This window comes from Spirosoma profusum (assembly GCF_014699005.1).
In the GTDB taxonomy this organism is placed as follows: Bacteria; Bacteroidota; Bacteroidia; order Cytophagales; family Spirosomataceae; genus Spirosoma; species Spirosoma profusum.
Map to the genome: position 1 here is coordinate 57,672 of NZ_JACWZY010000026.1, position 57,671 is coordinate 115,342.

Below are 57,671 nucleotides of genomic sequence, written 5' to 3' on the forward strand. Positions count from 1 at the left end.
CGGATTAAGGTTCTGCTGCTGGAGAACGTTCATCCAGTGGCCGTTCAACTGTTTGAACAGGAAGGCTTTAACGTAGAGATCCGGAAAGGCGCGCTCGATGAAGACGAACTCATCGAAGCCATCCGCGACGTATCGATTCTGGGTATTCGGTCGAAAACGAACGTAACGGCGCGGGTACTTGAACACGCCAACAAACTGATGACAGTGGGCGCGTTCTGCATCGGCACCAACCAGATTGATCTGGATGCTTGCACCCAGAAAGGTATTGCCGTTTTCAATGCGCCATATAGCAATACGCGCTCGGTGGTCGAGCTGGCCATCGGCGAAATTATCATGCTGATACGTGCCATTGTGCCAAAGAGCAATCTGATGCACAAGGGCGGCTGGGATAAGTCGGCCAAGAACAGCTTTGAGGTTCGTGGTAAAAAGCTGGGTCTGGTCGGTTATGGCAACATCGGAACGCAGTTATCGGTGGTGGCGGAAGCGCTGGGCATGGAAGTTTACTTCTACGATGTTGTCGACAAACTAGCGCTAGGTAACGCCCGCAAATGCAAATCGCTGGACGAACTGCTGGCCGTTGCCGACATCATCAGCCTGCACACCGACGGACGCAAGGAAAACAAAAACCTGATCAGCTACCGCGAATTCTCGCTGATGAAAAACGGGGTTATTTTCCTGAACCTGTCGCGGGGTCATATAGTCGATATTCCGGCGCTGGTCGACGCAATCGAACGGGGCAAAGTGTACGGCGCGGGTGTAGACGTATTCCCATACGAGCCCAAAACCAACAACGAGGAATTCATGAGCCAATTACGTACCCTGCCCAACGTAATACTGACACCGCACATCGGCGGCAGTACCGAAGAAGCACAGGAAAATATCGGAAATTTTGTACCGGGTAAACTACTCGAATACATCAACAACGGTAGTACGTATGGTAGCGTGAATTTCCCTGAACTTCAGTTACCCTTGCTGAAAGGTGCGCATCGGCTGCTGCACATTCACGACAACGTACCGGGTATTCTGGCCCAGATGAACAACATCTTCGCCAAATACCACATCAATATCCACGGCCAGTATCTGAAAACCAACGAGAAAATCGGTTACGTCATCACCGACGTAGCAAAAGAATATGCCGACGAGGTGGTTCAGGAACTCAAGGAAATCGACAATACCATTAAGTTTAGATTACTTTATTAAAGAGCGAAAGAATGAAAGAATGAAAGAGCGGTCCGTCGCTACGGCGAATACCATCGGGCAGGCTCTTTCGCTCTTTCACTCTTTCGCTCATTCACTCTTTGATTATGCAAAATACGTACTTCACGCCTGGTCCGGCTGAGCTTTATCCGACGTTTCAGCAGCATCTTCAAGTGGCGATGGATGAGCAGATTGGGTCGATTTCGCACCGGAGTCAGCGGTTTCGGGATATTTATAAATTCACGGACGAGCAGCTTCGAATCCTGTTGTCGATTCCAGCTACGCACGGAATTTTCTTTATGGGTTCGGCCTCCGAAGTCTGGGAACGAATGTTGCTGAACTGTGTGGAGCACGAAAGTTTTCATTTGGTCAATGGCTCATTTTCGCAGAAATTCTACGATTATGCTGTAGCTCTTCACAAACACACTCACGTATTGGAAAAACCGTTTGGTGAAGGTTTCGACGCTGCCGACATTCAGGTGCCTGAATATGCCGAAGTAGTTTGTCTGGCTCAAAATGAAACCTCGTCAGGCGTTCAGATGAAGACGTCGGAAATTCACAAACTCAAGCGCAAATACCCAAAAAAATTGTTTTGCGTCGACATGGTGTCATCGGCACCTTATCCTGACCTCGACTTTGGAATAATTGATTCGGCTTTTTTTTCGGTGCAGAAAGCCTTCGGTATGCCGGCCGGTTTGGGTGTCTGGATCGCAAGCGAAGCCTGTCTGGCCAAAGCCGAACAGTTACAAAAAAGCGATACGCTTACAATTGGCGCACATCACACGTTACCGACACTCTGGAAACAGTACAAAACCTTTGAAACACCGGCCACTCCCAACGCATTGTTTATTTATTTGCTGGGGAAAATTGCTGAAGATTTCAACCGGATTGGTATCGAGACGATTCGCAAACAGACCGAAGAAAAAGCACGTACCATTTATAAGTTTCTCGATAGCTCCGATACGTATCAGTCATTCGTGAAACAGGAGCGGCATCGTTCGCAAACTGTCGTAGTGGCAACCACACAAAAGCCGGCTGCCGAAGTTATCGCAGCTGCGAAGATGAAGCACATGATTGTGGGTAGTGGTTACGGTAAGTTTAAAGAATCGCAGATTCGGATCGCGAATTTCCCTGCTACGTCGGCCGAACAGATTTCGGCTCTGATCGAGCAATTGAAGCAGTAGGTTTTCACAACGTAACACCCTGATTTATAAAGCTGTAACATAGTATAAAACATAACCGCTACGTTACAGCTTTATCATTACCGGATGAATATGAAACTACTATGCCATCCACCATATCCTTTACTAGTTACCCCATTCCGCGCGCTGCCCGAATAGGCTGACAGGCCGGGACGTATCTCAATCGTTACGTTTCCACCGCCATACGTAATGACTCCGGCATGAACGGCGGCTGTACAAATCGAAGAATCATCCGTATAGGTATCCGTTCCCCACAGTTCGGTGGAGGGCTTTCCCGAACTTGGGCACGTAAAACTGACCTGTTGGTTATTCTTCCCTCGCCACCCGACCGCCGTTGTGTTCCAGTCAGCGGCTGTTGTCCCCGTAGGTCCTGGGGGATTTGCATTCGTACTGGGGTTGCCTATTCGCCCCTGTAATTTCACCCGCTCTCCACCGGGAATACCCGCATTGTTGGTTAGGCTGGCCACGACGATATTGATCCAGTACGTACCATTGGTGGCTTCATTAACCATAATCATCGCCGTGTTTTCGCCCTTATAACCGAGCGCCATATTAGCTTGTACACCAATATTGACATACCCTTCGGCACGTAAGGCGGCTTCTGCCCGCGCCATTCCCTCCTGAAATGAAATGGGTAAACGCTGTTCTCCACGCGACGTAGCAGGCTGCGCCTGAACTGAAAGGAACCAGCCCAATATGCAGAAAACTAAAACCAGTCGTTTTTTCATTTTTTTATTTCTATCGCCAATATACTGATAATCAGATATTTAATTACAACTACAGCAGCAGGAGGATAAGGATACACTCCACAATACCTGAATATGAATAGCGACAATTGACGAAAACGGTATATAGGCATTGGGCGAACCAACCGCAACCCCACTGGTTACCGACGGGCTAACCCCCGGAATACAGGCGCTGTAGCCAGATATTCCTCTGCTAACCATACTCAAATGGTTACGCAGATTTCCCTGCCAATCGGCTGGAATGGCCCGGCAGACAAACGTATTACAAATGGCCTGAGATGCGCCCAGATGGATACCGATACCGTATAAATCGGCCAGACTGGCTCCACTGTTACACGTAATGCGGGCGCGCTGAATGGACGCCAGTATTTCTTTGATGAGCTGATCGATTTCGTTGACGGCCTGTACTCTCGACATACCCGGCAACCGAGTAGAATAACTTCTGATTTTATTGACATCGAAATCCAGGCACGTAATGGTATTTATACCGGCGATGGCACTGCTCAGTGCCGCCTGAACATCGGTAATGGTACCGGGAGCAATGACATCTGAACCCAGTCGGCCCCACGCCAGTCCTAGCTGATTGACACCTGAATAAAAGACACTCAACTCTTTGTTACAGAATCGTCCCGGCCTTCCGGTTCGGCCCGTTGTTGGCGTAGTACCTGTTGCATTTTTACTGACCGTAAACGCATGACGTGACCGAATCACACCATCATTATTGAAATAGGATCTTATTTCGTAATTGCCTTCGGGTTGGCCAGCCAATTCCATCGTGCCGCTTTGTTTTCCATCGGCATATTTCCACACGATGTATTTGTCATCGGCACTACCGGGCTGAGCAATGCTGATCCAGTCGCGGGCGTTGCCGGGCAGTCCCGAAAAGTCAACCAGGATTTTCTCACCAGGCCTATAGGAAGGGCGCTGCGTTTTAACGGACAGGTTTTGATCAGCGTTACCGACCCTGAACGGCACTCGTACACGTACCGTTCCTTCGTTATTGTAGTAGCCACGAATTTCATAGTTGCCATAGGAAAGGCCATTGAAATTCATCGTTCCGCTTCTATTGCCATTCGTATAAGCCCACACGATGTATTTGTCATCAGCGCTGCCGGGTTGGGCAATACTGATCCAGTCCCGATTATTCCCCGGAAAGCCTGAATAGTTTACGAAAATTTGTTCGCCGGGAGGGTATATCGATTTGGAAAGACTAACCGATTGGGCATAGGTGAACGTAGCAAAAAGCTGTAGAATAGTTGCTGTTGATACGTAGAGAATTTGTTTCATAGCAGATAGATTACAAGCGGAGTCATCGCTTATTTACCTGAATCATTTACAACTAGGCAAATCACTAAACAGGAATTCAGGTACGGACATGCACGTCGTATATTCCATCGTAAGTTCCATATCTAGGGTCAGCGTGACAGAAGCCCGCGAGCCCGCCGGAAGATTAGTCCCCCGGAGTCGGAACTGGATGGCCCTGGGGGCGAGACTGGTTGGATTACGACCGACTAATTCCGTCCTGATCGTGTTATTAAGACCCTCCAGTCCTTCAGCAAATAAAAGAGCATTGATAATGCTGGAGCCAACGGAACTGAGGGGAAGTGCAGCAGGTATCTTAGACAGGTCAACCATTTCGTATTTGGTGCCTCCCTGTGTGCTGGCTTGAATAGACTGTATACGGAAGTTCTGGGCGGTGTTTCCGGCGTTGGGGACAAGTCCGACGCTCAGGCTGGTAAGTTCGAAGCTATCGATAACCGTATTGTAATCGACTTCATCCCCCAACGCATCCACCAGGGTAGAGGTATACAAAAATCCATCCTGGTCAGTAGCGCCAGTCGTGTTAATCTGGTAAACCAGGCTTTTTTTGCCCTTAACCGTTTTTTTTACTTTTCGACGGGATTGGCATCCAGTTGCCAAAATGACTAGTGCCAGCAATGAGAGCAGTACCCGTACACTTAACCGTAACTGGCCTCCTTTTAACATGTTATATTTCATGGGTTTACTGTGTTTGCTTGTGAACCGAACCGAAAGCCTATTGATGTATAACCGGTCAGTGGAACGGGTCCCCCAACGCCAGCACCCAGCGAGAAAAAACCCAACTGAGCATGTAGGCCGATGCCGCCTAGAAACGGCTGTTTTGTCTTCAGATTAGCTACAACCGACTGTGTTCTTGCATTCTCGACATAATCGTAATGCATATCGAAGGTACCCATCTGGTAACCTGCCCACAGAAAGGCCCCCAACTGTTTGCTGCTCACGCCCGCCTGAACGTATCCGAAATGGCTCTGAAGTGCTACGTATCGACCGATGTCTGATTTATTGTAAGCATACCCTACATTCAGCACCAGGGGCGAATTCGTAAGGAAGTACTGCCCGACATCATGCCGAACACCTACGTTGATAATCTGGAGTTTACCGAAATCTCCGCCGAAATCGTAGGGGACCAGACGTAACGACAGTTCGGTTCCTTTGATACCGCCAATGCTGAGTTGCGGAATTGCCCACAGCATTTGTTTCAGCCCGTAGCCGCCCGGAAAAACATACTTCAGTCCGTTGTCACCCCGTACCGAAACCGATTGATTAGCGCCCACAATGGTCGGCACCGTAGCCGTTTGCTGGGGCGTAAAGTTTCCATCAGAGGTGGCCGTAAAGGTTTTTTGCGAAGACATCGGCATTGCGCCAATCGCGGTCAGGTTGAACCGAACGTAGAACCGGTTGTCAATCCGAACGGATGGCTGCAAGCCGGTATTCATCCCTGAAATGACCAGATCGGCCAGGGGTTGCAGATACCCATTTTTGTTCTCGCCTAAATAAGCATTCAAATAGCTGCTCACCTTTTGGGCGCTGACTGGCCCAGTTGTAGCGATGAAGACAGCTACTATAATCGGTAGTTTTTTCATGGTCGGATTGGAAGGAAAGCTATTTCCTGATAGGCTATGCTTCCTGACCTGTGCAACATCAACTGACGTGCATATAGATTAAGCGGCATACCCTAACAAAGCTGAAAATTAGATAGTTAGCCAACCCGACATCAATACCCTCGTGAGGGTATTTTTTGTAACTTACCCTCGAACTTACCTCCTCTATGAAACCTCTCTATCGAAAATGGGCGCTCTGTATAACGCTCGCCCTCCTGCTCTCCTATGCACATGGGCAACTCACGGTGGAGGTAGGTGAGCATTTTCGTCAGGAATCGCTGGATCGTCAGGTTCAACTGCTCGAAGACGCCACAAAACGGTTAACGCTGTGGGACGTAGCGCATCGAACCTTCAGGCCGCAAAAAGACCCATCCATAAACGTAGGATTCTCGAATAGTTTTTACTGGGTTAAATTCAAACTCCATAACCCCGACGCTCAGGCAAAGGAGTTGCTGCTCGAAATCGAAAATCCGCACATCAATAAACTCCGGTTATTCACGCTCGCCGGGAATCGATGGCACGTCAGTATGCTCACCGGCGACCATTTTCCGTATTCCCAACGAATCATTGAACATCCTCACTTTTTGTTTCCGATTACGGTACGGGGGCACCAAAGCATTACGGGTTATCTATGGGTCGATAAACATGGCGAGCAGATACAGATTCCGCTACGTTTATGGGACAAAGCTTATTTCAACTCCCATTCCTACCAGCTATATCTGGTTGCGGGGTTCATGATTGGTATTGGCAGCCTCTACTGTGTAGCCTGTTTTCTCGCGCTTCTATTCTTCCGCCAACGGATTATCTTATATTATTTTTTCTATCTCAGTTCGATATGGCTATTTATGATAGCCCACACGGGCTTTGGTTTCGCTCTACTCTGGTCTGAAAGCACCTGGTGGACCAGTGTGGCCCGTCCGGCTACTGCATTACTGATTTATTTGTCCTCTTATTTATTCATTCAGGATTTCTTTAACCTGCGCCAGACGCGTCCTTATTTATACTGGTATACAAACGTATTGCTCGCTCTCCTGACCATTGCTCTCGTTACGTTTGGGTTGGAGAGTCCTGCGCTCGGCCTGTTTGAAAACTACTGGTATAATCCACACTATTACAGTGGCGAATCGCTCCTTCAGTTTATGATACTCATTCATATTCTGTACGCGATATGCATTACGTCGGTACCCTTTATCTGCCTTTATATCTTCGTTAAAACGAGGGAGCCAGAAGGTCTTTGGGCCGCTTTTGGGTTTATGATGATTCTGTTCTCGGCCACTAACATTACCTTCGTACATGCCGGTTATCTTCCCGACAATTACATCACTCAGAACATTCCGCTGGCTTCTACGATCATCGATGCGATTATTTTATCAGTACTGATCGCCAACCGGTTTAAAAATATCTTTCTGCAAAATGCCCAGATTTCAGCCGAACTGGCTGAGCAGCGACAACGTAACGCCATCCGCCTGCTCGAAGGGCAAGTCATCGAACGAAGCAGACTCTCGCAGGAGCTCCACGACGGTATTAGTCTGACCTTGGCCAACATTCGGCTACGTCTTTCGCTATTGTCCGAAAAACTGAATGGTCACCAACCCGAAGCCGAGCAACTGGTCGAAGCACTGGGCGATGTTGGACAGGATGTCCGGCAATTTTCGCACGCTTTATCGCCCGTTTTGCTGGAACGATACGGACTCGTTGGCGCGCTGGAGGAATTGATCGAAGATGTACGTAGCAGTCACCCAGAGCTAACATTATCACTACAGGCAGAGTCGATACGTAGCGAAGAAATTCCGCCCTTAGTGAATCAGACGATTTATCAGGTTGCTCTTGAACTGCTGAACAATGCTACAAAACACGCGCACGCCAGCCAGATAACCGTGGCGTTGAAACAGACCGACAACAAACTCATGCTTATTGTTTCTGACGATGGCTTGGGGTACGACGTAGCAGAAAAGAGCGCAGGAATTGGCTTACAGAACGTAACAGCGCGGATTCAGTTGCTGAATGGACAACTTACCGTACACCGGCTGCCAAAGGGTATGGAACACGTAGTAGACATACCCGTTCAAATCAAATTGTTCTCGTAAGCAAACTTTACGAGGTCGGCATTGGTATGCAGATGGAGTTTTTTGAAGATGTTTTTCTTATGGGTATGCACCGTATGCTTGCTAATGAACAGGCTTTCAGCCAGTTCCTGTTCGGTCATTCCCTGCGCCGTTAGCCGTATAATCTTCTTTTCCTGCTCCGAGAGATCGGCTATCTCCGAAAAACCTGCTACGTTCATGAGTTTATCGAATGTCGATGTTCCCCCTGTTTTAATATAGCGGCTCAGATACGTTTTTCCCTGTTGAACACTGGCCAGTGCTTCGGCCCACTCGGCTTTGAGGGCATCCTTCAGCAAATAACCCCGAACGCCCATTTCCAACGCTTTTTTGATCAAACCACTGGATTGATACGCCGAAAAAACAATGATTTTCAGGTTGGGATGGCGTTGATGAAGCTCGGGTACTATATCCAGACTATTTTTTCCTTCAATATTCAGATCGAGAATCAGTACGTCGGGTTGCGCATCCGCACATACCGACACAAGTTCTCTCAAGGACGTAGCAATACCGGTCAGGTCATAACCGCCAATGCTATCGAGCATCAGGCGAACTCCATCGAGCACAACCGGATGATCATCGGCTACCACAATTCGAACAGGCATAATGTGCTACGTAGTAAAGGTTTTATTACTGATCAATCGGTAGGATATATAACATCCTACCGATTGATTATCAGAAATATAGATCAACATACATCCTACATCATACATGTATGGTCAGAAGCCGAAGGTGATGTTGCGTATGGATACAAGTAAAGAGCAGCATATCACGTACCGTCAGTTTCCCCAGAGCCGGATGCGGTATGCAGAACGTATCGAGTTCTTCTTCCGACCACGTATCAGTCGCTTCCGAAAGTGCCTGATAAATACCAGTGAATCGTTTCACAAGTTCGCGTTTTTCGACCTCCGTATCTTCGGGGCGGGGCGACATCGTGGGTGGCGCTTTCACCCCTGAGGCCAGTACGTTCTCATAGTTCGTCCGTAATTCCTGATACGTATGCGACGCTACGTCCGGGCTATCCCACTGCCGAAGCACCTCACGCGGGCCGGTCATCAGCCGAACTATCGGACGCGCCGACAGGTACAGATGCTGCGTTACGTCGGCTATCGACCATTTATCAGCAGGTCGTAGATAAAAATCGTGTTCGGGCACAGAGTTGATAACATCTATAAATTGTTGACATTCATCGGCTAGCCGATGTTGTAGTTCGGTGGCAGTAGGTGTCATATTTTCGGGATAAATCCTTACTTTTGGGTAAAGATAGTATACCGGCCTACAATAGATGCATCGGTTGGTACGTAACAAAACAAACGGACTAAACACGAAAGAAACGAATGAAAAAGTTCTTGTTCTTCAGCTTGTTCATTGCCATTTCCTGGAGCGCTTCGGCACAGAAGGAAGTGAGCTATCACGGCAAAAAAATTACCGAAGCCGGTGCCATCCCTGCTACCCAGTTAGCCAGCCAGATGGGCGATAAAGAGAAAATAAACACCAAGGTAGAAGGCACCGTTGAGTCGGTCTGTAAGGTGAAAGGCTGCTGGATGAAAGTTAAAACCGCTGAAGGTCAAACCATGCGGGTTATGTTTAAGGACTATGCATTTTTTGTTCCGAAAGATATTGAAGGGAAAACCGTTGTTGTAGAAGGTCTGGCCGAAACAACGACTACGCCCGTTGCCAAACTCCGTCATTACGCCGAAGATGCCGGGAAATCGAAGGAAGAAATTGAGAAAATCACCGAGCCTGAAAAAGCCATTACGTTCATGGCCGACGGTGTTATCGTGAAAAAATAAAGTACGATTTCCAACGGTTGTTACGGGATCAGAGTCTTACCTAAAAAGTAAATGACAATGATAATGTTCACAACACGAATAATTGGATTTCTGGCTGCCGGATTGATAACTATTGCTTCCTGTAAATCAGGCGATTCTTTATCAAACGATCAGGTACCTCCAGCCGACAAAGTATCACTTGGTTTAGATCAGTCAGCCCGAATCGGCTCACAAATAGTAGTCCGTGTCGAATCGATCCAGGATAGCCGCTGCCCCGCCAATGTCACTTGCGTTTGGGCAGGACAAGCAAAAGTACAGGTGAACCTGTCGAAAGACACCGACTCGAAAACCGTACAGCTGATTCTGGGACAGGATCTTCAGAATAAAGAAAACAAACGTCCTGATTCAACGGGTGTTACGTTGGCAAACGAGGTTTATAAGGTAGTGCTACGTGAGGTGAGTCCTTACCCGGAAACTACCCAAACGACCGAACCGAAAAAAGCAGTCGTACAGGTGACAAAACTTTAAAAACAGTTTCAAAAACCCCTAAATCCCCTGAAGGAGACTTTGCCCGAGAATGAGCAAAGTCTCCTTCAGGGGATTTAGGGGTTTAAAGAGATTTCTAAAAAGTTTTTCTGTATTTTCAGGCCGTAACTTGATACGTTACGGCCTTTTTTTGCGCCGTCTTCATCTGCTATGATTAAAAAAATCTACCTACTAGCTGGTTTATCGTTACTGGCCTCCCCCCTCTTTGCACAACGCACTCTAATTCACTGCGGCAATCTTTTCGATGGTGTGAGTAATACGTTGCAACCCCAGATGACCATTGTTGTAGAGGGCAATAAAATTACAGCCTTACAAAAAGGGTACACAGCTGCCTCTGGTCAGGATCGGGCAATTGACCTTAAAAACAAAACCGTTCTACCCGGCCTGATCGATATGCATGTCCATCTGGAGAGCCAGACCCGACGCGGAGGAGCTATTGATGGATTTACCAGCAATCCGGCCGACGTTGCATATCGGGCAGCCCGCTACGCGAAAACAACCTTGCTCGCAGGTTTTACTACCGTGCGGGATCTGGGCGGTTCGGGCGTAAACGTATCACTGCGAAATGCTATCAATGCTGGGCTGGTTGAAGGTCCTCGTGTACTGACCGTTGGGAAATCCATTGCGACAACGGGCGGCCACGCTGACCCAACGAATGGCTACCGAAAAGACCTCATGGGCGATCCCGGCCCTGAAGATGGCGTCATCAATAGCCCCGAAGATGCTCGAAAAGCTGTTCGCCAACGTTACAAGGATGGCTCGGACCTGATCAAAATTACAGCGACGGGTGGTGTTTTGAGCAATGCCAAAGATGGTTCAGGACCGCAGTTTACGGAAGAAGAAGTAAAGGCAGTTGTTGATGCAGCCAAGGATTACGGCTTTGCTGTAGCAGCTCACGCACACGGAACAGAGGGTATGAAACGGGCAATTCGGGCGGGCGTACAGACCATCGAACACGGTACATATATGGACGATGAAGCCATCGAGCTATTCAAAAAACACGGTACGTACTACGTCCCGACGATCATTGCCGGAAAAACCGTAGCCGACTCGGCCAAACATTTTGGTTATTACACAGCTTTGGTAACACCTAAAGCGTTGGCGATTGGTCCGAAAATTCAGGCAACTTTCGGCAAGGCGTACAAGGCGGGTGTGAAGATTGCGTTCGGCACCGATGCAGGTGTGTTTATTCACGGATACAACGCCAAGGAGTTTGAATACATGGTTGAAGCCGGGATGCCAGCAATCGAAGCGATTAAATCCGCTCTGCTCACAAATGCAAAATTATTGGGTATGGAAACCCAAATCGGCTCGCTTGAAACCGGAAAGATGGCCGACATTATTGCCGTCGATGAAAACCCGATTCAGAATATCAAAACGTTGCAAACGGTTCGCTTCGTGATGAAAGATGGGAAGGTGTATAAACAGTAAGTCGATAGTCAGGGGCCGCCAACGCCAGCTACTGGAGACGGCTAACTATTGACTGACGACTTATTTCTTTTTCTTGACTAATTCTTCTGGTACAAACTGGCAGCCGGGTAACACATCGACCACCTGGCTCCAGTCGCGGATAATCCAGTCTTTATTGGGTTCGGCAATCCAGACTTTGCGGGATTTTGTGAATAGCCAGATTACCTTTTCTGTACCAAACTGAAGCAATTTTGTTGTTTTTCGTTCGTAGTATTCGAAGTCGGAATCAAACTGGCTCATGTCTGCTTTCGTATCTACTTCGATAGCAATCTTGGGAGGTACCCAGGCGTATTTTGTTTCGTCTTGCCCTTCTAATGTAGTTAGCTCAAAAATTGCTACGTCGCATGCACGCCAGTCCCCCTTATCGAACTGAATGCCTAACTCGTTCCCCAATACGTCGTACACGTCCAAATTCAACACGGATAGCAAATATGCAGAAATTCGGACGACTAAGCGACTCTGTAAAATACTCGAACTCATAACCTGCTCTACTGTTTTTATCCCGTTCAGGACATCTTCGTAGCCAGCATAATAGACCGGCTTGCCGTCCCACATTTCGTAGACGAGCGATTTCAGCAATCGGGCACGCTCGGCCCGACGCTGTTTTTGTTCAGCAGTAAGAGGAAGTCGTTTGGAATTATTGGTAGCTTCCATCATCGAATGATTTTGCTCCGACAAGGTACGAAAAAAAGTTGATAGCCATCAGCCGTAAGTGACTAATAACTACCAACTGTCGACTAAATACTATCAACTACTAACTCGATAACCCCAACATCAAACCCCGTAATTCAGCCAGCCCACGCAACCTGCCAATGGCCGTGTAGCCTGGATTGGTACGTTTACCTGACGTCAAATCATCGAGCATGCGGTGGCCGTGGTCGGGGCGGAAGGGCATCCGGTGATCGCTACGTCCTTCGGTCTGGCGTCGTTTCTGTTCATTCAGGAGGGCGCGCATTACGCCGACCATCGGTACGTCGCCTTCAAGGTGATTAGCTTCCTGAAAACTACCGTCAGCGTTACGTTCGGTGCTACGTAGATGAATGAAGTGAATGCTTGGCCCCAGCCGTTCGACCATACCCGGCAAATCATTATCGGCCCTAACGCCGTACGAACCCGTACAAAAACAAATACCGTTAGATGGCGACGTAGCAGCAGCCAGCAACGCCCGTGCATCCGCTTCTGTACTGACCACACGTGGCAACCCCAAAATCGGATATGGGGGATCGTCGGGGTGGATGGACAGCCGAACGCCAACCGACTCAGCAACCGGAACGATTTCGCGCAGAAACAAATACAGATTCTGACGTAGCTCATGATCGCCGGTATCTTTATACGTAGCAAGCGCATCGCGGAACTGCTCCACCGTGTAACTTTCCTCTGAACCGGGCAATCCGGCAATGATGGTACGTGTCAGCCGCTTCACCTGCGCGTCGGACATCGAATCGAGTTTGATACGTGCCTGTTTTTTCTGGTCGTCGCTGTATAAGTATTCGGCACCGGGCCGCTGGAGGATATACAACTCAAAAGCGGCAAACTCTGTAGCATCGAAACGTAATCCGGTCGACCCGTCGGGCATGGGGAAATCGAGGTCGGTACGTGTCCAGTCGAGGACGGGCATGAAATTGTAACAGACCGTATCGATGCCCACTTCCGCCAGATTGACGATGGACTCCTTATAGCTTTCAATGTATTGGCGATAATCGCCCGTTCGTGTTTTGATGGCTTCGTGAACAGGGATACTCTCGACCACCGACCAGGTCAACTGGTTATTCTCGATTTCAGTCTTTCGCTTCTTAATTTCCTCAACAGACCATACCTGCCCGTTGGGAATATGATGCAAAGCCGTGACAATACCGGTGGCACCTGCCTGCCGGACATCATTGAGCGATACGGGGTCATTCGGACCGAACCACCGCCAGGTTTGTTCAAGCATAAGTATTTAGTGATGAGTGATAAGTGATGAACGATGAGTGATAAGTGTATTTGGCGTCAGCTTACTCATCGCTCATCACTACTTTTCCGGGTAAATAAGCAGTTAATTCTTCTTTTCTCCCCAACTTATCAGGTATTGTTTTGCTTACGCCAACTACTTCGGGGCGCTTTCGTTGGCGCATTGTCGCTTTGTTGTTTCTCGCAACAACCATTAATTACATAGATCGGCAGGTGCTATCGTTCACGATGACCGATGAGTTGTTTCGGAAAGAAATGCTCGACATGGCCCCCAACGCGGTTCTCACCAAAGAAGCCACCGACCGATTTAAAGTACTTTATGGCGACGTAGATGCCGCTTTCAAATTCGCCTATGCGATTGGATTACTGATCGCAGGCTGGCTTATCGACCGAATCGGTACCCGGCGAGGGTTTGCACTAGGTATTCTGATCTGGAGCATTGCTGGCGTACTATCAGCTTTTATAAAAAATATAACGGGCCTGCGTTGGGCGCGGGCCGTGCTGGGATTGGGGGAGTCGGCTAATTTTCCATCGTCGATTAAAACCGTGGCCGAGTGGTTTCCCCGAAATGAGCGGTCATTTGCCAACGGTCTGTTCAATGCCGGTACCAACGTAGGTATTATTCTGACCGCTCTGTTTGCGCCGTATCTGATTCTGCAATTTGGGTGGCGTAGTTCATTTCTGGTGACGGGTTTACTCAGTTTCGGACTGCTGATTTTGTGGTGGCTGACGTACAGCAAACCCGAGCGCCACCCTAATCTCAGCAGCGACGAACGTGCTTACATACGTAGTGGTCAGGAAAAAATACCTCCTGTTAACGTATCGTGGGCGCAATTGCTGGGTTATAAACAAACCTGGGCTTTTGCAGTAGGAAAATTCCTGGCTGATCCGATCTGGTGGTTTTATATGTCGTGGCTCCCCGATTTCTTTAACTCAAACGACGCTTTCGACCAAACGCTCGATCTGAAAACATTTGGCGTGCCTTTCCTGATTATTTACATTGTTTCGGATGCCGGGAGTATTTTCTTCGGCTGGCTCAGTACGCAGTTTATGAACTGGGGCTGGTCGGCCAATAGAGCCCGAAAAACAACCATGCTGATTTGTGCGCTGTGCGTGGTCCCGATTTTGTTTGCGGCCCAAACCAGCAGTTTAACCGTAGCTATTGCCCTGTTATCGCTGGCAACGGCTGCCCATCAGGGCTGGTCGGCCAACATGTACACGTTTGCTTCGGACTTATTTCCCAGGAACGTAGTAGCTTCGGTGACGGGCATCGGTGGGATGTTTGGAGCCGTTGGTGGCATTCTATTAGCCTTGTTGTCAGGACGTATCATTACGTCATTTGGCTATCTGCATATGTTTGCCATTGCCAGTTGTTCGTATCTGGTGGCCCTGATTATCATTCACTTAATATTGCCAAAACTGGAACCCGTTAAAGCCGAAGAATTAGAGCAAAGCAGTCATTGGTCGGTAATTGGCCGTTCGTAGATTATCTTTAATACGGCAACTATGCATAGATGCAGGAAGAAAAAGCTAAGAAATTAGAATAATTTATTGTTATTCAGGTCGTTAATTTCGGAACTTTTCCGGGCTTACAATCTGGTATCGTATCGACCTTCTATTAACCTAAACAAATGAAGATTATTACGTTTGGTGAAGTGATGCTTCGGTTAAGTCCACCCGGTGTCGAACGGTTCACCCAGGCTGATTCATTGACCATGCATTTTGGAGGAACCGAAGCTAATGTATGTGTATCGCTGGCTCAGTTTGGTTTCCAGGCCGCTCACGTAACGCGGTTTCCAGACCATGCGCTGGGAAAGGCAGCAGCAGGTTACCTTCGCAAATACGGCGTCGATACGCAATACGTTCGATACGGTGATGGGCGATTGGGGCTTTATTTCCTGGAAACCGGCGCCGGTAGCCGGGCCAGTCAGATTATTTACGATCGGGTCGATTCGGCGTTTGCACGTATCATTCCCAGCGACATCGATTGGGAGTCGATTTTAAGAGGAGCCGACTGGTTTCACTGGACGGGTATTACGCCAGCGCTGTCGCAGGGAGCCGCTGATTGTCTGCTGGCGGGAATTCAAACCGCGAATCGGCTGGGGGTTCCGGTATCGGCGGATATTGTTTATCGGAGCAACCTTTGGCAATACGGTCGTCGTCCGCAGGACATTATGCCCGCTCTTACGGAAGGTTGTACACTCGTGCTGGGTAGCAAAGGGCTTTTTTCGGATCTCTACAACGTAGTGGGTAGTACGTTTCAGGAAGCGGGTCGGGCCATGATGAAGCGTTTCCCGAACATCCGCTACGTTACCGATACCAAGCGAGTTTCGGTAACGGCGTCGCACAATCAGTTGTCAGCCAAGCTGTTCGACGGACATAGTGTGTATAAATCGCGGTTACATGACATTCGCCCCATTACCGACCGTATCGGCACGGGCGATGCCTACGTAGCGGGATTGATTTACGGTCTGTTGACGTTTAACGACCTGCAACGGGCCGTTGAGTTTGGTGCAGCGGCATCGGCCCTGAAACATACAATTCCCGGCGATGTGAATCTGGCCACAATAGCCGAAGTAGAAACGCTGGCGAGTGGCGATACGTCGGGGAAATTGAAACGATAGATTTTGTTATGATTTGCTTTACTACGTACTGACTTTCGGCTAATGGCAACGTATCAACTCAAATTAGTGCCTAATTTGGACATTCAATAAGTTAGGTACGTCTGGGTAAGTCGGTTAGCCAAGTAGTTCGTAATATTGCTGAATTATGAAAAAATAGGGTTCAACTTTATTTATAGTTAATAATTATTATGCTTGCTGAGCAAAAAGTCTCCCAGTCGACCATGTCAAAACTAACCCGTTCGATACATCCAGCACCTGTCTTTCCCGAGAAAATTCTCCAGTTTGGCACCGGCGTATTGCTACGTGGTTTGCCCGATTATCTGGTCCAGAAAGCCAACGCAGCCGGACGGTTTGGTGGCTCCATCGTCATTGTAAAGTCGACGGATGGCCAGACCGACGAATTTTCCGATCAGGATAACTTGTATACGGTCGCCGTTCGGGGTGTTCAGCAAGGGCAGGATGTTGCCGAAACAACGATTGTTTCGGCCGTCAGCCGGGTTTTGGCGGCCCAAAGCCAGTGGAAGGAAATATTGATGCTGGCCCGGAATCCTAAACTTCAAATCGTTATCTCAAACACGACTGAAGTAGGTTTAAATTACGTAGAGGAAAGTATTTTTCAGCAGCCTCCTCAGTCGTTTCCGGCTAAACTGACGGCTTTTCTATACGAGCGCTTCCGGAGCGTGGGCGGCTCTCGCGCCAAAGGTCTGGTGGTAATTCCGACCGAACTCGTTACCGACAACGGCCTTAAGCTGCGGGAAGCCGTTGAAAAACTTTCGGAATACAACGAGTTGGGGAAACTGTTTACGAAGTGGCTCAAATTTCATGTCCGGTTCTGCAACTCGCTTGTCGACCGCATTGTGACGCGCCCCACGGAGGAAGCCAAACAGGCTCTGCAACAGGAAGCTGGTTACGAAGACGAGTTGCTAACCTTCACTGAGCCTTACCACTTGTGGGCTATCGAGGGCGACGACCGGGTTCGGCAAATGCTCACGTTCGCCGATGCGTCGACCCCCCAGATTATCATTGACGAAGACATCAATTTTTACCGGGAGCGTAAACTTCGCGTATTGAACGGTTCGCATACCCTGACGATGCCGCTAGGTTATCTGCTGGGTCTGGAAACGGTAGCCGACGAAATGCGCCACCCTTTCATGAGTCGGTTTATCGAGTCGCTGATGCTCAACGAAATTGTGCCTACCGTACCGGATTATGGCATTCCGGGCATGGATAAAGCCGCCGTAGCACAGTTCGCCCGCGACGTACTGGACCGGTTCCGTAACCCGCATCTCGACCACCTGCTGTTGAATATCTCGCTTCAGGAAACGGCCAAAATGCAGGCCCGTAACGTAGCGACCATTCAGCGATATTTTGAGACATTCAACGCCGTTCCCAAACTTACGGCACTGGGTTTTGCGGCTTATCTGCTGTTTATGAAAGCGGTACGTGAGGAAAAAGGGCAATTCTTCGGCGAAATCAACGTAGCGGGTGGCGGTGTACTCACCTACCCCATCCGCGACGACAAAGCCGGCTATTTCTACGGCGACTGGAAGACGGTTAAAAAGGGGACTCCTGCCACGGTAGACGCCTTTGTGAAAAGCGTTCTGTCCGACAAAACGCTCTGGCAAGTCGACCTCACTACGTTGCCTGGCTTTACCGATGCCGTAGCCGAAAACCTGAACGCCATGCTGTCTTCGGGTGTTGAAAAAACGCTGGAAAACGCACTTTCCTGAACATAGTCATTGAGTAACAAAAATCCCGGCAGTGATACGTATCGTTCAGACCTGAATGATACGTATCACTGCCGGGATTTTTGCGTAAAGACTGGTAGATATATCTGGAGTAACCGTACTCCACGATCTGCCTCTTTACCAACAAGTTCGTGCAAAGATCGCAATAGTAAGTCACACAATTATCCATTTTTATCCATCTAGTTTATTATTACTATTATTTGCATACATTTATCTCCTGATTGACTTCATACCTAAACAACTTCCCTTTATGTTCACTATCTCTTACTACCCACTGGCGGTAGTGGTCAGCTTTTTGACCATGCTGTGCTGGGGCTCGTGGGGCAACATGCAAAAAATAACGGCCGCGAAGGTACCAACCACTATTTTTTACCGCGACTACACGTACGGTATCCTTTTGCTGAGCATACTCCTGGCTTTCACGTTAGGCAGCTTTGGTACTCACGGGCGCGCTTTCCTGCCCGATTTTCGTCAGGCTACAACTACAAGTCTGATCTACGCACTAATTGGTGGTATCATTTTTAATATTGCCAACATCCTGATTGTGGTGGGAATAGAGCTGGCCGGATTGTCGGTGGCGATGCCCGTTGGTATTGGTCTGGCCCTGATTTTAGGGGTCGTTGTAAATTATATATTTGCCCCAAACGGTAGTATTCCTCTATTGTCGACGGGTGTTTTTGCCATTTTTCTGGCGGTCGTTTTTAGTGCTTTGGCCTATCGTTCCAAGGCAGATTCTAATCAGTCAGTCAGTATGAATGGCCTGATTATCTCACTGACTGGGGGCTTTCTGATGAGTTTCTTCTTTTATTTTGTGGTGAAAGCCATGTCTATCGACTACACAAATCCAACGGCGGGCTTTCTGACTCCTTATACGGCTTTGGTGATCTTTGCTATAGGGGTCGTGGCCAGTACTCCTCTGTTTCTTCCGTTGCTACGTCGATTTGCCAGCAAGCCTGCCGATAGCGAGATTTATTACTCTGACGTAAAACGTCGTTGCCACCAGCTTGGTATGCTGGGTGGTATGATCTGGTGCCTGGGTTTGGCGTCGAGTCTGCTGGCTTCGGGAGCGGCTGGCTACGCAATTAGTTACGGATTGGGACAGGGCGCGACGATTATCGCCGTGTTGTGGGGTGTATTTCTATGGCGTGAATTTCGGGGGGCCCCCACTACGGCCAGTCGATATTTGGTAATGATGGGCTTTTGTTACGTTCTTGGATTAGTCCTAATTATCTCTGCGAAGTAGTAGACCGGACCATCAGCTTTGTCTAATTTATATAATGTAAATAACCGACCGATAGTCCATTTAACTAGCTTGCTTACAGCGCATTGCTGACGCTCGGGGCTTCGACAGGCTCAGCCTGACAAACCAGCTTGAGTCAAGGAATTTGAGTAGACTGTCAGGCTGAGCCTGTCGAAGCCCCGAGCGTCAGCAATGCGTTTACTTATCCGTTATTTATGTTAGCTCAGCCGTAGAAACATCTGCTACGTATACTGCAAGGCACTTTTCGAACGTAGTGCGCTGATACGTGGTCGAGTGCTACGTTCCGCTAACTCCCAGAGCTGTATGAAATCCTTACTATTTGGTTTGTTTTGCCTAACAATAGTCGGGGTTTTTTCCTGTACAAAACCGTCCGCATCGCGCCCGAATATCCTGTTCATACTGGCTGACGACTGGAGTTACCCCTATGCGAGTGTATATGGCGACACTACGTTAAAAACGCCAAACCTCGACCGACTGGCGCAGCACGGCACTGTTTTCACGAACGCCTTTTGCGCGTCGCCATCCTGCACTCCCTCACGAGCGGGCATCCTGACCGGGCGCTATCCGCACAATCTGGGTGAAGGTATCAATCTGGTCGGACGGCTCGATTATCGTATTCCGACGTATGTACAGTTGTTGAGCAAAGCGGGTTATTCGGTGGGTTTCGACCGAAAAGGGTGGGCACCGGGTGATTTCAAAAAAATGGGCTATTCGGAAAATCCGGCTGGAAAAACAATGAATTTCGATACGTTGCTGGCACAAGTATCCGACGATCAGCCCTTCTTTTTCTGGTTCGGCACGAACGATCCACACCGTCCGTTCAATCTGGGCGACGGCAAAAAAACAGGCATTGATCCAACAAAAATTCACTTACCGGCTTTTCTTCCCGACGTACCGGACATCAGAAACGACGTAGCAGATTACCTATCAGAAGTGGAGCGGCTGGACCGTGAAATCGGTGAACTTCTTGATAAACTCGACAAAGCGGGTCGATTGGAAAATACCATCATTGTGGTGGCTTCGGATAATGGGATGCCTTTTCCGCACGCCAAAGCTAACCTGTATGACTACGGCACTCACGTACCACTGCTCATCAGCCGGTTTTCAGATAATGTAAAACAGCCCGAACGTAACGATTCCTTCGTAAACCTGATCGATCTGATGCCTACCTTTTTAGATTGGGCGGGTATTCAGGAGCGCCCCGAACTGGATGGCATCAGCCTGGTATCTGTACTGGCGGGCGAAAAAACCGTTCATCGGCCGGAGGTGTTTCTGGAGCGTGAGCGTCACTGCCTTTGCCGGCCGCAGTTTAATTACGGAGCCGGTTATCCGATGCGCGCCATCCGAACGAAAGATTACTTATACATCAGAAATTTTCGCCCCGATCGAATGCCCGCTGGCGACGAATCGATGCCCAATACACCTTCGATTTTTGGCGATGTGGATGGTGGGCCCACTAAAGTGTATATGATGGACCATCGGAACGAACCGGTGGTAAAACCACTGTTTACGGCAGGTTTCGCCCGTCGTCCGGACGAAGAATTGTATATCCTGAAAGATGATCCTTTTAATCTGCAGAATCAGGCTAATAATGCTACGTATGCAACTATAAAAAAGGACTTACAGCAACGGCTCGCCAATTGGATGAAACAGGAAAATGACCCCCGTCAGAACGGTGGTGGCGATCAGATCGATCGTTACGAGGCCACCACTCATGCCTGGATAACCCGAACTGGAATGATTCTACTGGATGAGAAATGAACGTATGTTTTTTGTCATCCTGACGCAGGAAGGATCTTAAAGTATCCAAGCACTCTAATGAGGATGCCTTAAGATCTTTCCTGCGTCAGGATGACAAAAAGACCGTCACTTCACTAATTTAATATAATTATCAACCAGCGTTTCCAGCACCGGCATCGTTACCGTTCCCTGGCCTAAAATTAAGTCGTGGAAACTCCGGACATCGAATTTCTCACCGAGTTCACGTTGGGCTTTCTGGCGTAACTCCTTAATTTTCAATTCACCAATTTTATAAGCTAATGCCTGTCCGGGCCAGGATATGTACCGATCTGTTTCGGTCGTGCAGTCATGTACCGATAAAGCGGTATGCGAAGTCAGGTAATCGATAACCTGCTGACGTGTCCAGCCTTTGGTATGAAGACCCGTATCAACTACCAGCCGACACGCCCGCCACATTTCAAACGTCAAACGGCCAAAGTCACTGTAAGGGTCCTGGTAAAAGCCCATTTCCTTACCGAGCCACTCACAATACAACCCCCACCCTTCACCAAACGAATCAACGTAAAGGTCACGACGGAACTCGGGCAGCCCAGTCAATTCTTTCGATAAGGCCGACTGCAAATGATGACCCGGAACGGCTTCGTGCAGCGTAAGCGATTCGAGTGTGTAGAGCGGTCGACTGTTCAGATTATACGTATTGACCCAATAATAACCAGGCGTTTTACTGCCCAGGGGCGCCCCAATGTAGCGTCCGCTGGTGTATTTGGGAGCCAGCGCATCGGGTACGGGCGCTACGCCATATTGTTGCCTCGGAAGTTTACCGAAATACGCAGGCAGTTTATCGTCGGCATGCTTGGCAATAAAACTGGCTTCTTTGAGTAACTGAATGGGCGTTTTGGCGTAGAACTGCGGATCTGTTCGCAGGAATTTCAGAAAATTCTGAAAAGAACCTTTAAAGCCTGTTTTGGTAATGATCGCCTGCATTTCTTTCTCGATACGTTCCACCTCGCGTAGCCCCATTTGGTGGACAGCTTCCGGCGTTACGTCGAGCGTTGTGTAATACCGAACACGCTGTTGGTAATACGTCTTTCCGTTCGGTAAATCCTGCGCAGCAATCGTCTGACGAGCACCAGGAATGTACTCCTTATCCATGAAATCGCCAAACCGTTTGAACGCCTGAATGGCTCCTTCCATCACTGCCTTTTTGCCGGCCTGCTGCAACTGATTCCGCTCAGACTCAGACAGTGACGTTGGTAATTTCAGGAAAGGCGCATAAAAAACGCTACGTGTCGGATCAGTGACAATGTGATTCTGATACGTTATTTCGTAGCCTTTCAGGATAATTTTCGGTGCTGTAATGCCGGTTTTGAGGCCCTGACGCATCACCGTCACTACGTTCCCTAGATACGTCGGTAGTGAGTTGAGCAGCTTTATATACGTATCATAATCAGCCGCCGTCCGGAACGTCAGGTAATTTGGTACGAACGACAGACCAATGTGCGGCCCGTAATCCGATGTGAGCGGATTTAGATACGATTTCAGTTCGTATCCATCGATGTCTTCCTGCAAGGTATACCGTAGCAATTCTTTGTTCACCTGATCGACCTGCGAAAGCGATTCAGTCGGGATGGCTTTGAGTCGGGTCAATTGCTGTCGATAAAAAGCGACCTGCCGACCAAATGCGATTTCTGTGTAATCTTCCATCGACTCAATCTGGGTTTTGAGTCCCGCAAACACAGCCTTCATGGGAAATTCTCTTAACTGGAAAGCCCAGGTGCTGTCGATAATCTGATGCAGTTGCTGAGTTGGCGACTGGGCGCTGGCGTATACGTAGCTATATAGAGAAAAAACGCTCAGAATGAGCCAAGTGCGGAATTGGAATAGCATGGAAGTATACGAGATGGTTGCTCTAAAATAGCAGAAAACCAGCAATAAAGCGGTCAGAAAATAGTGTGATGTTGCAACGTAACCGTAAATTTGACCGTATAAATCATTGTACATTCTCGTACGCTTGCCATCAAACATTTCTTTTCATGCAAAAACTGTTTATTGCGTTATTTCTTTTAGTTGCTCCCCTCGTTAAAGCCCAGAAGTTTACTGCCCTCAAACTGAATGCGGTCGTTGGTTATGCAACTCCCCTCGATATGTCGGCGGGCAAGGGTGGATTTGTTTATAGCGTAGAACCCCGTTATCACCTGACGCATCAACTGGCTGTCTGCCTCCGTTTCGAACAGGCGTACATTCAACGTAGTGAAATTCTGAACAGCAATTTAGAGTATCCCAGCCAGGCGAAATTGAACACATCGGGCGCCATAATCGCGAACTATGCTATTGGCACAAAAACAGTACAGCCTTTTATCGGCATCGGTGCGGGCCTGTTTCATGTTGACCCCAGCACGCAATTGCTCAATGGCCCTAGCAGTAGTATCTATCGGTTCACGTTACCCGCTGCAAACCTGATTGGCGGTATCGTTCGGATTGGCGTAAACTATTCTGCGCTCACAGCCGAAATCGCGGGAAATATAATGAGTGATACGTCCATCAACTACGTGGGTATGAACAGCGAACTTATTGGAAAGAACACGTATCTCACGGCTAAAGTGGGGTATACATTCGGCGGCAGACAACGCTGATACGTTGAATCTCTTTAACGTAACGGTGTGATCTGTTTATAGACGTAGCATTCGAACGTAACGCCGGAACGTTACGTTCGAATGTGTTCAGGTCGCGGGCCAATGCCAACCAGATAAGCCGGTATCCGTCGCAGAAATGGTACGTGTCGCAGCAACCAGAAAAAGGCCGATGGAATGATGGTTGCGCGGGCGGTCGATGCATTGATGAGTCGGCGATGGACGGCAATCTGTCCCGACTGAATCACCCGAACCGGCCACATCCGACGTCGCTGAATCTGAGCCAGTTCGTCGATACGTACCGGGCCTTTCTGAAGCGATTTGGTTAATTGGTTGACGGTTGCGACAGCGTCCTGTATCGCCAGATTTACCCCAACGCCCCCCGCTGGCGACATCGCATGAGCAGCATCCCCGATGCACAATAAACCAGGTTTATACCACTGCCGCAACCGGTCAATTTTAACCGTCAGCAAACTGATTTTATCCCAGGAATCGAGTTCTGCAACGTAATCGCCAACGAAAGGAGCCAACTCGCGAATATCGGCCTGTAGAGCCGTAAGGCCGCGATTTTTTACCGCGTCAAATTGTCCTTTAGGAATCAGAAAGCCACACTGGAAATAGTCATGTCGGTCGATAAGCACCATGAACTTATCACTTTTAACGTACCCAAGCGATTGCTCGCCGATAGCCGGATTTTTTGGAATACGCATCCAGAGAACATCAATCGGTACGCCAAAATCCTGCACCGACAAGCCCGCTTTCTCCCGAATAACCGAATGGCGACCATCTGTCCCGACTACTAAATCGGCTTTGATAGCCAATTCACCGGTGGACGTAGTGGCTTTGACACCAACTACATTTCCATTCTCTTCCAGTAAATCAGTCGCTTCCGTTTGCATGAATAGGTTGAAAGTTGGGAATTCTTTCGCTTTGCTGGACAGAAAATTCAGGAAATCCCACTGCGGCATAAAGGCGATAAACTTGCACTGAGTTGGCAAATGAGCAAAATCGGCGATGGGAATGGTCTTGCCTTCAAAGGTTACCTGGACACCCCGAAGCTCCTGATGGGGTACTGTTAGAAATTCATCCAGCAAACCCAATTCGGCCAGCAACTCCAGCGTGGATGGGTGAATGGTATCACCCCGAAAATCGCGTAGGAAATCGGTGTGTTTTTCCAGCACAATCACCTCCACACCCGCACGAGACAGCAAAAAACCCAGCATTATCCCGGCTGGCCCTCCCCCAACGATGCAACAGCGCGTTGTCACTACGTTCTGTTCGTTACGATTCTCGGACATAGATTCGGCAGGTTTTTAGAACAAACAATCCATAATTGATTGTTACGCTAATCTACAACTAACACAAAAAGATTACGTATGTCTTTTCAGTCAGATCGCTCTGAAGATTTATTGTTTGATGCTGCCCGCAAGGGCGACGTTCGTTACCTGAATCAACTCATTGACAACGGTGCAGAGGTGAATATCCAGAATGACAAAGGATTTACGCCCCTGACGCTGGCGGCATACAGTGGTCAACTGGAAGCTGTTCGCGTTTTGCTGGATGCGAACGCCGATGTAAATACGCAGGACATAAGTGGGAGCACGGCGTTGATGGGCGTTTCGTTTAAAGGTTATGTGGATATCGCCCGTCAGTTAATCGAGCGTGGCGCTAATCTGAATTTGCAAAATCGAACGGGCGGTACGGCGCTGATGTATGCGGTTATGTTTGGACACAATCAACTCGTTAAGCTCCTGCTCGACCACGGCGCTGATACGTCCATTCGGGATAATCAGGGGCAAATCGCACGTGATCTGGCGATTCAGAAAGAAAATCAGGAAGCGTTGTCGTGGCTTGCTACGTAATACCTGTTTTTATGGGCTCATAGCTGGAACGCCTTTCATTTTTTCTCAAGCAGTAAAAACATTTCAGCGGACTGCCAGGCGTGCGGAAAAGCTATCTTTTTCTTTACTAACGTTTGCTCAAGAACGGTCAGGCCGGGGTAATGGGCGTCACTGGCCTGATGTTCCCAGGTAAGCGGATAATCGAGATTGCCAATCATGCCACGCTTCTGACCGAAGAAATGGTCTTCGGCCCAGACCAGATACGGAGAATTGATGCCCGACGATTCCTCGGTTTGCTTTCCCGGTACGTGTTCATCTTTGAAATCCAACCAGAACAGCGACGAGTAGCTATCGTATTGCTTTGGAATAACATAAGGGTCGTCAAGGCCCAGTTGTTTCAGCCCGTATTTTAACCATTTCGTCTGAAAAACAGGATGTTCAGCAAAATCTATCTTCCCATGAATGTAGTTTTCTTTCCGAAACTGACGTACCGAATCCAGTACCATTTGTACAGCCGGATGGGTTTTATCGGCCACTAACGATACCAGAAACAACACCTCGCCCAGATTGTCGGCTTCGGCCATTCGGCGGTTGTTCCGGTCGAAGGGGTTACGGATGGCCATAATCCAGTCCCGAATCAGCGAAAGGTTATTGGTTTGACGTAGCACCATCGCCATCATAGCCGCATCGCGATACCGGGGCTTGAAATACACCAGGAAATTAGGTACGGGTCGTCCGTTTGTTACGTTGATAAGGATTTCCTGATGCAACACACGTAGCACGGGCCCATAGGTTTTATCTTCGAAACGAGGCAATTCGACCCGGCTACGGGTACCTGGGATTAACTTCGGGCGTTTAGCGGGCTGGAGCAGCCACACACCGGTTTCATCTTCGCGAATTTGAATAATCTGTCCGTCAGCCAGCGTCAGGTGCACTACGTATTCCGACGGAACAATGATTTCGTGTTTCACTGACCACTGTTCCTCAATATTTCCAGTGAGCGCGTTGAGTAATCGCCCTTTTCGGTAAATGAGTTTCAGGCGACTCCCCATCCCGAACGTAAAGAATTTCAGGTCGGGCAACTCGCGCTGATTCGGGTGTTCCTGCCGAAGCAGAGACAGGTTACTCCGATACGTTTGCAGAGCCTCCGCCGGATCGGGAAGCATGGCTGGTGGAATAGGTCTCTGCGCTGATGCCGAAAGCGTTATCAAAAACACAAGCAGAAACCTTAGAATTTTCATACAGGAGGAGTGAGCGTTCGAATTGACTAGGTAGATCGTTACGTGACTTGGGCACTATAGAAGGCCCCGACAGCCAGAGACTGTCGGGGCCTTCCGCAATTTAATGAGCTAGTCGTTACGTATCAAATCACTTCATCACGCGTCGGCATGGATGCCTGAGCGCCCATACGCGTCACCGAAAGCGAAGCGGCTTTGCAGGCGAACGTAACGGCTTCGGTCCACGATTGACCCTCGGCCAGCGATACGGCCAGCGCACCATTAAAACAATCACCCGCAGCCGTTGAATCGACGGCGGTAACACGAGGCCCTGTAACCAGTTGTTTCACGTCATCGGTACTTATATAGGCTCCTTTGGCTCCCAACGTAATCACTACGTTCGAAATACCCAGTTCACGCAATTTTTGTGCGGCCTGTTCGGCAGTTGCTACGTCGTTTACGTGAATACCCGTCAGGAGTTCGGCTTCGGTTTCGTTGGGCGTAATTAAAAACAGATGGGCCAGTAAATCGGGTGGCAGTGTTTGAGCGGGAGCCGGATTCAGGATGACCCGCAATCCTCGTTCAGTAGCTTTCCGCACTACGTATCCGACGGTCGGCAGGGGCGTTTCCAATTGGATTAATACAATGGCATTCGACTCAGTTTGCTCCAGGGCGGCATCGGTTTCGGCAGGTTGCAGATTGGCGTTGGAACCGGGCGCAACGGTAATGCTGTTTTCACCCGCGGCATCCACGTTAATCAACGCCACTCCCGATGGATTTTCCGTATCAGTCAGTACGTAATCGATACGAATTCCTTCCTGTCGGAAACCGTTAACAGCCTGTTGACCAAACATATCGTTACCAACTTTCGCCACGAACGTTACGTCTCCCCCCAGTCGGGCAGCGGCCACCGCCTGATTGGCTCCTTTCCCTCCCGGATTCATCAGGAACGTACCACCCAGAACGGTTTCGCCGGGCGCGGGCAGCTTATCGGCCTTCACGACCATGTCGGTATTCGAACTCCCAATTACCAGAATCTGGTTTGCCATACACTGACTAATTTTACGCCTGAATACAAATTTATCCAGCCCTCCGTATAAGACAAGCCGGGTGCCCTGTCTACCTTTACGACCATGAATTACCTTTATATAGTCCTTGCTTTTCTGGTTGGTTTGGCCATTACGGTTCAGGCCGGCGTAAACGCCAATTTACGTCAGGCTATGGGTAATCCGATTCTCGCAGCGGCCATTTCGTTTGGGTCAGGCTTTGTTGTGCTCGTGCTGCTGTTTCTGGCGACGGGCGGGACAAATCCTCCGGTCGATGCCGTCCGACAGGTAAGCTGGTGGAAGTGGATGGGCGGACTTATGGGCGCCATTTACATGATCACGGTTATCGTGAGTGTCCCTAAAATAGGCACCGCTAATCTGGTGAGTCTGAGCGTAGCGGGCCAATTAATGGCCGCGCTAGTGCTGGACCATTATGGCTTTATGGGGTTCACAATTCACCCGGCAAACGGCTGGCGACTGCTCGGAATCGCGCTCATTATTGGTGGTGTTCTGCTGGTGGTGCGGAACTGAGTTTTTTATGGGTTGATTAGAATAAGCAGCGAAACGACAACGATGAAAGCCAGCCAGCTCAGCCAGAAGACGCGAAGGTCACGTTTTCGTTCTTCCTGGGTCATATCCTGGCGTCGTTTCAGGTTTTTCTGAAACGCTCTCTTCAGAAAATACACCGAACCAGCCAGCCCTCCCAAACCCAGGTATAGTACCAACGCGGCCACAAATCCATAGCCAGCACAGAGGATATTACAGGCTATCGCAGCCATTCCATACGCGACAATTACTCCCAGTAATGCCAGCAGTACGTATCCAACACGCCTACCGCCCGTGCTTTTGGGATCATCTGAGGTAACACCTTTGCGATCAACCTGATTTTCAGAACGTACTGTCGAACGTATCGAATTGCCATTTTCCAACGTATCACGCACTACTTCAATACGTCGGCCACCGAACACCTGTTGGGTCGAATGAGCGGGGATGCTTTGCTGGCTCCAGATACCACCCAACAAACCAAAAAGCAGAAAATTCGCGGAGAAAGCCAGCGTCAGAACGTTTCGACTGCGCTGGTAATTGATTGTAATAGCCTGATAGGAAAAGTTATACGTAGCAATCACCCCGGCAAGAAGCAGCCACATACACCATTGCAGCCAACGTAGCGGTACATTCTCCAGTAAGGTTGCGCCCAGCGATATACCGTTGAAAGCATTACAAATTTGACCCAGAATAAGCAACGTAATAGCGAGAGCTTTGTGTCGGCTCGCCCAATAAGAGATAGATTTCATAACATCAGTAAGCATTATTTAAAATACTCAGTATTCACCATTGTGATACCTCCCTAATTATTTTCAATTAAAGCAGCATCGACAACGTATCACTTACCGGTCTCGCTACGTCAATTGCTAATTCTATACCCTTAAAAATTTATTGATTCAACCAGGTTTTTGCTGTGGGCGAACGTCTATACGCTTATTTCTATATAAGTCAATTACAAAAACATTGTTTTATAGATTACACAATTCACAAATAAACGCTATACAGATTCTCTACCTTCAGTCTACTATTTCACCGATTTTCCTAAAGATATACTACAGGAAAAAATTGCGCTATGCTTACATAGAATATTGACAATCAACGTCATAAAGGATTATTACTAACTTATATTTATGAGTTGTTCTATATAGCAAACTTAAGACCCTATTTAAGATACCGATTTCCATATATAAGTAACTCTATACACACTGGCACAGATTTTGTGCTTCGTGCTAACGCCTTATAGCCCAATTAGGCTTTAACCGTTAAATAGATAACTATATGCCTACCTGTATTGCCACCTCCTCAATCAACGAGAAGCCGATACGGTCCTTCTTTTCAGGCAAACTACCCAGAACCATCTCAATAGGTATTCTCTGGATTTTTGGTATGCTGTGCCCTTTTCTTGTCGAAGCACAGTGTACGCTAACCCCTACTGCTACAGTAAAGATTACCGAAAGCAACAACGATGCTACACAGGTAATAGGCGGACCGGTTAATACGTCATCGACAGGATTACGGTTAGGCGGCCAGTACATTGGGTTGCGGTTTGCGTCGGTTGCTATTCCTAAATCAGCGACAATTATCGACGCCCGCGTTCAGTTTACGAGCGCTGGCACTTATAACGATAATCTGGCAAATATTGAAATCAAAGGGCATAACGTAGGCAATTCCGGTTCGTTTTCGTCTGGATCATCTACCGAAATTTCAGACCGCTTTTCGTCGGCAGCTACCAACCACACTGAATACTGGGGTAATGGTGACGGCTGGACTGATGGTCAGGCCGGCGCCAGCCAGCGCACAACTAACCTGGCCACCATTGTTCAGGAAATCATTGATCGCCCTGACTGGAATCCCTCGAACCCGATTACACTGCTTTTCAATGCTACCGGATCAGGCGCTAATACTATGGCTAAATCAGCAGATGCCTTTGGTAACGCTGGCCCTCAACTGGTTATTTCGTATCGGGTAACGACAACCATTGGTGTTACGGCCACTGTATCGGGCTGTTTCAATAACACACGGGCAATGGTGAGTGCCGAAGTAAACTGGGCCAATGCACCAGCGGGCGATAGCATCATTGTCGAATTAGGCGGCCAGCGCCGGGCTGTGTTCCCAGGCTTTAACGTCGTTACTTTTTTCGATCCGCCAGATAGAAACGGCGTAAATTATCCAACGAACGTTGACCTTGAATTTGCGTCTCCACAGATCGTTACGTTTGAGGTTCCTGCCAACGGCGCTGGTGGCACAATCAATACGTATTTTAAGAACAATCCCGGCTGTTCGGCTTCGACCACTTTCACGGCTCCTACTGAATGCCCATCCCTAACCTGTACATCCGGTGTTGACCTCAGCGGTACGGCTTATAACGATTTTAACGCGGATGGAATCAAAAATGCGGGTGAAACGGCGGGGGTACCGGGCGTTACAGTTACGGCTGTCGACTGCGCCGGTACGTCGTTTACGACGGTCACCAATGCGTATGGCCAATATAAATTAAACATTCTAGCAGCGAATTACCCGGTGCGGGTCGAGTTTGGTAATCTTCCTGCCGGTTATACGGCGCAGGGAACGCCAAATGGAGTAGATGGACGTACTACGGTACAGTTTGTTCCGGCACCCGACTGTACCGTCGATCTGGGCATGTTGAATCCTGTTGATTACTGCCAGTCGAATCCTAAACTGTTTGCCCCCCGCTACGTGAATGGCAATCCATTGGGTGGCGGTACAGCTGGCTCATCGATGTCTTTTCTGGCTATCAACGATACCGATAGCTCGTATTATGTTTTCAATTCGGGGAACCATGCCAGTACGGCAAACCCGACTCAGCTAGCTACAGCGGCTCAGGTAGGTGCGCTCTGGGGCGTAGCCTATAACCGGCAGACCAAAACGATTTTCACCTCGGCTGTGCTACGTCGGCACGCTGGTTTAGGTCCGCAGGGTCTGGGTGGTATTTATGCTATTAACACCGTCACCAATGCCGTTACAAACTTCCTGAACGTAACGACGAGTCCCCTTAACATTGGTTTAGGAGCTATAGGCACTAACGATATGCGGGGACTTCCGAATAACACCACCGACCCCAGCCGCGATGCCGGTATTTTTCCGCAGGTTGGTAAAATCGGTATGGGCGGGTTGACCATTTCTGATGATGGTAATCAGCTTTATTTTGTCAATCTGGACGACAAAAAGGTTTACGGGTTGGACATCACGGCTTATAACGCTGGCGGTGCAGCACCTGCTACGTATACGTCGTTTACGATTCCTAATGGTTGTACGACCGGCAGCGGCAATTCTCGTCCCTGGGCGATCAAATACCGTCGCGGAAAGGTATACGTCGGCGTAGTCTGTGATGGTTCTGTTACCAACAATCGGTCGGATTTGCGCGCTTTTGTGTATGCCCTCGACCCATTGGCTAATTCCTGGACCCCTACGTTCAATTTCCCACTCACGTATCCAAAAGGTCCCGGTGAACTTTTCGACGATCAAACCAAAGGAAAGAATTCAGTCAACTGGCGTACCTGGACGGATTCGTTTGAAGCCATTACGCCTGATGGCAAAAACCTGACACGCAGCCAGCCAATACTGACCGGAATTGAATTTGATATCGACAATTCGATGATACTGGCTTTTGCCGATCGCACTGGCTTACAGGGTGGCAGCAGAAACTATGGCTCGATTCCGGGCGATACAGCAAAATACAACACCATCAGTGGTGGCGAACTACTTCGGGTTGCCAACCGCAACGGTATCTACACGCTGGAAAACAATGGCAGTGTGTTAGGCCAAAAAGGTGCTTTCCCGAATAACAATCAGGGACCAGGTTTAGGTGAATTTTATAACGACAACGCCAATTTTGAATCGCCTTACCTGGGTTATGGCGAAAATGCGCTGGGTGGTCTGGCACTACGTCCTGGTTCGGGGAACGTCGTTGCAACAACCATGAGTCCGCTGAATATGGCCGCCTATACATTCAAATCGGTCGAAGTGAATTCAGCAAATGGCTTCCGACGGCTTTCCAATAAAAACGGCACAATACAATCGGCCTATGTTATTTACCGGAATCCGAGTCCCGACTATTCGCAGAACACGGCCGGTCTGGGCGATGTAGAAATAGGCTGCGCGACGGCCAGCTTCATCGAAATCGGAAACCGTGTCTGGACCGACACCGACAGAGACGGAATTCAGGACCCTTGCGAATCGGCACTGGCGGGCGTTAACGTAACGATTTACAAAGCCGGTACGTTGATCGCTTCGACCACGACTAATGCCAATGGTGAATATTACTTCTCATCGAAAAGCAAACTCCTGATCGGAAGCTGGAACGGTACGGGCGCCGATACTACGTTGCTACCCGCTACGGCTTATCAGGTTGTATTCGGGTCAGGTGGCCAGTTTACGGGTGGCGCACTGCACATCAGCGGAAAACATTACGAACTGACGGCAGCCGGCAGCACAGCGCCAACGGCCAGCACATTGAACGATTCAAATGCGCAACTGGCAACGGTAGCCGGCATCAATGCACCAACCGCTAACGTAACAACGGGCGCTCCTGGCTCTGTTAACCATACGCTCGACGCCGGATTTATCTGCACAATCACTAGCGTAGCCAGTGTATCCGTAACGCCCGCCAGTTGCACCGGCACAGGAGCCAATGTGAATGGAAGCATTGTGCTCACAGGCGTACAAAACGGTGAGAAAGCCTTTATTTACACCAGCTCACCCGCGCCTTCGTACACGGCAACCGGTGGCCAGCCGGTATCGGCTTCGGCGGTTTCGTTTACGGGTTTGGCTAATCCGTCAAATTCAGTTGGTCAGAGTTATTCGATCATTATCTACAACGGTCCCGGCTGCTTCACCGTGGTTACCGCTACGTTGCCGCAAAACAACTGTGCTGGTTGCACGGTCAGTCTGACGGCAACGGCAGGTCAGTGTTCGCCCGCTACAAACACCTTCACTACGTCGGTGGTTGTCCGCGTAGCCAGCACAGTGACCGGTATCTTGACCGTTGCCGATGGACCAGTTAGCCAGACGTTTGCCACCACGGCGGGTACTACTACGTCGTACACGGCTATTTTTAACGGTCTTCCGGCCAACTCAACGGGTCGTATCGCAACGGCAACGGTGCCCGGTTGTGCCAGCGCTTCCACTACGTATTCTTCACCAGCTTCCTGCTCGGCGCCCGTCTGTTCGCTCACGGCCACAGCGAATCCTGGTCAGTGTACGCTGCCTGCCAATACGTTCTCAAACACGGTATTGATTCGCGTTGCCAACTCCGTTGCTGGTACGTTAACTGTAACCGATGGCGGTCAGACGCGAACATTTACGACATCAACCAGTCCTGCTACGTATACGGCTACATTTACCGGATTTCCGTCAAACGGAAGCCTGCATAACGTAGTGGCCACGCTGCCCGGTTGTGCGACCACGACTACTACGTATACGGCGCCCGGTTCCTGTACGCAACCAAGCGGAGCACAGGTTGTTATAGATAAAGTCGTCGATAAATCACGAGTTGAGATTGGTGGCACAATCACTTACACAATGTCTGTATCAAACACAGGTACGGCTACTGCTTCGACGATTGTGGTACGTGACTCTTTGTCAACGGGTTTAGTCTATCTCGGAACCACCAGCCTACCAGCTAACACCACGTTCACACCGGGTTCGCCCATCAGTAACTGGACCATCCCCAGCCTCTCGGCCGGGCAGAGTTTATCAATGACGTATCAGGTACGTGCCGACAGTTCAGGCGTTATGTACAATGTGGCTACTATACCGGGCGATACCGCTGTGGTCTGTTCGTCAGTACCTTATGTGGTCTGCACGGGCGATGAATACATATTTGAGATAGTCGCTGCGCCGGGTCGTTCCAGTTACCACTGGTATAAGGATGGTGTAGAGATTCAGAATAATGGCTCTAACGTCTTATACATAACAGCCCCCGGCGCCTATAGTCTGGCCGTCGATATTGAATCAGGAAAGTGCCCTGATTATAGCTGCTGCCCCTTTATTGTCGAAGAAGAAGCGTTGCCGTCGTTCCAGGCCGCTACCGTAGCGGCCACCTGTTCGGGGGGCGCTTCGCAGAACAATGGTCGAATTGTACTCAGTAATTTTCAGTCGACCAATACGTATCAATATTCATTAGGTCCCGACTTCAATCCGGCGGCTTCTTTATCAGGACCAGCTCAGCTGATTCCGGCCGGCGGCATAATTGTCAGCAATCTGGCGAATCCGGCTACGGCTCAGACGTACACGATTCGCGTTTACAACCGGGGTACCTGCTACACCGACGTAACGGTTACCCTAAACCCAACCGCCTGCTGCAACATAAGCGCAGTAGCCAGCGCCGGACAATGTTCGCCAGCGACCAATACGTATACGGCTACGGCGGTTGTTACGCTAACCAACTCGACAACCGGCACATTGACCGTTACGACCGGCGCACGCAGTGCTACGTTTGCCGTAACAACTGCTGGTACGAACTCGTATACAGCTACGTTTGCCAATATGACTGCCGATGGCGTTAGTCATCCGGTTGTGGCTACGTTACCAGGCTGTTCGTCAGCCACTACGGCCTATACAGCACCCCTTTCCTGTTCGGCAGCTCCTGTGTGCTCGTTAACCACTACGATCACATCCTCCACCTGCTCACCAGCTACAAACACCTATCAGACTACGGTAAGTGTAAGGATACTTAACTCAAACGGTGGTGTGCTGACCATTACCAACGGCGCACAAAGCCAGGCCATTGCTACCACTACCAGCAGCGATGCTACGTACCCGGTTGTGTTCAGCAATCTGGTTTCCGATGGAGCCAGCCATATTGTGGTAACCTCACTACCCGGTTGCTCAACGGCGACTACTACGTATACCGCTCCGGCTTCCTGCTCGGTAGCTCCCGTCTGCTCACTAACGGCCACTACGTTGACCGGTGCCTGCGTGGCAGCTACCAATACGTTCTCCAATACAGTTGTGGTGAACCTGACCAATCTAACGGCTGGTGTGCTGACCATTGTGGATGGTCCCAATAGCGCTACGTTCGCTACGGCGACCGCCAGCGCAGGTTCTTATACGGCAGTTTTTGCGGGTCTGGTTTCCAATGGCAGCAGCCACACGGTGGTAGCCAGCCTGCCCGGTTGTTCGGCTACTTCAGTTATGTATACGGCCCCGGTTTCTTGCTCAGTAGCGCCCGCCTGCTCTTTGACTGCTAACGTAACCGCCGGAGCCTGTGCCACCGCGACCAATACGTATTCGGCTACGGCAGTCGTGCAGGTAGCGAACGTAACAGCCGGTGTGCTGACCATTACCAACGGCTCACAAAGTGTAACCGTTGCGACGACTAGCGGCAATGCTACGTATAATGCGATCTTCAATGATTTGATTTCGGATGGAGCCAGTCATCCCGTCGTGGTTAGCCTGCCCGGTTGCTCAACGGCGACTACTACGTATACCGCTCCGGCTTCCTGCTCCATCACCCCGATTTGCTCGGTGACAGCTTCGGCCATCGCAGGGCAGTGCGATCCGGCGACCAGTACGTTCTCCAATACCATCGTGGTCACGCTGAATAATCCGACGGCGGGGATACTCACCGTTACGGACGGGCCAAATAGTGGTACGATTGCCACCACGGCTACTACAACAGCATCCTATACGCTTATCTTCAACGGTTTGACGGCGGATGCATCCAGTCATACAGTGGTTGCTACGTTGCCTGGTTGCTCGACGATAACTACTACGTATACGGCTCCGGCTTCGTGTTCGGTAGCGCCGGTTTGTTCGATGACAACTACAGCCATAGCAGGTAGTTGTTCGCCAGCCACGAATACGTATTCGGCTACGGCTGTGGTCGCGCTGACCAATCCGACAGCCGGTGTGCTGACCGTTACGCACGGACCTTTGAGTCTGACGTTCGCCACGACGAATGTGAGCAGTGCTACGTTTACAGCCGTCTTCACAAACCTGATTTCGGATGGTGCCAGCCATACAGTGGTGGCCAGCCTGCCCGGTTGTGGCGGAACCACAACGACGTACACGGCTCCGGTTTCCTGCTCGGTTGCACCCGTTTGCTCGCTGACAGCCGCTACGTTTACCGGCGCCTGTGAGGTAGCTACCAATACGTTCTCCAATACAGTCGTAGTGAACCTGACCAATCCAACGGCGGGTGTGCTGACCATTGTGGACGGGCCTTACAGTGCTACGGTCGCTACCGTCGCAACGGGTTCGGCTTCGTATACGGCCGTATTCCCAGGATTGATCTCCAACGGCAGCAGCCACACGGTGATCGCCAGTCTGCCCGGTTGTTCGGCCATTACCACTACGTATACAGCGCCGGTTTCCTGCTCGGTAGCACCCGTTTGCTCACTGACAGCTAACGTAACAGCGGGGATCTGTGCTACGGCGACGAATACCTATTCAGCTACGGCGCTGGTCAGTTTGACTAATTCAACGACTGGCGTACTGACCGTCACGAACGGAACACAAAGCCTGACATTTGCCACCACAGCCGCCAGCAGTGCTACGTTCGCAGCCGTATTTAACGATCTGGTTTCGGATGCAGCCAGCCACACGGTGATTGCCAGTCTGCCCGGCTGCTCGACGATAACTACTACGTATACGGCTCCGGCTTCGTGTTCGGTAGCGCCGATCTGCTCGCTGACGGCTTCGGCTATCGCGGGACAGTGCGACCCGGCTACCAGTACGTTTTCCAGCACGGTAGTCGTTAATCTGGCCAATGTTCCAGCCGGAGTACTGACCGTTACCGATGGCGCCCAGAGCTTAACTTTTGCTACGTCTGCTGCCAGCACGGCTTCGTATACGGCTACATTCAACGGTCTGACTGCCGATGCAGCCAGCCATACGGTGGTGGCATCACTCCCCGGCTGCTCGACGGTAACCACTACGTATACGGCCCCAGCTTCGTGCTCAGTAGCGCCGGTTTGTTCACTGACGACTCTGGTTACGGTAGGCAACTGTACGACGGCGACCAATACGTATTCGGCTACGGCTCTGGTACAGTTGGTCAATCCGACTGCCGGTGTGCTGACCGTTACCAACGGAGTGCAAAGTCAGACATTCGTGACGACCGCCACCAGCAGTGCTACGTTTGCAGCCGTGTTCACCGGTTTGGTGTCCGATGGAGCCAGTCACACGGTGGTGGCTACGTTGCCCAACTGTTCGACGGTTCTTTCGACCTATTCGGCTCCCAATGCCTGCACCCTGGCTCCGGCCTGCTCGTTAACCACAACGACGCTTGCCAGTCAGTGTGATCCAGTCACCAATACGTTCTCCAACACGGTGGTTATCGATCTGGCGAACGTAGCAGCGGGTGTACTGACTGTTACGGACGGTGTGGAGAGCCTGACCTTTGCGACTAATGCCGCCAGCGTAGCATCGTACACGGCTACGTTTAATGGCCTACCATCTGATGGAACCATCCGTACCGTTGTCACGACCGTACCGGGCTGTTCCACAGCGACCACTACGTATACGGCCCCGGCTTCGTGCTCAGTAGCGCCGGTTTGTTCGCTGACGACTCTGGTTACGGTAGGCAACTGTACGACGGCGACCAATACGTATTCGGCTACGGCTCTGGTACAGTTGGTCAATCCGACTGCCGGTGTGCTGACCGTTACCAACGGAGTGCAAAGTCAGACATTCGTGACGACCGCCACCAGCAGTGCTACGTTTGCAGCCGTGTTCACCGGTTTGGTGTCCGATGGAGCCAGTCACACGGTGGTGGCTACGTTGCCCAACTGTTCGACGGTTCTTTCGACCTATTTAGCTCCGCAGGCTTGTAATGTAACATCGGCCTGTTCATTAACGGTTACACCACTCGCCGGTCAGTGCGATCCAGTGACCAACACGTTCTCCAGTTCAGTTATCGTAAATCTGACCAACGTACCAACTGGCGTACTGACTGTTACGGACGGAATTGAAAGCCTGACGTTTGCCACAACAGCCGCCGGTACGGCTTCGTATACGGCTACGTTCAATGGACTGCCATCGGATGGAACGATCCGCACCGTTGTCACGACCATGCCCGGTTGCTCAACGGCGACTACTACGTATACGGCTCCGGTTTCCTGCTCGGTGTCAGCGATTTGCAGCATAACTGCGAGCGTCGTTCCAGGTCCCTGCGTAGGCGAGGTTTACTCTTCAACCGTGGTTGTCCAGATGACGAATCCGCCAGCTGGTATTCTGCGCGTAACTGATGGGCAGTTCCACTCCTCTGAATTTCCATTGACCGAGACGACCGGTACGACCAGTATAACCACCGTCTTCTCCAGCTTAACCGCTAATGGGTCTACCCATTTTGTGGGCGTTACCATTGCCGGGGCCACACGGATTTGTTCTGTACAGAGTGTTTCATACGTAGCACCTTCGTCCTGCCGACCGGCCATCGCCGTCATTGCGACACCAGGTGCGTGTGATACGCCGACCAACAGTTATAGCATTACAGGCACCGTCTCGTTGACCAATGCGTCGGCGGGTACGATTAACCTGTACATCGATAATGTACTATCCGCAACGCTTGCCGTTAGTACGGGCGCAACGTCTGTGCCTTACTCGATCACGGGCCTGGCCTCTGGAACGGGTGGTCATACGATAGCTGCGGAGTTAGGGTCGGTTAGTTCCAGCACAACCTTCAATGCACCAGCTGCCTGTTCGCTGAATCCGGTTTGTAGCCTAACTGTGACTGCTACACCAGGTATCTGCATAAATGAGGTATATTCATCCACTGTGGTTGTTCAGATGACAAACCCACCAGCTGGTATTCTGAAGATTAACGAAGGTGTGCTCAGTTTCACAACAACGGTGAGCGAGGCAACTGGCACGGTTAGTTACTCCACGGTCTTCAGCAATATACCGGCAAATGGCGTAGTTCACGCCGTGAATGCCATTATTGAAGGAAACATACGGACTTGTTCAACGCAAGGTATGTCGTACACGGCACCTTCGACCTGCTTACAGCGCATCGCCATCACTGCGACACCGAGTGCCTGTGATACACCGACCAACAGTTATAGCATTACGGGCACAGTCTCGCTGACTAATGCGTCGGCGGGTACGATCAACCTGTATATTGACACTGTAAAATCCGCTACAATCGCTGTTGGCGCGGGTATTACGTCAGTGCCCTACTCGATCACAGGCTTAGCTTCGGGAACAGGTAGTCATACGATTGCTGCGGAACTAGGAGCTATAACATCCAGCACGATTATCAGTGCGCCACAGGCTTGTTCGGGATCGGGTTCAGGTTCGGTTACCGTTGGCCTGAGTCTCAGTGATCCACCAGAGTGTGTGCCGGGTACCAATACGTATAACACGACTGGTGTTGTGAGCTTCACGAATGCGACAAATGGTCTGCTAACCATCACGGATGGCACCAGTACGACGACGGTTAATGTTACGACCGGAACAACCTCGGTTGCGTATTCCTTCTCGGGATTGACAACCGGAACCGGTACGCACACGGTAGTTGTAACGTATCAGGGACAGAGCATTAGCGTGACTTATGAAGCGCCAGCCGCCTGCCCTGCCGATCCTGTCTGCTCACTCACGGCAACGGCTACTGTCGGCGCTTGTGCTACAGCCACCAATACGCACTCGGTGACGGCTCTCATTACGTTAACCAATTCAACTACTGGTGTGTTGACCGTGATAAACGGGACTACGAGCCTGACCTTTGCGACAACGACAGCCAGCAGTGCTACGTTTGCGGCTGTCTTCAATAACCTGCCTTCGGACGGGCTTACGCACACGATAGTTGCTACGTTGCCGGGCTGTTCCAGCACCACCGTGGGTTATAATGCGCCGGTATCCTGCTCGGCGGTTTGTAGTCTGTCGGCAACGGCTGCTGCCGTACCGGTTACGTGCGCTGGCAGCACTCCTCAGTTGAACGGTAAAATCATCATCAGTGATTTCTCGGCCGGTGATACGTATCAGTACGCGCTGGGAGGCACATTTGGTTCGGGCGTTCTGTTGTCAGGTCCGGCACAGCCAATACCTGCTGGTGGAGTCATTGTCAGCAACCTGCCCAATCCGGCCGCATCGCAGGCTTATACAGTACGTATCTACAAAGCTGGAATGCCAGGTTGTTTCAAGGACGTACGGGTATTACTGCTGACTACCATCTGCGGTTGCCCAGCTGACGCCTGTGTACCGTTCGTCATTCAGCAAACCAAACGCGCAAGACGTATCGGCGATCCGCGATAAGTATAAACCAATTTTGAGATTTCTAAACAACGTAAAGCCAACCGTGAATTCATGGTTGGCTTTACGTTGTTTATGTCATTTAAGAAAAGTAACTTCATCAATTGGCATCAATATTGCCCTATTTCCTTTTCACTCAATTCGGAAAATCCAGGAAAAAGCCCCCTACCACAAAATAAATTTTGGCGAAAGTTGACAGAAAGTAGCCTGGACGGCCATGTCCGGGAGTTATCAACTAATAGATTAGTAGGAGGCTCAGGTATTTATTACGGCAGAACAGCGCTGGGGTCAACTTTTAAACGCCCGTTTTTGTTACCTCTTCTGAACAGATACTGTTTGATCTGTTATCTTTGCGGCTTCATCAGGCTGTCTCGCTCTGTTTTTATTATGTTATCCATCAGTAATTTACAAGCCAAAATTGGCAATAAGCAAATATTAAAAGGCCTTGATCTGGAAGTCAATGCCGGTGAGGTTCATGCCATTATGGGTCCAAATGGAGCTGGCAAAAGCACACTGGCATCCGTACTGGCAGGTCGTGAAGACTATGAAGTAATTGGCGGCAGTGTTAAGTTCGACGGTAGAGATTTGCTGGAGATGGCCCCTGAAGAACGGGCCGCCGAAGGTATTTTCCTCGCTTTTCAGTATCCGGTTGAAATACCGGGCGTTAGCACCACCAACTTTCTGAAGACAGCCATCAACGAGATCCGTAAGTATCGCGGACAGGATTCGCTCGATGCCGTGCAGTTTCTGAAGTTGATGAAAGAAAAAATGAAACTAGTCAACATCGATCAATCGCTACTGAGCCGGTCGCTGAACGAAGGGTTTTCAGGAGGAGAGAAAAAGCGGAACGAGATTTTTCAGATGGCCATGCTCGAACCGAAACTGGCTATTCTGGACGAAACCGATTCGGGGCTGGACATCGATGCGCTACGTATCGTGGCCGACGGTGTGAACAAACTTCGCTCGCCGGAACGTGCTACCATTGTGGTTACGCACTACCAGCGACTACTGGATTACATTGTCCCCGACTACGTCCACGTACTCTACCAGGGACGTATCGTTAAATCGGGTCCTAAAGAACTGGCGCTCGAACTGGAAGAAAAAGGGTACGACTGGATAAAGGCAGAAGCAATTTGATGTATGATGTATAGGATAGGATACACAGCCATAAAACGGCGAATCCTGTAGTATACAACCTACATCATACATCAAACATCAAAAAATGACTCCCTCCTATTCGTCATATAAGGATTTTAAAGAGCAGTTGCTGGCGGCTTTCCGTGACAACGAAGAGCGCATGAACGGAGCAAGCAAAACGGCGCTGCATCAGTTACGTCGGGCGGCTCTGAAACAGTTCGACCAGCTCGGCTTTCCGACCATTCGGAACGAAGAATGGAAATATTCGAGTGTAAACGGTTTGCTCAAAGAATCGTTCGACCTCGACGAAAGCACTACGTTAACCGCCGAAGATCTGGCTCCGCTCGAAATTCCAAATCTCGATGGGAATCTGCTGTATTTCGTAAATGGCCGCTATCACGCCGAACTGTCGCGCATCGTTAGCCCGGCCAGTCAGGTACAAATAACCAGCTTCGCCGACGCGCTTAAAACCGAGCCTGATTTTATCGGTACGTATTTCGCTCACTACGCTGATTACCAAGAAAATGCGTTCACGGCTCTGAATACAGCGTTAGCCAGCGATGGCGTGGTGGTACGTGTGCCTGACAACACTACTGTTGAGCAGCCGATCATTCTTCGTTTTATTACTGACGCCCGCGACAGAAACAGTGCCTCGCAGCCCCGCAACCTCATTGTTGTCGGCAAAAACGCCGAAGTGATGGTGGCCGAATCATACCGGACGCTGGGCAATGGAGCCAGTTTTGTGAACGTAGTGACCGAGATTGTCCTCGGGCGCGACGCTCGGATGCAGTACTACAAGGTGCAGAATGAAACTGAAAAAGCGTATCATATCGGCACTACGCAGGTGAACCAGACGGACAACAGCCATTTCTATTCGGCCACTGTTACGTTGGATGGCAACTTCATCCGGAACAACCTGAACATCGTACTGAATGGCCAGCACGCCGAGGCTTTCATGTATGGCCTTTACATGCCAAACGGCCGCCAACACGTTGATAACCATACACTTGTTGATCATGCGATGCCCAATTCTTACAGCAATGAATTGTATAAAGGTATCCTGGACGATAACAGCACGGGCGTTTTCAACGGGAAGATTTTCGTTCGGCCCGACGCTCAGAAAACCAACGCCTATCAGTCGTGCAAGAACGTAGTACTCTCGCCCAATGCGACGATGAATACAAAACCCCAGCTGGAGATTTTTGCTGATGACGTAAAATGTTCGCACGGAACCACTACAGGGCAGTTGAACGACGAAGCGTTGTTTTACATGCGCTCGCGGGGTATTCCAAAAGACGAAGCCAGAACGCTTTTGCTCTACGCTTTCTCGCAGGACGTACTAAGCCAGATCAAGATTCAACCGATTCGGGAATATCTGGAGCGCGTCGTCACAGAGAAACTTGGAAAATAGCGTTAATGAAAAATGTTCAATGAAAAATGGATAATGGCCAGTCGGTTGTTATCCATTTTTCTATTATAAGCAGTGGTTGAAAGCTTGCTAATGACAGTGCTTTATGTCATGCTGACGAAGGAAGCATCTTAGAAACTGTCTGAAAAACCCCTAAATCCCCTAAAGGGGACTTAACTCGCACTCGAACAAAGTCCCTTTCAGGGGATTTAGGGGTTTTTGAACGAATTATAAAATAGTTTTCAGATAGCATCTTAAAGCATCCTTATTTGAATGGTAGGAAACCTTAAGATGCTTCCTTCGTCAGCATGACAAAATCGATGCATAATACTTTAAATTAGTTATTACCCCTTATGCGCTTTCTACTTGTACTGGCTTGCTTTCTGATTACAAACGCTACGTTGGCCCAAAGTATACAATTTGCTTTTGAAGGTGATTCGGCGACGGTTCCGTTTGTGCGGGATAGTCTGCGGGGCATTTCGGGTCTTGAAATGGTACCGGCTACGGGGGAATTGCATTTTGTGAGTGATCGTGGCTGGCACTACGTATTCAACAACATCCGAACCATCCACGATTTAAGTAACAATACGAATCTGAAACGAGCAGAGAAAACGCCTTTCTGGTTCGAAAGCGTTCGGTATCATCCTCAAACTAATACGTATTTCTGGACTGACGAACATGAATTTGTTACGTCCTTACTGGCCAGTAAAATGCTGGGCGATAGCGCTGCTAAAGTTTTACTAAGAATTCCGCTGCCAGGGCCGAACAAGGGGTTGGAAGCGATTGCGGTTACCCCGGCGGGCGCGCTTTGGATGGCCCCTGAAGCTGGCTGGGAATCAGAAACAGACATGAATCAGGATTCTATTACGTTCTTTCGCTACGTAAATCCGCTTGCCGCTGACCCGGTCGTGGAGCGATTCAGATACCCGATGAACCGCTGCCCGTTTGCGCAGGGCGAAGAACGTCCGAACGGTATTTCGGAGATTGTCGCCGTTGATGATGATCGGCTATTGGTGCTGGAACGTTGTTACGATGCGAGTCATCGGCAGGTTACGGCACGGTTGTACGTAGCCACTATGGACGTAGCAAACCACACGCTACGTCGGGAGCTGGCATTCGATTTTAACCAGCAATTTCCCGGCGTTGTCTGCAACCTCGAAGCCATGACCTGGACTGACGATACGAAACAATCACTTGTACTCATGGCTGATGATAATTTCCGCAGAAACCGAACCTTACGGAATCAGGTGATTGTTCTACGGAGACGATAATTACCGAACTGAACTACTGTTGGTTTTTGTTTGATAAGAGAAGTTTTCGGGCGACGTTACCGCCCATTTTATCTTTTTCTCCCTGAATTTTCATGCAATCAGCCATAGATACGCCCCTCGATATTCAGAAAATTCGGCAGGATTTTCCGGTGCTGGACCAGGAAGTAAACGGCCGTCCGCTGGTGTATTTCGACAATGCGGCTACCAATCAGAAGCCGTTGCCGGTTATTCATGCCCTTACCCGGTATTACGAGGGTTACAATGCGAACATTCACCGCGGTATTCACCATCTGGCAGAGTTGGCTACGGCCGCTTTTGAAGCATCGCGTCGGGCCATTCAGGAGTTTCTGAACGCCAAATACTGGCAGGAAATCATTTTCACGTACGGCACCACCGACGGTATTAATCTGGTGGCCCAAAGTTACGGTCGGCGTTTTTTGACCGAAGGCGACGAGATTATCATTTCGACGATGGAGCACCACTCCAACATCGTGCCCTGGCAAATGCTCTGTGAAGAAAAAGGTTGTGTTTTGAAAGTCATTCCGGTTGATGATAACGGCGAACTGTTATTGGACGAGTACGAAAAACTCCTGTCGGAACGTACTAAATTAGTGGCATGCGTGCACGTATCGAATTCGCTGGGAACCATCAATCCTGTTAAAACCATCATCGACAAAGCGCACGCCGTTGGTGCCCTTGTGCTGATCGATGGCGCACAGGCCAGTTCTCATTTAGACCTTGATGTACAGGCACTTGACGCCGATTTCTACGTACTGTCGGCGCATAAGCTTTATGGCCCAACGGGTATGGGAGTACTGTATGGCAAGAAAGAAATTCTGGATTCCATGCCGCCGTATCGGGGTGGGGGCGAGATGATTAAGGAAGTTACGTTCGCCAAAACGACGTACAATGATCTGCCTTACAAATTTGAAGCCGGTACACCGAATATTGCCGACGTAGTGGCCGTGAAAACAGCGCTTGAATACATGGCCAATTTGGGTAAGGAGAATATTGCCACCCACGAACATGACCTGCTTCAGTACGCTACCGAGCAACTCACTACGTTGGACGGACTACGTATCATTGGGCAGGCGAAGGAAAAAATTGGGGTTATTTCGTTTGTGATGGACGGGATTCACCATCAGGATATTGGCGTTATTCTGGACCAACAGGGTATCGCCGTCAGGACTGGCCACCATTGCACGATGCCGCTGATGCAACGCTTCGGCATTGCCGGAACTACGCGAGCCTCCTTTGCCGTTTATAACACCAGAGATGAAGTTGACCGTTTGATTATGGGCCTGCGCCGGGTGCAGAAAATGATGTTGTAAGAATATCTAAACAAACCCTTACAAACATGGAAGAGGAACTCTTGCTGGATAAAAATCAAGTAATTGAAAGTTTTGGTAATCTGCCAGATAAGGTTACAGCCGATCAATTAATTGAGCGCATTTTATTTATACGTTTAATTAATGAGCGACTCTTAGAGGCCAACACAACGCCTGGAACGTCCCATGAGCAGTTCATCAAAGAGTTTGGCGAATATAAAGCGCAAAAAAAGGCAGAAAAGCAAAGTAGGTAGTAATGACATTAATTTGGAATGACGAGGCTAAAGTAGATGTCAGGAAAGCCTACAGTGATTATTACAACTATTCATCTTCATTGGCTGATGACTGGTCAGATGAGTTAGCTAAAAAAGTTGAATTACTGTTAAAATTTCCAGAAATGGGACGCAGAGTTCCTAAGTTTGAGATTAGCTTTATTCGCGAGGTGTTTGTTAGAAAGTATCGGCTTGTTTACCAATTCCAGAATAATATAGTTCGCATTTTGGGAGTTCGTGCGATGGGCCAACCACTTGGTAGATTTTAACTATGACCATTAACGAAAAGCAGGACGAGATTATCGAGGAATTTGATTTGTTCGATGATCAGCTCGATAAGACACAGTATATCATCGACTTAGGCAAAAAGTTACCACCTATGCCTGAAGCAAATAAAACCGACGAGAACCGAATTATGGGTTGTCAGTCGAAAGTATGGGTTGATGCTGAACTGAAAGGCGACAAATTGTATTTTTATGGTGATAGCGAACCCACAGCTCAGATTTCGAAGGGTCTGGTTGGTTTGCTGATCCGCGTATTATCGGGCGAAAAACCTGAAGATATTGCTAATGCCGAGCTTTATTTTATTCCGAAAGTGGGCATGGGCAACCTGATTACGTCGCTGCGGGCCGGTGGGCTGGCGTCGATGATTGAACGAATGAAAGCGTATGGCCGGGCCTATTCAGGCCAAACAGCTTAATTTATAGAAAGCACAGCAATGACTGACGAAGAATTAAAAGAACAGGTTGTACTCGCGCTGAAAGGCGTATACGACCCCGAAATTCCGGTGGATGTGTATGAACTGGGGCTAATTTACGAAATCAAGATATTTCCGGTCAACAACGTGTATATCCTGATGACGCTGACGTCGCCCTCGTGCCCATCGGCAGGTTCAATTCCGGCCGAAATCGAAGAGAAAGTCCGGGCCATCGAAGGTGTCAACGACGTAAGTGTGGAATTGACATTCGATCCGCCTTATTCCACCGAACTTATGTCGGAAGTCGCTAAATTAGAATTGGGATTTATGTAAGAATAAGTCGTTAGTCAAGAGTCATCAGTCGATAGTCAACCAAGAGAAGCACTAACGACTAAAGACTATAGACTGACGACTAGTAACTAATTGACTAACAACTAAAATTATGTATCCTCCTCATTTGCTTGTCCCGATGCGGGAAGACCTGACCAGCGTTGGGTTTGAAGAATTGACCACTGCCGACGACGTAGTGAACACGATGGAAAACGCCCAGGGCACCATGCTGGTCGTTGTGAATTCGGTTTGTGGTTGTGCTGCCGGGGCAGCCCGTCCGGGTGTAAAAGCTGCATTGGCGTTGAGCCCAGTGAAGCCCGATAAAATGGTAACCGTTTTTGCTGGTGGCGATTTGGAAGCAACCGCGAAAATGCGGGAATACCTGCTGCCATATCCGCCATCTTCGCCAGCTATTGGCATTTTCAAAGATGGTGACCTGGTGCATTTCATTGAGCGGCACCACATCGAAGGTCGTTCGGCGCAGATGATTGCCCAGCACCTCGAAATGGCGCTTGAGGAATTCTGCACGCCAGCGAATGCGTAAAAAGTAAGTCGTTAGTCAAGCGTCGTTAGTGTTCCGAGAGAGTACTGACGACGATTGACTAACGACTTTTTTATGCCCATACTTTTGTGCCTTCAGTGCAGTTGCGGCACATCTCTATTTCGGAGCGGGAACGTAATAGCGTCTGTCGGAAATCGGTGTAGGCGTCGCCCTGCCACAGCTCAGTAAATGATTCCGTTTGGAGGTTGCCAAGGCGATGATGGGCGTCTTTATCGAAGCAGCACGGCACCACAAGGCCATCCCACGTAATGACGCAGGAGTGCCACATTTTCCAGCAGTGGTCACCAAATCCATTCTTGATCTGGTACGTTCCATCGGTCTGCGCAGCGTAACGGCTGTATTTATCCAGCGTTGGAATTAAATCAGAACCGTGCGCATAGTCATAAATCTGCGCCGTTTTCAGGCCAATTTCATCTACGCCCAGCTCGCGGGCTAGTTTTTTTACTTCAGCAATCTGATGCTCATTCGGTTTCACCACCAGAAACTGGAACACTACGTGGGGCGTCCTTGATTTCAATTCCTTTTTCCAACGTAGTATGTTCTTTGTGCCCTCAAGCACCTTTTCAAGCTTCCCTCCTACCCGATACTGCTCATATACTTCCTGCGTAGTGCCATCAATGGAAATAATCAATCGGTCGAGGCCAGACTCAACAGTTTTGCGGGCGTTGGCGTCAGTAAGGTAGTGCGCGTTTGTGCTGGTGGCTGTGTAGATGTTACGTTCGGTAGCGTAACGTACTAAATCCAGAAATTGCGGATGCAGGTACGGCTCTCCCTGAAAATAAAAGATCAGATACAGCAGTGTTTCGTGCAGTTCGTCGATGGTACGTTTGTAAAGCTCTTCGCCCAGCATTCCCGTTGGCCGCGTGAACGAACGTAGCCCACTAGGACACTCGGGACAGCGCAGGTTGCAGGACGTAGTAGGTTCGAATGATACCGACATGGGTAATCCTCGCTGCACGGGCCGACCAGTCTGCTTTGCTACGTAATAACTCGACAGCACCTTGAGCGCATTCGCCACCCGCCTGGGCGTGAGTTTGGATGCAAAATTAAGGCCGTCGATCAGGTTGCGATTCATGCTGGCAAAGGTACAACGTAGTACGTTACGTACCCGAAGACATATTCGATATGTACAAGTTGGTCGCGTATCTGCAGGCCAGCAGCAACTAGGTTAGAGAGAAGCAATAGAATGTATTAGCCCAACAACTGATTTACCGAAATTGTGAAGTCTTCCAGCACAGGGTAAGCGGAGCAAATGTCATCATCAGAGCAAATTTGCACTGTTTTTCGAGATGTGTACACATGCACCTCGGCGTTTTCAGGGTAGATATGCCAGAGCACTTGTACCCCCGCTTTGAACTATTCAATACGTTTCGCTTCTATCTTCTCGCCCTCATCAGTGGGCGAAATTACTTCGATGCAAAATGCAGCAATGGGTTCATTTTCTTCATCACGAATCTGCTCATCAGAAAAATAAGCCATGTCAGGTCGTCGCATCTGAATGCCGGTAAGCACTACGTCCTGTTCGCAGATGAGTTCACCTCCTGCTTTGTGTGCACTAGTCTGTAGAAAAAGTCGGTTAAGTTGTCTGATCAGCTGTAGATGCTTGCGCTCCATGCTTGCAAATCTGATTAGTTCGCCGTCGTTCCATTCGTATTTGAAGCCATCAGTAGGCTCAAAACGAAGAAATTCCTCGAACGTAGTGGGAATAACCATTGGTTGATATGTCGTCTCTAGCATGGTCGTAAGAGATGATTTCGATGAACTATTCTCTGCAAGATACCCAGCGTAACAGATTAAATCAAGCGGCAGACATCCGCCAAACGCAGCAACCAGCTTCTTCGAAAATCAGTTCGCCAGATGGAATGTTGGTAAGTGTTTGGGGCTTTTTCCCCGTTAGACTAGCCACAAAAATGTATCCTTCCGACGTAGATTCGGTGTGCGTCCAGGCGATATAGGATTCTTTTTCGCCCGGCGTGGATGCGCCCGGCTTGGATGCGCCGGGAGCTACTAACCAGCGCGTTTTCTTACCAGCTATGGATGGCCAGATGCTTTCGGCAAAAAGACGGATTTTCAGTATGGAATCAAATTGATCAGCGTTTTGCCCCCAGATAAAAGGCCCGTGCGTTACCTTATCCAACTCGCGGTCGTCTTCAATATGAAAGACGTAGAGTTTACTATATTCTTCGTTGGCACCCCGTTTTTCGTGCAAATTGCGCACTTCGAAACCCAGCCCGACGTAGCTGGGCATATCGGTTAAAAACAGTGCCGTAAAATAGCGAAATACATTTCCCGTCTGGTAAAACTGGTCGAATCGTGGATCATCTTTATCGGCGGTGATAACGGTGAAATTGGGCGCAAACCGACGCGTTTTCAGGTGCTCGTAGTACGTAGCAAACTGTTGATTAAACTCAGCCGAACCAACGACCATTGACTGCAAATCGCCCAGAGTCGAATCGGCTTCTATGGCTTCCAGATGGTCGGGTTCGTTGCCATAACCCATCGTATCGGGCGGGGCCAGAAACGTTTCGGCGAAAAAACCATAATACGGTACGTTCACCTGCACATATTTCTTTATGGCACGTAGCGGGTCATACCAATCATCTACAGTTGCCGGAACGCCTTCAGAACGCATCTGCACATGGGCCATATCGCCCCGCATAAAATCGAAATTATATTTCCGCTGGCAATCAGCCACTTGCCGACAGATATAATCCCAGGCGGGTTGATTCGGTCGACTGAAGTCAAGTTCCCAGTTCTGATTATTGTCCTTCGATTCGTAGAAACGATAACGCGCCAGCGGCCCAAACACCCGCGACATGGGTTCTGGATTGTCGAAAGCGTATTGATACCACGTCTGGCCATATTCGTCCATTACGTAATCATTCGCGTCGATATGCAGTCCTCGATACGGTGGCGCCATCGTCATGGGTAGCGTTTCATAACCTTGCCCGACCAGATGCCGAATCAGCGCAATTCGCCTATTGAGCCGTCCCTGATAATCGTGTGGGTAACCGAATAAAATTTGCTGACGCAGACTATCGCTAAATCCAATAGGCCCTGAAGCAACGGAGAAAAAAGCATCTTTGGAGAAGGCTAGTGGTGTTCCATCGGCGGCTCCGTGAAATTTCAGAAACTGCCAGATCGCTTCCTCAACGTAGCGATACACCAGATTCGAGTGATCGAGGAGTTGGTTAGGTTTACCTGATTTTTCGTCGCGCTGAACCCACTCGAACAGCGACGGACAGGTAAGCACCATCTCCGAAAACCGGTCGGTGTGCGGAATCACGTCCATACCGACGGTACGTCCCATCGCGTGTAATACGTTGATAACTACTTTTAGTTGTTTTTCAACTGAGTTGAGCGCCGGTACGTATTTCGCCAGTTCTACATCGAAAAATTCGGGATTGATCTGCCAGCTCACCATCCCGTATAAACTTCCGACAACGCCTGGCTCCCAGATCGGCAGCAGGTGAATACTGTCGTGGCTGGCGGGCAGGGTCAATACGTAGTCGATGATGTTCCAGAATGAGCCAATGGTCCTGACATTGATACCGACCATGTTGCTACGTTTCAGCCATGTCCCATCCGATAAGTTTTTTACCGGGCTATCGATGGTTTCGTTGGGATCGAGGGCGCGACGTAGCATCTCATTTCCCAACCGTTTGTGCAGTATGTCGAGTGTCTGATACACCGTAAACGCTACGGCCGTTTGCGGGAGCAAATGCGGAACAAACGATAAACGACCTGACTGATAGGCCTCTACGTGTATCCCGTATTCCCGATACCAGTCGGCTTGCAAATCGGTAATTGTCTTCGGCATAAAGCAAATGTAAAGGGTTTTCCTAAAAACAAAATCACGCCGTTTTTGTCATTCGTAAGGCGTAGGAATCTTTCTCCGACGACTCATATTTTTTACTCCTTTAATGCCGTTATCATTGAAGCCAGTCCGGCAACATCATGGCCGATCAAATAGACGTACTTATCATTGGCGGAGGACTTGCCGGCCTGGTCAGCGCCCTCGAACTGATCAAAGCTGGCCATTCGGTTACGCTTGTCGAACGAAAAACCTACCCATTTCACAAGGTTTGTGGTGAGTACGTTTCCAATGAAGTCCGACGTTACGTCGAATCGCTGGGGGTAGATTTAGCCAGGATTGGCGTTGCTGATATTCACCGACTTCAGGTGTCCGCGCCGTCGGGCCGATCGCTGGAAAGTGAGCTGGACTTAGGTGGTTTCGGCATTAGTCGGTATCGATTTGATAACGAATTGTATCAGCTTGGCAAAGCGGCTGGCGTGCGGTTTCTGCTTAATAAACAGGTCGATACCGTTACGTTCCAGGAAGCGCAAAACGGCTCGTTTACAGCCTTGCTCAACGACGGACAACTTCTGACTAGCCGATTGGTTATTGGCGCGTATGGTAAGCGGTCGAAATTAGACCGGACACTTAACCGGGCATTTACGCAACGCCCTTCACCCTATCTGGGTGTCAAATACCATATCCAGTTACCCTTTCCCGACGATACAATTGCGCTGCATAATTTCCCGCATGGATATTGCGGGCTATCTGCGATTGAGGACAATCGCTACTGCCTATGCTACCTGACCACGCGCGAACATTTGCGTCGGTTTGGTGCCATTCCGCAGATGGAACAAGCTGTTTTGTACCAGAATCCGCATTTGAGAAACGTTTTTGAAAACGCCCGTTTTCTGTACGACAAACCCGAAGTCATCAACGAAATATCGTTTGCACCGAAGCGGGCCGTCGAAAATCATATGCTGATGGCGGGCGATTCGGCAGGTTTGATAACGCCACTCTGCGGCAATGGCATGGCAATGGCGATTCACAGTGCGCGACTGGTCAGTAGTCTGTCCACTACGTTCTTACAAGGGCAAATCAGCCGAACGCAGCTCGAAGATCAGTACCAGCGTCGGTGGTCGGCGCAGTTTACCCGGCGGCTATGGTTTGGCCGCCATATTCAGCAATTATTTGGACATCCATTACTTACCGAAGTTACTGTACGCACGTTCGCTACGTTCAAACCGGCACTACGTATGCTCATTCGGCAAACGCATGGGTGAAAGGTTGTTGTAGAGACCGGTCCGCCGTTGCGGAGGCATGCCTTGTCTCCTATGCGTCAGCAATAAACCATACGGATATGAGAACCATCCGGTCATGAGACAAGGCATGCCTCCGCAACGGCGGACCGGCCTCTACACAGTTAATACGTTCGCAACACGCGCAGACGGTGGTTTTTATTGACGCGGATGTGTGGGTTACTCAGCCAGTGAAACAGGACGCCACTTAACACTAAAGCTCCCGTTACGGGCAGTACATTCCGATTCAACTGGCCATTGTTAATGAAATCGGCCAGCATGTAAACACCACCTGCCAGCGGAAACAACGTACCAGCCGCCGTCACAAACGGAATTCGGCGGTGCAGGTAAACTTTTTGTACATCTTTCAATTTGAACGTAACAGGTTCGTCGCGGTTCATAACTTCATTCGCCATCAGTATACTGAACGTACTGTCTGATACGTCGTACAGTTCTTCGCGGTATTTTTCTCTATTGGCCTTAAAATGAACCTCATCGCCCTGGAAGAATCGGTAGCGCCGGAAACCGCCCAACGTGTGATTTACATCGAAAGCCAGGTAGCGCGACGGACGTAGCAGCGCCAGATACGACGTTCCTTTTCGTTGCAACAGTTGTTCCGTGGTCAAGGTATCGCGTGGCTGCGCCGGAGCGATCAACGTAGTAAATACTATCAGAAACAAGAAAGAAAAGCAGAATCGCATGGTGGCCGTTACCGCAAAGGGAGTGGTTTGGGACTGCAATGTAAAACCAAAAACGACGGCTTTGTTTATTAAAAAAAGTTAAGTCAGGCGCTTCCAATTTCGCTCCGTCTCTTTGTTACGTTCATTCCAGTGGCTGACCGCTGCCTAAAAGTAGCCTCGTTAAAGCTTGATTATGAAGCGATAGGAACTAGATTTAATCGATGAAAAATACTCTCCGAACTATGAAACTCATTTACGCGCAACTACTGCTTTTACTGAGTTTACCAACACTGGCTCAGAATTATGTGTCCGTCGGATCTAACTCACCTACTCCTTCGTCTGGTAATACGTTAATTGGCCTTTCGGCGGGCAATTTCAGCATGTCTGGGGTCAACAATCTCATGATTGGAGCAGGAGCAGGTACGGCAAACACGACGGGTGATTTTAATTCTTTTGTCGGTAATGGTACAGGCAATCTGAACACAACGGGATTCAGAAACGCCTTTTTCGGTGACGGTGCCGGTAATCGGAATACAACGGGGAGCTATAATACGTTCATCGGAATGCTGGCGGGTTTTTTCAATAAGGGGGGTACTTATAACGCGTTTGTAGGTTATGAGGCAGGCAATCAGAACACAACGGGTAACTTTAATGCTTGCTTTGGTTATCAGGCAGGTTATAATAATATGATAGGTGACAACAATGCGTTTGTTGGTTATCAGGCAGGCTTCAATACAAAATCCATTCAGAATACGTTTATCGGCAGCCAGGCGGGTTCTGCCAATACAGGCGGCAGCAGCAATGCCTTTGTCGGCTTTCAGTCTGGCCGAGATAATACCATCGGCGTCTCCAACGCCTTTCTGGGCGCTTTCGCCGGTATATCCAACACCACCGGATTCGATAACACCTACCTGGGCTCTAACGCCGGAAATCGGGGCACCACCGGTACCGGCAATACGTTCGTGGGCTATGGCAGCGGGGTATACAATACCGCCAGCAATAACCTGTTCGTGGGCAACCGGGCGGGCTACAACAGCACTACAGGCAGCAATAACGTACTGATCGGTCCCTACTCAGGCACGGCTCTCCAGACCGGCAGCAACAACATCCTGCTGGGGGCCAACACCCAACCCACCAGTGGGGCTATCCAGAATGGGGTAGCCATTGGCTCCAATGCGACGGTGGCTCTCAACAACGCCATCGTGTTGGGCGATCATACCAACCCTGGTATTGCGGTGGGCATTGGCACCAACGCTCCTCAATATCCGCTGGATGTTCGGGGCATCATCCGGCTGCGCAACAGTGGCACCATCAAATTCAGCCATCTGCTGAATCCCAATCTGCGCGAGGGTGCCACGGATCAGTTTCTGACCGTCAACGCCCAGGGCGAAACCGTGCTGGCTCGCTATCAACTACGTATCAGCCACGTAAATGAGTGGAGCGATAACGTATTTACTCCCGCCTATTCGCTAAAACCACTTCCTGCCGTCGAGCAGTATATCCAGCAGTACGGTCATTTGCCAGACTTGCCTTCTGCCGAACAGGTGGTTGAGAATGGTGTTGATCTGGCAAAGATGAATGCTACGTTGTTGAAAAAAATTGAAGAATTGACCCTCTATAGTATTCAATTGGAAAAGGAGAAGCGAGTCTTACAGCAAAACGACCAGAAACGCCAAATGGACTTGCAGCACCAACAGAATCGGCTTGACGAACTGGAACGACTGATGAAACAGGTGCTGGAAAAGAAGTGACTACGTACTGGTACGTATTATTTACACAAAAGGAAGTCAGTACCATTTTACATCCTATTGCTACGTTCTAAAGTCTATTGTCTGAAATCTACCAAAAAGAAGTTTCCCCTCAAACGTATCCGTCAGCTTGTTTAAACTGATACGTCTGAGGGGAAACTTTTGTCTGTAACGTCTACTGCTTCAGAACCTTAACCGTCTGTTGGTGCGCTGAACCTGTAACCTGCAACAAATAAATACCCGCATTACCTTTAAGCGGCAGTCGTAGTTTTTCGTTGTTTGTTTTTAACAGGCTATTTATTTCGCTTACAGAACTGCCCTGTTCATTCACTACGTTAAGTCGTACCGATTGTCCCTGACCATTCCGAATTTCCACGTCCAGTTGATCATCGGTGATCGGGTTTCCAAGAACGACTACGTCAAAGCCCGTTTTCTCTCCGACTCCCTGACGACCAGCAGGATTGTTACAGGCTGACAGCCAGTTATAACTAAAGCTGGCTTCTCCCGGTGTACCCTGCTGAGTGGCTTTTAAGAGAATAATTGGGTTGTCGGTATAGAGTTGGAGCGTGTAAGGTCCCGGATCTATAGTCGGTATCTTTTCATTAACGACAGAAAACGTGATTGGCTGACCATTTACATTACTGTATTGAGGCTGGAATGTAACCGAACGAAGACCGGCACCAATCGTTGTACAGGTAAGCGTTTGGACACCTGTAATGCTGAAGGTTTCTGGATTCACCGATCCGGCCGGAAGTACCGTCAGTAAAAAGGTGGAGCTGACGGTAAGTCCAGCGGGGTCGGTAGCCGTTACAGTCACGCTGCTCACGCCACTTACACTTGGTACGCCCCCAATCTGCACCGGCGGACTGAAATTCATTCCGGCAGGTAAACCGCTCACGGTCAGCATCAGCGTATGCGGTGATTCATTATCCGTAAAGGTGTTCTGCGGAATCGTGTAGCCAAATTCCTGCCCGACCTTCGCCGTCTGATCGGTCAGCGGAATAGTCACCCGTGGGGGCGTATTGGGTTGTGGAGCTCTGCAATTGTCCAGCCAGTTGTAGGTGTAAGAAGCTTCACCCGCGCTACCTCCCTGCGTCGCTTTCAGAATGATGGTTGGATTATCATTGTAGAGCTGCAATGAATACGGCCCCGGAGCAGTGGTCGGGAACAGTTCGTTGACAATCGAGAAACTTACCGGCTGACCATTCAGACCTGCATAAACCGGCATGAAACTGATTTCGTAACGGTTGTGCGAAATCTGTGTACAGGTAAGCGGGTTCACCGCCGTGATCGCAAAAGCCCCGCTGGACGTTACCGAAGCAGGTTGTACCGTCAACGCAAACTGTGTACTGGCCGAAAGTCCGCCGGGGTCGGTCGCCGTCAGGGTGATGGTAGATGTACCCGTCTGCGATGGCGTACCCGAAATGGCGGTACCTACCAGATTCAGTCCCGCAGGTTGACCACTGATCGCCAACGTCAACGCATTGGGCGTCTGTATATCGGTGAATGTATTTCCTACGTTCAGGCTAAACGGTTGCTCCTGAATAGCTACCTGATTCGCAATTGGATTTACTACCGTTGGTGGCGTGTTGGTAGCGTTTTGTTCCACCACCGTCAACAGGAACTGAGTACTCACACTGAGCCCCTGCGGATCAGTAGCGGTCACGGTTACGCTACGTGCGCCCGCCACAGTAGGCACACCGCCAATCTGCACAGGTGGACTGAAACTCAACCCTGCTGGTAAACCACTCACGGTTAATACCAGACTGTGGGGCGATTCATTGTCCGTAAAGGTGTTTTGCGGAATCGTATAACCAAACTCCTGCCCGACTTTGGCCACCTGATCCGCCAGCGGCTGGCTGACTCTCGGTTGCGTGTTGGGCGCAGGATTTTGACAGTGTTCCAGCCAGTTATAGGTAAAAGAAGCTTCGCCGGGTGTTCCTGTCTGCTGCGCTTTGAGCACAATCGTCGGATTGTCATTATACAGTTGCAGCGTATACGGGGCCGGAGCCGTCGTGGGGAACATCTCATTCACCACCGAAATACTGACGGGTTGCCCGTTGAGGCCAGAATAGTGCGGGGTAATGCTGATAACGTACCGATTATTGGCGATTTGCTGACACGTGTTGGTCGTAACTGCCGTAATGGCAAATGGTCCGGCCGGTGGATTGCTCTCAACAACATTGACCGAAGCCTGAGCCGTACAGTTGCCCGTCGTACCCGTAACCGAGTATGGTCCGGCAGCATTTACCACGATTGACGAAGCAATCGAACCTGTGTTCCACAGATACGTAGTTGCGCCCGAAGCCGTAAGCGTAGTACTCTGACCGGAAGCAATTGTCAGTGATGGCACCGCATTGATACTCACCGAA

The 57,671-nt window shown here is 49.6% G+C and carries 44 protein-coding genes (2 of these 44 cut by a window edge); 26 read left to right on the plus strand and 18 right to left on the minus strand.

What is annotated here, in order from left to right; genetic code table 11:
• On the plus strand, positions 1–1,200 hold the 3' portion of the coding sequence (serA, locus tag IC229_RS25090; protein ID WP_190890098.1) for a phosphoglycerate dehydrogenase. 705 nt of this gene lie to the left of the window's left edge; 1,200 of the gene's 1,905 nt are visible here — the last part of the coding sequence; the start codon falls outside the window, past its left edge; the stop codon is at positions 1,198–1,200.
• 104 nt (positions 1,201–1,304) lie between these two features.
• Entirely contained in the window at positions 1,305–2,381 is a 1,077-nt protein-coding gene (locus tag IC229_RS25095) for an aminotransferase class V-fold PLP-dependent enzyme (RefSeq protein ID WP_190890100.1), read from the plus strand.
• A 77-nt stretch (positions 2,382–2,458) separates the two neighbouring features.
• On the opposite strand, the gene IC229_RS25100 is transcribed toward IC229_RS25095, so the two are convergent.
• Genes IC229_RS25100 through IC229_RS25115 form a run of 4 tightly spaced genes read right to left on the minus strand, consistent with a single transcriptional unit; the run spans position 2,459 to position 6,048 of the window.
• A complete protein-coding gene (locus IC229_RS25100) occupies positions 2,459–3,127 on the minus strand; it encodes an LCCL domain-containing protein (protein WP_190890102.1) in 669 nt (222 codons plus the stop codon).
• Positions 3,128–3,166: 39 nt separating this feature from the next.
• Positions 3,167–4,432 carry a hypothetical protein gene (locus IC229_RS25105; protein ID WP_190890103.1) on the minus strand — a complete coding sequence of 422 codons (1,266 nt, stop codon included), beginning with the start codon at positions 4,430–4,432 and terminating at the stop codon, positions 3,167–3,169.
• A gap of 42 nt (positions 4,433–4,474) precedes the next feature.
• Complete coding sequence (locus tag IC229_RS25110; protein ID WP_190890105.1) at positions 4,475–5,143, minus strand: hypothetical protein; 669 nt, start codon at positions 5,141–5,143, stop codon at positions 4,475–4,477.
• A complete protein-coding gene (locus IC229_RS25115; protein ID WP_190890106.1) occupies positions 5,140–6,048 on the minus strand; it encodes a DUF6588 family protein in 909 nt (302 codons plus the stop codon). Before IC229_RS25115 ends, IC229_RS25110 begins: the two co-directional genes overlap by 4 nt.
• Before the next feature lie 185 nt (positions 6,049–6,233).
• On the opposite strand from IC229_RS25115, the gene IC229_RS25120 reads away from it, so the two are divergent.
• On the plus strand, positions 6,234–8,153 hold the full coding sequence (locus tag IC229_RS25120) for a sensor histidine kinase (RefSeq protein WP_190890108.1): 1,920 nt from the start codon (positions 6,234–6,236) through the stop codon (positions 8,151–8,153).
• Here IC229_RS25120 and IC229_RS25125 read toward each other — a convergent pair.
• Positions 8,132–8,773, minus strand: a complete 642-nt coding sequence (locus tag IC229_RS25125; protein WP_190890109.1) for a response regulator — start codon at positions 8,771–8,773, stop codon at positions 8,132–8,134. The genes IC229_RS25120 and IC229_RS25125 overlap by 22 nt on opposite strands.
• Positions 8,774–8,873: 100 nt before the next feature.
• Positions 8,874–9,398: a DinB family protein gene (locus tag IC229_RS25130; protein ID WP_190890116.1), complete on the minus strand. Its 525-nt coding sequence runs from the start codon at positions 9,396–9,398 to the stop codon at positions 8,874–8,876.
• 107 nt (positions 9,399–9,505) lie between these two features.
• Here IC229_RS25130 and IC229_RS25135 point away from each other — a divergent pair, with 107 nt between their 5' ends.
• The 3 genes from IC229_RS25135 (at position 9,506) to IC229_RS25145 (ending at position 11,917) form a co-directional block, all read left to right on the plus strand.
• Complete coding sequence (locus IC229_RS25135; protein ID WP_190890117.1) at positions 9,506–9,961, plus strand: DUF4920 domain-containing protein; 456 nt, start codon at positions 9,506–9,508, stop codon at positions 9,959–9,961.
• A 63-nt stretch (positions 9,962–10,024) separates the two neighbouring features.
• Entirely contained in the window at positions 10,025–10,468 is a 444-nt protein-coding gene (locus tag IC229_RS25140; RefSeq protein ID WP_223834185.1) for a hypothetical protein, read from the plus strand.
• 171 nt (positions 10,469–10,639) lie between these two features.
• On the plus strand, positions 10,640–11,917 hold the full coding sequence (locus IC229_RS25145; protein WP_190890194.1) for a metal-dependent hydrolase family protein: 1,278 nt from the start codon (positions 10,640–10,642) through the stop codon (positions 11,915–11,917).
• 60 nt (positions 11,918–11,977) lie between these two features.
• On the opposite strand, the gene IC229_RS25150 is transcribed toward IC229_RS25145, so the two are convergent.
• Together IC229_RS25150 and uxuA are read right to left on the minus strand one after the other, a co-directional pair.
• Positions 11,978–12,634, minus strand: coding sequence for a Uma2 family endonuclease (locus tag IC229_RS25150; protein ID WP_223834187.1), 657 nt, complete (start codon positions 12,632–12,634; stop codon positions 11,978–11,980).
• A gap of 76 nt (positions 12,635–12,710) precedes the next feature.
• Positions 12,711–13,889 carry a mannonate dehydratase gene (gene uxuA / locus IC229_RS25155; RefSeq protein WP_190890120.1) on the minus strand — a complete coding sequence of 393 codons (1,179 nt, stop codon included), beginning with the start codon at positions 13,887–13,889 and terminating at the stop codon, positions 12,711–12,713.
• Between the two features lie 140 nt (positions 13,890–14,029).
• Here uxuA and IC229_RS25160 point away from each other — a divergent pair, with 140 nt between their 5' ends.
• The 5 genes from IC229_RS25160 to IC229_RS25180 all read left to right on the plus strand — a co-directional run bounded on the left by IC229_RS25160 (position 14,030) and on the right by IC229_RS25180 (position 21,300).
• Positions 14,030–15,391 carry an MFS transporter gene (locus tag IC229_RS25160; RefSeq protein ID WP_190890122.1) on the plus strand — a complete coding sequence of 454 codons (1,362 nt, stop codon included), beginning with the start codon at positions 14,030–14,032 and terminating at the stop codon, positions 15,389–15,391.
• A gap of 146 nt (positions 15,392–15,537) precedes the next feature.
• Complete coding sequence (locus IC229_RS25165) at positions 15,538–16,530, plus strand: sugar kinase (RefSeq protein ID WP_190890124.1); 993 nt, start codon at positions 15,538–15,540, stop codon at positions 16,528–16,530.
• A 221-nt stretch (positions 16,531–16,751) separates the two neighbouring features.
• Entirely contained in the window at positions 16,752–18,260 is a 1,509-nt protein-coding gene (locus IC229_RS25170) for a tagaturonate reductase (RefSeq protein ID WP_190890126.1), read from the plus strand.
• A 268-nt stretch (positions 18,261–18,528) separates the two neighbouring features.
• Positions 18,529–19,521, plus strand: a complete 993-nt coding sequence (locus IC229_RS25175; protein ID WP_190890127.1) for a GRP family sugar transporter — start codon at positions 18,529–18,531, stop codon at positions 19,519–19,521.
• A 321-nt stretch (positions 19,522–19,842) separates the two neighbouring features.
• Complete coding sequence (locus IC229_RS25180) at positions 19,843–21,300, plus strand: sulfatase family protein (protein ID WP_190890129.1); 1,458 nt, start codon at positions 19,843–19,845, stop codon at positions 21,298–21,300.
• A gap of 105 nt (positions 21,301–21,405) precedes the next feature.
• Here the strand turns inward: IC229_RS25180 and IC229_RS25185 are convergent, their stop codons facing one another.
• On the minus strand, positions 21,406–23,166 hold the full coding sequence (locus IC229_RS25185; RefSeq protein ID WP_190890131.1) for a DUF885 domain-containing protein: 1,761 nt from the start codon (positions 23,164–23,166) through the stop codon (positions 21,406–21,408).
• 146 nt (positions 23,167–23,312) lie between these two features.
• Between IC229_RS25185 and IC229_RS25190 the strand changes: the two genes are divergently transcribed.
• Positions 23,313–23,912, plus strand: coding sequence for a hypothetical protein (locus tag IC229_RS25190; RefSeq protein WP_190890132.1), 600 nt, complete (start codon positions 23,313–23,315; stop codon positions 23,910–23,912).
• A gap of 71 nt (positions 23,913–23,983) precedes the next feature.
• Here IC229_RS25190 and IC229_RS25195 read toward each other — a convergent pair whose 3' ends face one another.
• Positions 23,984–25,207, minus strand: a complete 1,224-nt coding sequence (locus IC229_RS25195) for an FAD-dependent oxidoreductase (RefSeq protein WP_190890134.1) — start codon at positions 25,205–25,207, stop codon at positions 23,984–23,986.
• A 78-nt stretch (positions 25,208–25,285) separates the two neighbouring features.
• Between IC229_RS25195 and IC229_RS25200 the strand changes: the two genes are divergently transcribed.
• On the plus strand, positions 25,286–25,771 hold the full coding sequence (locus IC229_RS25200; protein WP_190890135.1) for an ankyrin repeat domain-containing protein: 486 nt from the start codon (positions 25,286–25,288) through the stop codon (positions 25,769–25,771).
• A 35-nt stretch (positions 25,772–25,806) separates the two neighbouring features.
• Here IC229_RS25200 and IC229_RS25205 read toward each other — a convergent pair whose 3' ends face one another.
• Positions 25,807–26,991, minus strand: coding sequence for a hypothetical protein (locus IC229_RS25205; RefSeq protein ID WP_190890137.1), 1,185 nt, complete (start codon positions 26,989–26,991; stop codon positions 25,807–25,809).
• Positions 26,992–27,113: 122 nt separating this feature from the next.
• Positions 27,114–28,016 (minus strand): ribokinase, encoded by a 903-nt coding sequence (rbsK, locus tag IC229_RS25210; RefSeq protein WP_190890144.1) that lies wholly within the window; start codon positions 28,014–28,016, stop codon positions 27,114–27,116.
• Positions 28,017–28,100: 84 nt separating this feature from the next.
• Between rbsK and IC229_RS25215 the strand changes: the two genes are divergently transcribed.
• Complete coding sequence (locus tag IC229_RS25215; protein ID WP_190890145.1) at positions 28,101–28,544, plus strand: DMT family transporter; 444 nt, start codon at positions 28,101–28,103, stop codon at positions 28,542–28,544.
• 5 nt (positions 28,545–28,549) lie between these two features.
• Here the strand turns inward: IC229_RS25215 and IC229_RS25220 are convergent, their stop codons facing one another.
• Positions 28,550–29,308 (minus strand): hypothetical protein, encoded by a 759-nt coding sequence (locus tag IC229_RS25220; RefSeq protein WP_190890147.1) that lies wholly within the window; start codon positions 29,306–29,308, stop codon positions 28,550–28,552.
• Between the two features lie 529 nt (positions 29,309–29,837).
• Between IC229_RS25220 and IC229_RS25225 the strand changes: the two genes are divergently transcribed.
• The 10 genes from IC229_RS25225 (at position 29,838) to IC229_RS25270 (ending at position 47,759) form a co-directional block, all read left to right on the plus strand.
• Positions 29,838–40,775, plus strand: a complete 10,938-nt coding sequence (locus IC229_RS25225) for an SdrD B-like domain-containing protein (protein ID WP_190890149.1) — start codon at positions 29,838–29,840, stop codon at positions 40,773–40,775.
• Positions 40,776–41,159: 384 nt separating this feature from the next.
• Positions 41,160–41,909, plus strand: a complete 750-nt coding sequence (gene sufC, locus IC229_RS25230; RefSeq protein ID WP_190890151.1) for a Fe-S cluster assembly ATPase SufC — start codon at positions 41,160–41,162, stop codon at positions 41,907–41,909.
• A gap of 85 nt (positions 41,910–41,994) precedes the next feature.
• Positions 41,995–43,320 carry a Fe-S cluster assembly protein SufD gene (gene sufD / locus IC229_RS25235; RefSeq protein WP_190890152.1) on the plus strand — a complete coding sequence of 442 codons (1,326 nt, stop codon included), beginning with the start codon at positions 41,995–41,997 and terminating at the stop codon, positions 43,318–43,320.
• A gap of 350 nt (positions 43,321–43,670) precedes the next feature.
• Complete coding sequence (locus IC229_RS25240) at positions 43,671–44,588, plus strand: esterase-like activity of phytase family protein (protein ID WP_190890154.1); 918 nt, start codon at positions 43,671–43,673, stop codon at positions 44,586–44,588.
• 92 nt (positions 44,589–44,680) lie between these two features.
• Positions 44,681–45,919 carry a cysteine desulfurase gene (locus tag IC229_RS25245; RefSeq protein WP_190890156.1) on the plus strand — a complete coding sequence of 413 codons (1,239 nt, stop codon included), beginning with the start codon at positions 44,681–44,683 and terminating at the stop codon, positions 45,917–45,919.
• A gap of 26 nt (positions 45,920–45,945) precedes the next feature.
• Entirely contained in the window at positions 45,946–46,170 is a 225-nt protein-coding gene (locus tag IC229_RS25250) for a hypothetical protein (RefSeq protein WP_190890158.1), read from the plus strand.
• Between the two features lie 2 nt (positions 46,171–46,172).
• Positions 46,173–46,457, plus strand: coding sequence for a type II toxin-antitoxin system RelE/ParE family toxin (locus tag IC229_RS25255; protein WP_190890159.1), 285 nt, complete (start codon positions 46,173–46,175; stop codon positions 46,455–46,457).
• A gap of 2 nt (positions 46,458–46,459) precedes the next feature.
• Positions 46,460–46,888, plus strand: coding sequence for a SufE family protein (locus tag IC229_RS25260; protein WP_190890161.1), 429 nt, complete (start codon positions 46,460–46,462; stop codon positions 46,886–46,888).
• An 18-nt stretch (positions 46,889–46,906) separates the two neighbouring features.
• The gene (locus IC229_RS25265; protein WP_020599942.1) at positions 46,907–47,218 is read left to right on the plus strand and encodes a DUF59 domain-containing protein; all 312 of its coding nucleotides are present in this window, start codon (positions 46,907–46,909) and stop codon (positions 47,216–47,218) included.
• A 109-nt stretch (positions 47,219–47,327) separates the two neighbouring features.
• Positions 47,328–47,759, plus strand: coding sequence for a BrxA/BrxB family bacilliredoxin (locus IC229_RS25270; protein ID WP_190890163.1), 432 nt, complete (start codon positions 47,328–47,330; stop codon positions 47,757–47,759).
• A 70-nt stretch (positions 47,760–47,829) separates the two neighbouring features.
• Here IC229_RS25270 and IC229_RS25275 read toward each other — a convergent pair whose 3' ends face one another.
• From IC229_RS25275 to IC229_RS25285, 3 genes are all read right to left on the minus strand, one after another.
• On the minus strand, positions 47,830–48,852 hold the full coding sequence (locus tag IC229_RS25275; RefSeq protein ID WP_190890164.1) for an SPASM domain-containing protein: 1,023 nt from the start codon (positions 48,850–48,852) through the stop codon (positions 47,830–47,832).
• A gap of 281 nt (positions 48,853–49,133) precedes the next feature.
• Positions 49,134–49,514 carry a Uma2 family endonuclease gene (locus IC229_RS25280; protein ID WP_223834188.1) on the minus strand — a complete coding sequence of 127 codons (381 nt, stop codon included), beginning with the start codon at positions 49,512–49,514 and terminating at the stop codon, positions 49,134–49,136.
• Between the two features lie 61 nt (positions 49,515–49,575).
• Complete coding sequence (locus IC229_RS25285; protein WP_190890166.1) at positions 49,576–51,597, minus strand: alpha-amylase family protein; 2,022 nt, start codon at positions 51,595–51,597, stop codon at positions 49,576–49,578.
• Between the two features lie 137 nt (positions 51,598–51,734).
• Here IC229_RS25285 and IC229_RS25290 point away from each other — a divergent pair, with 137 nt between their 5' ends.
• Complete coding sequence (locus IC229_RS25290; protein ID WP_190890168.1) at positions 51,735–52,856, plus strand: NAD(P)/FAD-dependent oxidoreductase; 1,122 nt, start codon at positions 51,735–51,737, stop codon at positions 52,854–52,856.
• Positions 52,857–52,996: 140 nt separating this feature from the next.
• Here IC229_RS25290 and IC229_RS25295 read toward each other — a convergent pair whose 3' ends face one another.
• Entirely contained in the window at positions 52,997–53,551 is a 555-nt protein-coding gene (locus IC229_RS25295) for a hypothetical protein (protein WP_223834189.1), read from the minus strand.
• 242 nt (positions 53,552–53,793) lie between these two features.
• On the opposite strand from IC229_RS25295, the gene IC229_RS25300 reads away from it, so the two are divergent.
• The gene (locus tag IC229_RS25300) at positions 53,794–55,302 is read left to right on the plus strand and encodes an autotransporter outer membrane beta-barrel domain-containing protein (RefSeq protein ID WP_190890170.1); all 1,509 of its coding nucleotides are present in this window, start codon (positions 53,794–53,796) and stop codon (positions 55,300–55,302) included.
• Between the two features lie 172 nt (positions 55,303–55,474).
• On the opposite strand, the gene IC229_RS25305 is transcribed toward IC229_RS25300, so the two are convergent.
• Positions 55,475–57,671: the end of a beta strand repeat-containing protein gene (locus tag IC229_RS25305; RefSeq protein ID WP_190890176.1), read on the minus strand. It continues 3,662 nt past the right edge of the window; 2,197 of the gene's 5,859 nt are visible here — the last part of the coding sequence; its start codon lies off the right edge, out of view; its stop codon occupies positions 55,475–55,477.

Excerpts from the sequence above, each read along its gene's own strand:
- IC229_RS25255 (WP_190890159.1), top strand. The coding sequence starts at position 46,173 with ATGACATTAATTTGGAATGACGAGGCTAAAGTAGATGTCAGGAAAGCC.
- IC229_RS25250 (WP_190890158.1), top strand. The coding sequence starts at position 45,946 with ATGGAAGAGGAACTCTTGCTGGATAAAAATCAAGTAATTGAAAGTTTT.
- IC229_RS25265 (WP_020599942.1), top strand. The coding sequence starts at position 46,907 with ATGACTGACGAAGAATTAAAAGAACAGGTTGTACTCGCGCTGAAAGGC.
- IC229_RS25190 (WP_190890132.1), top strand. The coding sequence starts at position 23,313 with ATGCAAAAACTGTTTATTGCGTTATTTCTTTTAGTTGCTCCCCTCGTT.
- IC229_RS25110 (WP_190890105.1), bottom strand. The coding sequence starts at position 5,143 with ATGAAATATAACATGTTAAAAGGAGGCCAGTTACGGTTAAGTGTACGG.
- IC229_RS25130 (WP_190890116.1), bottom strand. The coding sequence starts at position 9,398 with ATGACACCTACTGCCACCGAACTACAACATCGGCTAGCCGATGAATGT.
- IC229_RS25135 (WP_190890117.1), top strand. The coding sequence starts at position 9,506 with ATGAAAAAGTTCTTGTTCTTCAGCTTGTTCATTGCCATTTCCTGGAGC.
- IC229_RS25285 (WP_190890166.1), bottom strand. The coding sequence starts at position 51,597 with ATGCCGAAGACAATTACCGATTTGCAAGCCGACTGGTATCGGGAATAC.
- IC229_RS25120 (WP_190890108.1), top strand. The coding sequence starts at position 6,234 with ATGAAACCTCTCTATCGAAAATGGGCGCTCTGTATAACGCTCGCCCTC.
- uxuA (WP_190890120.1), bottom strand. The coding sequence starts at position 13,889 with ATGCTTGAACAAACCTGGCGGTGGTTCGGTCCGAATGACCCCGTATCG.
- IC229_RS25170 (WP_190890126.1), top strand. The coding sequence starts at position 16,752 with ATGTCAAAACTAACCCGTTCGATACATCCAGCACCTGTCTTTCCCGAG.
- IC229_RS25290 (WP_190890168.1), top strand. The coding sequence starts at position 51,735 with ATGGCCGATCAAATAGACGTACTTATCATTGGCGGAGGACTTGCCGGC.
- IC229_RS25115 (WP_190890106.1), bottom strand. The coding sequence starts at position 6,048 with ATGAAAAAACTACCGATTATAGTAGCTGTCTTCATCGCTACAACTGGG.
- IC229_RS25215 (WP_190890145.1), top strand. The coding sequence starts at position 28,101 with ATGAATTACCTTTATATAGTCCTTGCTTTTCTGGTTGGTTTGGCCATT.
- IC229_RS25105 (WP_190890103.1), bottom strand. The coding sequence starts at position 4,432 with ATGAAACAAATTCTCTACGTATCAACAGCAACTATTCTACAGCTTTTT.
- IC229_RS25100 (WP_190890102.1), bottom strand. The coding sequence starts at position 3,127 with ATGAAAAAACGACTGGTTTTAGTTTTCTGCATATTGGGCTGGTTCCTT.
- IC229_RS25175 (WP_190890127.1), top strand. The coding sequence starts at position 18,529 with ATGTTCACTATCTCTTACTACCCACTGGCGGTAGTGGTCAGCTTTTTG.
- IC229_RS25220 (WP_190890147.1), bottom strand. The coding sequence starts at position 29,308 with ATGAAATCTATCTCTTATTGGGCGAGCCGACACAAAGCTCTCGCTATT.
- IC229_RS25165 (WP_190890124.1), top strand. The coding sequence starts at position 15,538 with ATGAAGATTATTACGTTTGGTGAAGTGATGCTTCGGTTAAGTCCACCC.
- IC229_RS25245 (WP_190890156.1), top strand. The coding sequence starts at position 44,681 with ATGCAATCAGCCATAGATACGCCCCTCGATATTCAGAAAATTCGGCAG.
- rbsK (WP_190890144.1), bottom strand. The coding sequence starts at position 28,016 with ATGGCAAACCAGATTCTGGTAATTGGGAGTTCGAATACCGACATGGTC.
- IC229_RS25185 (WP_190890131.1), bottom strand. The coding sequence starts at position 23,166 with ATGCTATTCCAATTCCGCACTTGGCTCATTCTGAGCGTTTTTTCTCTA.
- sufC (WP_190890151.1), top strand. The coding sequence starts at position 41,160 with ATGTTATCCATCAGTAATTTACAAGCCAAAATTGGCAATAAGCAAATA.
- IC229_RS25300 (WP_190890170.1), top strand. The coding sequence starts at position 53,794 with ATGAAACTCATTTACGCGCAACTACTGCTTTTACTGAGTTTACCAACA.
- IC229_RS25225 (WP_190890149.1), top strand. The coding sequence starts at position 29,838 with ATGCCTACCTGTATTGCCACCTCCTCAATCAACGAGAAGCCGATACGG.
- sufD (WP_190890152.1), top strand. The coding sequence starts at position 41,995 with ATGACTCCCTCCTATTCGTCATATAAGGATTTTAAAGAGCAGTTGCTG.
- IC229_RS25200 (WP_190890135.1), top strand. The coding sequence starts at position 25,286 with ATGTCTTTTCAGTCAGATCGCTCTGAAGATTTATTGTTTGATGCTGCC.
- IC229_RS25140 (WP_223834185.1), top strand. The coding sequence starts at position 10,025 with ATGTTCACAACACGAATAATTGGATTTCTGGCTGCCGGATTGATAACT.
- IC229_RS25280 (WP_223834188.1), bottom strand. The coding sequence starts at position 49,514 with ATGCTAGAGACGACATATCAACCAATGGTTATTCCCACTACGTTCGAG.
- IC229_RS25270 (WP_190890163.1), top strand. The coding sequence starts at position 47,328 with ATGTATCCTCCTCATTTGCTTGTCCCGATGCGGGAAGACCTGACCAGC.
- IC229_RS25125 (WP_190890109.1), bottom strand. The coding sequence starts at position 8,773 with ATGCCTGTTCGAATTGTGGTAGCCGATGATCATCCGGTTGTGCTCGAT.
- IC229_RS25195 (WP_190890134.1), bottom strand. The coding sequence starts at position 25,207 with ATGTCCGAGAATCGTAACGAACAGAACGTAGTGACAACGCGCTGTTGC.
- IC229_RS25240 (WP_190890154.1), top strand. The coding sequence starts at position 43,671 with ATGCGCTTTCTACTTGTACTGGCTTGCTTTCTGATTACAAACGCTACG.
- IC229_RS25205 (WP_190890137.1), bottom strand. The coding sequence starts at position 26,991 with ATGAAAATTCTAAGGTTTCTGCTTGTGTTTTTGATAACGCTTTCGGCA.
- IC229_RS25260 (WP_190890161.1), top strand. The coding sequence starts at position 46,460 with ATGACCATTAACGAAAAGCAGGACGAGATTATCGAGGAATTTGATTTG.
- IC229_RS25275 (WP_190890164.1), bottom strand. The coding sequence starts at position 48,852 with ATGAATCGCAACCTGATCGACGGCCTTAATTTTGCATCCAAACTCACG.
- IC229_RS25180 (WP_190890129.1), top strand. The coding sequence starts at position 19,843 with ATGAAATCCTTACTATTTGGTTTGTTTTGCCTAACAATAGTCGGGGTT.
- IC229_RS25095 (WP_190890100.1), top strand. The coding sequence starts at position 1,305 with ATGCAAAATACGTACTTCACGCCTGGTCCGGCTGAGCTTTATCCGACG.